This is a genomic window from uncultured Maribacter sp., from assembly GCF_963977385.1.
GTDB lineage: Bacteria > Bacteroidota > Bacteroidia > Flavobacteriales > Flavobacteriaceae > Maribacter.
This window is the reverse complement of sequence record NZ_CAXBOU010000010.1, coordinates 57,672-115,342: the sequence shown is the minus strand read 5'-3', so window position 1 is coordinate 115,342 and position 57,671 is coordinate 57,672. Positions and strand designations below refer to the sequence as shown.

Annotated in this window: 63 protein-coding genes and 1 pseudogene (2 of these 64 cut by a window edge); 23 read left to right on the top strand and 41 right to left on the bottom strand. The window is 33.3% G+C overall.

Annotation, left to right across the window (positions count from 1 at the left end; translation table 11 throughout):
• Positions 1-341, bottom strand: the 5' portion of a protein-coding gene (locus AAC084_RS12010) for a lactoylglutathione lyase family protein (RefSeq protein WP_339840442.1). Its footprint begins 172 nt before the window's first position; the window shows 341 of its 513 coding nt (coding positions 1-341); its start codon is at positions 339-341; its stop codon lies beyond the left edge, outside the window.
• Between the two features lie 118 nt (positions 342-459).
• On the opposite strand from AAC084_RS12010, the gene AAC084_RS12005 reads away from it, so the two are divergent.
• The 5 genes from AAC084_RS12005 to AAC084_RS11985 all read left to right on the top strand — a co-directional run bounded on the left by AAC084_RS12005 (position 460) and on the right by AAC084_RS11985 (position 2,922).
• Complete coding sequence (locus AAC084_RS12005; RefSeq protein ID WP_339840441.1) at positions 460-780, top strand: helix-turn-helix domain-containing protein; 321 nt, start codon at positions 460-462, stop codon at positions 778-780.
• 103 nt (positions 781-883) lie between these two features.
• On the top strand, positions 884-1,552 hold the full coding sequence (locus tag AAC084_RS12000) for a hypothetical protein (RefSeq protein ID WP_339840440.1): 669 nt from the start codon (positions 884-886) through the stop codon (positions 1,550-1,552).
• On the top strand, positions 1,552-1,743 hold the full coding sequence (locus tag AAC084_RS11995; RefSeq protein ID WP_339840439.1) for a hypothetical protein: 192 nt from the start codon (positions 1,552-1,554) through the stop codon (positions 1,741-1,743). Before AAC084_RS12000 ends, AAC084_RS11995 begins: the two co-directional genes overlap by 1 nt.
• Before the next feature lie 28 nt (positions 1,744-1,771).
• Positions 1,772-2,185: a GNAT family N-acetyltransferase gene (locus tag AAC084_RS11990; RefSeq protein WP_339840438.1), complete on the top strand. Its 414-nt coding sequence runs from the start codon at positions 1,772-1,774 to the stop codon at positions 2,183-2,185.
• 8 nt (positions 2,186-2,193) lie between these two features.
• A complete protein-coding gene (locus AAC084_RS11985; RefSeq protein ID WP_339840437.1) occupies positions 2,194-2,922 on the top strand; it encodes a methyltransferase domain-containing protein in 729 nt (242 codons plus the stop codon).
• 19 nt (positions 2,923-2,941) lie between these two features.
• On the opposite strand, the gene hisIE is transcribed toward AAC084_RS11985, so the two are convergent.
• The 23 genes from hisIE to AAC084_RS11870 all read right to left on the bottom strand — a co-directional run bounded on the left by hisIE (position 2,942) and on the right by AAC084_RS11870 (position 24,164).
• Positions 2,942-3,550, bottom strand: a complete 609-nt coding sequence (gene hisIE, locus AAC084_RS11980) for a bifunctional phosphoribosyl-AMP cyclohydrolase/phosphoribosyl-ATP diphosphatase HisIE (RefSeq protein ID WP_339840492.1) — start codon at positions 3,548-3,550, stop codon at positions 2,942-2,944.
• Positions 3,551-3,734: 184 nt separating this feature from the next.
• Positions 3,735-4,427, bottom strand: coding sequence for an aspartate/glutamate racemase family protein (locus AAC084_RS11975; RefSeq protein ID WP_339840436.1), 693 nt, complete (start codon positions 4,425-4,427; stop codon positions 3,735-3,737).
• Between the two features lie 153 nt (positions 4,428-4,580).
• Positions 4,581-5,336, bottom strand: a complete 756-nt coding sequence (gene hisF / locus AAC084_RS11970; RefSeq protein WP_339840435.1) for an imidazole glycerol phosphate synthase subunit HisF — start codon at positions 5,334-5,336, stop codon at positions 4,581-4,583.
• A gap of 59 nt (positions 5,337-5,395) precedes the next feature.
• Positions 5,396-5,641, bottom strand: a complete 246-nt coding sequence (locus AAC084_RS11965; protein ID WP_339840491.1) for a four helix bundle protein — start codon at positions 5,639-5,641, stop codon at positions 5,396-5,398.
• Between the two features lie 137 nt (positions 5,642-5,778).
• On the bottom strand, positions 5,779-6,294 hold the full coding sequence (locus AAC084_RS11960) for a DinB family protein (RefSeq protein ID WP_339840434.1): 516 nt from the start codon (positions 6,292-6,294) through the stop codon (positions 5,779-5,781).
• Positions 6,287-7,051, bottom strand: a complete 765-nt coding sequence (gene hisA, locus AAC084_RS11955) for a 1-(5-phosphoribosyl)-5-[(5-phosphoribosylamino)methylideneamino]imidazole-4-carboxamide isomerase (protein ID WP_339840433.1) — start codon at positions 7,049-7,051, stop codon at positions 6,287-6,289. The genes AAC084_RS11960 and hisA overlap by 8 nt, the downstream gene beginning before the upstream one ends.
• Before the next feature lie 82 nt (positions 7,052-7,133).
• Entirely contained in the window at positions 7,134-7,484 is a 351-nt protein-coding gene (locus tag AAC084_RS11950; RefSeq protein ID WP_339840432.1) for a four helix bundle protein, read from the bottom strand.
• A 92-nt stretch (positions 7,485-7,576) separates the two neighbouring features.
• Entirely contained in the window at positions 7,577-7,999 is a 423-nt protein-coding gene (locus tag AAC084_RS11945; RefSeq protein WP_339840431.1) for a GNAT family N-acetyltransferase, read from the bottom strand.
• Positions 7,999-8,580, bottom strand: a complete 582-nt coding sequence (gene hisH / locus AAC084_RS11940) for an imidazole glycerol phosphate synthase subunit HisH (protein WP_339840430.1) — start codon at positions 8,578-8,580, stop codon at positions 7,999-8,001. The genes AAC084_RS11945 and hisH overlap by 1 nt, the downstream gene beginning before the upstream one ends.
• Before the next feature lie 133 nt (positions 8,581-8,713).
• Positions 8,714-9,856, bottom strand: a complete 1,143-nt coding sequence (gene hisB, locus AAC084_RS11935) for a bifunctional histidinol-phosphatase/imidazoleglycerol-phosphate dehydratase HisB (RefSeq protein ID WP_339840429.1) — start codon at positions 9,854-9,856, stop codon at positions 8,714-8,716.
• A gap of 1 nt (position 9,857) precedes the next feature.
• Entirely contained in the window at positions 9,858-10,904 is a 1,047-nt protein-coding gene (hisC, locus tag AAC084_RS11930) for a histidinol-phosphate transaminase (protein WP_339840428.1), read from the bottom strand.
• A 43-nt stretch (positions 10,905-10,947) separates the two neighbouring features.
• On the bottom strand, positions 10,948-12,234 hold the full coding sequence (gene hisD, locus AAC084_RS11925) for a histidinol dehydrogenase (RefSeq protein WP_339840427.1): 1,287 nt from the start codon (positions 12,232-12,234) through the stop codon (positions 10,948-10,950).
• Between the two features lie 74 nt (positions 12,235-12,308).
• A complete protein-coding gene (gene hisG, locus AAC084_RS11920; RefSeq protein ID WP_339840426.1) occupies positions 12,309-13,166 on the bottom strand; it encodes an ATP phosphoribosyltransferase in 858 nt (285 codons plus the stop codon).
• A 236-nt stretch (positions 13,167-13,402) separates the two neighbouring features.
• The gene (locus AAC084_RS11915) at positions 13,403-14,215 is read right to left on the bottom strand and encodes a prohibitin family protein (protein WP_339840425.1); all 813 of its coding nucleotides are present in this window, start codon (positions 14,213-14,215) and stop codon (positions 13,403-13,405) included.
• 9 nt (positions 14,216-14,224) lie between these two features.
• Positions 14,225-16,252: a VWA domain-containing protein gene (locus tag AAC084_RS11910; RefSeq protein ID WP_339840424.1), complete on the bottom strand. Its 2,028-nt coding sequence runs from the start codon at positions 16,250-16,252 to the stop codon at positions 14,225-14,227.
• 66 nt (positions 16,253-16,318) lie between these two features.
• A complete protein-coding gene (gene fabG / locus AAC084_RS11905; RefSeq protein WP_339840423.1) occupies positions 16,319-17,068 on the bottom strand; it encodes a 3-oxoacyl-[acyl-carrier-protein] reductase in 750 nt (249 codons plus the stop codon).
• A gap of 106 nt (positions 17,069-17,174) precedes the next feature.
• Positions 17,175-18,047 (bottom strand): succinate--CoA ligase subunit alpha, encoded by an 873-nt coding sequence (gene sucD, locus AAC084_RS11900; protein ID WP_339840422.1) that lies wholly within the window; start codon positions 18,045-18,047, stop codon positions 17,175-17,177.
• Between the two features lie 70 nt (positions 18,048-18,117).
• On the bottom strand, positions 18,118-19,053 hold the full coding sequence (locus tag AAC084_RS11895; RefSeq protein ID WP_339840421.1) for a UDP-3-O-(3-hydroxymyristoyl)glucosamine N-acyltransferase: 936 nt from the start codon (positions 19,051-19,053) through the stop codon (positions 18,118-18,120).
• A gap of 36 nt (positions 19,054-19,089) precedes the next feature.
• Positions 19,090-19,656: an elongation factor P gene (gene efp / locus AAC084_RS11890; protein WP_339840420.1), complete on the bottom strand. Its 567-nt coding sequence runs from the start codon at positions 19,654-19,656 to the stop codon at positions 19,090-19,092.
• 48 nt (positions 19,657-19,704) lie between these two features.
• Complete coding sequence (gene lpxA, locus AAC084_RS11885; protein WP_339840419.1) at positions 19,705-20,490, bottom strand: acyl-ACP--UDP-N-acetylglucosamine O-acyltransferase; 786 nt, start codon at positions 20,488-20,490, stop codon at positions 19,705-19,707.
• Position 20,491: 1 nt separating this feature from the next.
• Entirely contained in the window at positions 20,492-21,892 is a 1,401-nt protein-coding gene (locus AAC084_RS11880) for a bifunctional UDP-3-O-[3-hydroxymyristoyl] N-acetylglucosamine deacetylase/3-hydroxyacyl-ACP dehydratase (RefSeq protein ID WP_339840418.1), read from the bottom strand.
• A gap of 2 nt (positions 21,893-21,894) precedes the next feature.
• On the bottom strand, positions 21,895-22,911 hold the full coding sequence (gene lpxD, locus AAC084_RS11875) for a UDP-3-O-(3-hydroxymyristoyl)glucosamine N-acyltransferase (protein ID WP_339840417.1): 1,017 nt from the start codon (positions 22,909-22,911) through the stop codon (positions 21,895-21,897).
• Between the two features lie 23 nt (positions 22,912-22,934).
• Positions 22,935-24,164 carry an HD domain-containing protein gene (locus AAC084_RS11870; RefSeq protein ID WP_339840416.1) on the bottom strand — a complete coding sequence of 410 codons (1,230 nt, stop codon included), beginning with the start codon at positions 24,162-24,164 and terminating at the stop codon, positions 22,935-22,937.
• 86 nt (positions 24,165-24,250) lie between these two features.
• Between AAC084_RS11870 and AAC084_RS11865 the strand changes: the two genes are divergently transcribed.
• Complete coding sequence (locus tag AAC084_RS11865) at positions 24,251-25,795, top strand: PglZ domain-containing protein (RefSeq protein WP_339840415.1); 1,545 nt, start codon at positions 24,251-24,253, stop codon at positions 25,793-25,795.
• A gap of 211 nt (positions 25,796-26,006) precedes the next feature.
• Here the strand turns inward: AAC084_RS11865 and AAC084_RS11860 are convergent, their stop codons facing one another.
• The 7 genes from AAC084_RS11860 to AAC084_RS11830 all read right to left on the bottom strand — a co-directional run bounded on the left by AAC084_RS11860 (position 26,007) and on the right by AAC084_RS11830 (position 30,901).
• Entirely contained in the window at positions 26,007-26,180 is a 174-nt protein-coding gene (locus AAC084_RS11860) for a hypothetical protein (RefSeq protein ID WP_339840414.1), read from the bottom strand.
• 403 nt (positions 26,181-26,583) lie between these two features.
• Positions 26,584-26,733 carry a hypothetical protein gene (locus tag AAC084_RS11855; RefSeq protein ID WP_339840413.1) on the bottom strand — a complete coding sequence of 50 codons (150 nt, stop codon included), beginning with the start codon at positions 26,731-26,733 and terminating at the stop codon, positions 26,584-26,586.
• Positions 26,734-26,752: 19 nt separating this feature from the next.
• A complete protein-coding gene (locus AAC084_RS11850; RefSeq protein WP_339840412.1) occupies positions 26,753-26,893 on the bottom strand; it encodes a hypothetical protein in 141 nt (46 codons plus the stop codon).
• 21 nt (positions 26,894-26,914) lie between these two features.
• A complete protein-coding gene (locus tag AAC084_RS11845) occupies positions 26,915-27,085 on the bottom strand; it encodes a hypothetical protein (protein WP_339840411.1) in 171 nt (56 codons plus the stop codon).
• Positions 27,086-27,228: 143 nt separating this feature from the next.
• A complete protein-coding gene (locus tag AAC084_RS11840; protein WP_339840410.1) occupies positions 27,229-27,540 on the bottom strand; it encodes an HTH domain-containing protein in 312 nt (103 codons plus the stop codon).
• An 11-nt stretch (positions 27,541-27,551) separates the two neighbouring features.
• Positions 27,552-29,729, bottom strand: coding sequence for a peptidase domain-containing ABC transporter (locus AAC084_RS11835; RefSeq protein ID WP_339840409.1), 2,178 nt, complete (start codon positions 29,727-29,729; stop codon positions 27,552-27,554).
• 2 nt (positions 29,730-29,731) lie between these two features.
• Positions 29,732-30,901: an HlyD family efflux transporter periplasmic adaptor subunit gene (locus tag AAC084_RS11830; protein ID WP_339840408.1), complete on the bottom strand. Its 1,170-nt coding sequence runs from the start codon at positions 30,899-30,901 to the stop codon at positions 29,732-29,734.
• Positions 30,902-31,320: 419 nt separating this feature from the next.
• Here AAC084_RS11830 and AAC084_RS11825 point away from each other — a divergent pair, with 419 nt between their 5' ends.
• Positions 31,321-31,680, top strand: a complete 360-nt coding sequence (locus AAC084_RS11825; RefSeq protein ID WP_339840407.1) for a hypothetical protein — start codon at positions 31,321-31,323, stop codon at positions 31,678-31,680.
• A gap of 13 nt (positions 31,681-31,693) precedes the next feature.
• Here AAC084_RS11825 and AAC084_RS11820 read toward each other — a convergent pair whose 3' ends face one another.
• Positions 31,694-32,872, bottom strand: coding sequence for a hypothetical protein (locus AAC084_RS11820; RefSeq protein ID WP_339840406.1), 1,179 nt, complete (start codon positions 32,870-32,872; stop codon positions 31,694-31,696).
• Between the two features lie 63 nt (positions 32,873-32,935).
• Between AAC084_RS11820 and tsaE the strand changes: the two genes are divergently transcribed.
• The 5 genes from tsaE (at position 32,936) to AAC084_RS11795 (ending at position 36,223) form a co-directional block, all read left to right on the top strand.
• Positions 32,936-33,358 (top strand): tRNA (adenosine(37)-N6)-threonylcarbamoyltransferase complex ATPase subunit type 1 TsaE, encoded by a 423-nt coding sequence (gene tsaE, locus AAC084_RS11815; protein WP_339840404.1) that lies wholly within the window; start codon positions 32,936-32,938, stop codon positions 33,356-33,358.
• Between the two features lie 217 nt (positions 33,359-33,575).
• On the top strand, positions 33,576-33,707 hold the full coding sequence (locus AAC084_RS11810; protein ID WP_339840403.1) for a hypothetical protein: 132 nt from the start codon (positions 33,576-33,578) through the stop codon (positions 33,705-33,707).
• A 96-nt stretch (positions 33,708-33,803) separates the two neighbouring features.
• Complete coding sequence (locus AAC084_RS11805) at positions 33,804-34,463, top strand: hypothetical protein (protein ID WP_339840402.1); 660 nt, start codon at positions 33,804-33,806, stop codon at positions 34,461-34,463.
• Positions 34,464-34,561: 98 nt separating this feature from the next.
• Positions 34,562-35,761, top strand: coding sequence for an alanine dehydrogenase (locus tag AAC084_RS11800; protein ID WP_339840401.1), 1,200 nt, complete (start codon positions 34,562-34,564; stop codon positions 35,759-35,761).
• A 78-nt stretch (positions 35,762-35,839) separates the two neighbouring features.
• Positions 35,840-36,223 carry a DUF4258 domain-containing protein gene (locus AAC084_RS11795; RefSeq protein WP_339840400.1) on the top strand — a complete coding sequence of 128 codons (384 nt, stop codon included), beginning with the start codon at positions 35,840-35,842 and terminating at the stop codon, positions 36,221-36,223.
• A gap of 6 nt (positions 36,224-36,229) precedes the next feature.
• On the opposite strand, the gene AAC084_RS11790 is transcribed toward AAC084_RS11795, so the two are convergent.
• Positions 36,230-37,396: a proline dehydrogenase family protein gene (locus AAC084_RS11790; protein WP_339840399.1), complete on the bottom strand. Its 1,167-nt coding sequence runs from the start codon at positions 37,394-37,396 to the stop codon at positions 36,230-36,232.
• A 112-nt stretch (positions 37,397-37,508) separates the two neighbouring features.
• Between AAC084_RS11790 and aroB the strand changes: the two genes are divergently transcribed.
• Entirely contained in the window at positions 37,509-38,570 is a 1,062-nt protein-coding gene (gene aroB / locus AAC084_RS11785; RefSeq protein ID WP_339840398.1) for a 3-dehydroquinate synthase, read from the top strand.
• Positions 38,571-38,679: 109 nt separating this feature from the next.
• Positions 38,680-39,009, top strand: a complete 330-nt coding sequence (locus tag AAC084_RS11780) for a hypothetical protein (RefSeq protein WP_339840397.1) — start codon at positions 38,680-38,682, stop codon at positions 39,007-39,009.
• A 2-nt stretch (positions 39,010-39,011) separates the two neighbouring features.
• Here AAC084_RS11780 and AAC084_RS11775 read toward each other — a convergent pair whose 3' ends face one another.
• The 3 genes from AAC084_RS11775 to AAC084_RS11765 form a co-directional block, all read right to left on the bottom strand.
• Entirely contained in the window at positions 39,012-39,530 is a 519-nt protein-coding gene (locus AAC084_RS11775) for a DinB family protein (protein WP_339840396.1), read from the bottom strand.
• An 89-nt stretch (positions 39,531-39,619) separates the two neighbouring features.
• Positions 39,620-40,099 (bottom strand): winged helix-turn-helix transcriptional regulator, encoded by a 480-nt coding sequence (locus tag AAC084_RS11770; RefSeq protein ID WP_027066901.1) that lies wholly within the window; start codon positions 40,097-40,099, stop codon positions 39,620-39,622.
• 116 nt (positions 40,100-40,215) lie between these two features.
• A complete protein-coding gene (locus tag AAC084_RS11765) occupies positions 40,216-41,319 on the bottom strand; it encodes a M14 metallopeptidase family protein (protein WP_339840394.1) in 1,104 nt (367 codons plus the stop codon).
• Between the two features lie 290 nt (positions 41,320-41,609).
• On the opposite strand from AAC084_RS11765, the gene AAC084_RS11760 reads away from it, so the two are divergent.
• The 4 genes from AAC084_RS11760 to AAC084_RS11745 all read left to right on the top strand — a co-directional run bounded on the left by AAC084_RS11760 (position 41,610) and on the right by AAC084_RS11745 (position 44,775).
• Positions 41,610-41,939, top strand: coding sequence for a helix-turn-helix transcriptional regulator (locus AAC084_RS11760; RefSeq protein ID WP_339840393.1), 330 nt, complete (start codon positions 41,610-41,612; stop codon positions 41,937-41,939).
• Between the two features lie 74 nt (positions 41,940-42,013).
• The gene (locus AAC084_RS11755) at positions 42,014-42,391 is read left to right on the top strand and encodes a hypothetical protein (RefSeq protein ID WP_339840392.1); all 378 of its coding nucleotides are present in this window, start codon (positions 42,014-42,016) and stop codon (positions 42,389-42,391) included.
• Positions 42,392-42,393: 2 nt separating this feature from the next.
• Complete coding sequence (locus tag AAC084_RS11750; protein ID WP_339840390.1) at positions 42,394-43,203, top strand: TerC family protein; 810 nt, start codon at positions 42,394-42,396, stop codon at positions 43,201-43,203.
• Between the two features lie 102 nt (positions 43,204-43,305).
• Entirely contained in the window at positions 43,306-44,775 is a 1,470-nt protein-coding gene (locus AAC084_RS11745; protein WP_339840389.1) for a Gfo/Idh/MocA family oxidoreductase, read from the top strand.
• A gap of 73 nt (positions 44,776-44,848) precedes the next feature.
• On the opposite strand, the gene AAC084_RS11740 is transcribed toward AAC084_RS11745, so the two are convergent.
• The 4 genes from AAC084_RS11740 to AAC084_RS11725 form a co-directional block, all read right to left on the bottom strand.
• Complete coding sequence (locus AAC084_RS11740) at positions 44,849-45,805, bottom strand: sterol desaturase family protein (protein ID WP_339840388.1); 957 nt, start codon at positions 45,803-45,805, stop codon at positions 44,849-44,851.
• Positions 45,806-45,913: 108 nt separating this feature from the next.
• Positions 45,914-46,342 (bottom strand): large-conductance mechanosensitive channel protein MscL, encoded by a 429-nt coding sequence (mscL, locus tag AAC084_RS11735; RefSeq protein ID WP_339840387.1) that lies wholly within the window; start codon positions 46,340-46,342, stop codon positions 45,914-45,916.
• 9 nt (positions 46,343-46,351) lie between these two features.
• Positions 46,352-49,015, bottom strand: a complete 2,664-nt coding sequence (locus AAC084_RS11730) for a DNA gyrase/topoisomerase IV subunit A (RefSeq protein WP_339840386.1) — start codon at positions 49,013-49,015, stop codon at positions 46,352-46,354.
• 25 nt (positions 49,016-49,040) lie between these two features.
• The gene (locus AAC084_RS11725) at positions 49,041-50,906 is read right to left on the bottom strand and encodes a DNA topoisomerase IV subunit B (protein ID WP_339840385.1); all 1,866 of its coding nucleotides are present in this window, start codon (positions 50,904-50,906) and stop codon (positions 49,041-49,043) included.
• 225 nt (positions 50,907-51,131) lie between these two features.
• Between AAC084_RS11725 and AAC084_RS11720 the strand changes: the two genes are divergently transcribed.
• Together AAC084_RS11720 and AAC084_RS11715 are read left to right on the top strand one after the other, a co-directional pair.
• On the top strand, positions 51,132-52,037 hold the full coding sequence (locus AAC084_RS11720) for a J domain-containing protein (RefSeq protein ID WP_339840384.1): 906 nt from the start codon (positions 51,132-51,134) through the stop codon (positions 52,035-52,037).
• A gap of 1 nt (position 52,038) precedes the next feature.
• Positions 52,039-52,332 carry a chaperone modulator CbpM gene (locus AAC084_RS11715; protein ID WP_339840383.1) on the top strand — a complete coding sequence of 98 codons (294 nt, stop codon included), beginning with the start codon at positions 52,039-52,041 and terminating at the stop codon, positions 52,330-52,332.
• On the opposite strand, the gene ychF is transcribed toward AAC084_RS11715, so the two are convergent.
• Entirely contained in the window at positions 52,329-53,423 is a 1,095-nt protein-coding gene (gene ychF, locus AAC084_RS11710) for a redox-regulated ATPase YchF (RefSeq protein ID WP_339840382.1), read from the bottom strand. The genes AAC084_RS11715 and ychF overlap by 4 nt on opposite strands.
• A 201-nt stretch (positions 53,424-53,624) precedes the next feature.
• On the opposite strand from ychF, the gene AAC084_RS11705 reads away from it, so the two are divergent.
• The 3 genes and pseudogenes from AAC084_RS11705 to AAC084_RS11695 form a co-directional block, all read left to right on the top strand.
• Positions 53,625-54,203, top strand: coding sequence for a sigma-70 family RNA polymerase sigma factor (locus AAC084_RS11705; RefSeq protein ID WP_339840381.1), 579 nt, complete (start codon positions 53,625-53,627; stop codon positions 54,201-54,203).
• Between the two features lie 57 nt (positions 54,204-54,260).
• Positions 54,261-55,274 carry a FecR family protein gene (locus AAC084_RS11700; protein ID WP_339840379.1) on the top strand — a complete coding sequence of 338 codons (1,014 nt, stop codon included), beginning with the start codon at positions 54,261-54,263 and terminating at the stop codon, positions 55,272-55,274.
• A 339-nt stretch (positions 55,275-55,613) separates the two neighbouring features.
• Positions 55,614-57,671, top strand: a pseudogene (locus AAC084_RS11695) (TonB-dependent receptor); it runs 720 nt beyond the window's last position.

Genomic DNA, 57,671 nt, shown 5'->3' with positions numbered 1-57,671 from the left:
AGGTCTTCAATATTAGGATCTTGTATACAGAAATGAAATAATCCAGTATTAAAAGGATTGAAATCCGGTGCTTCTTTAACCCCGTGTGGAAATGAAAATAATTCTATACCAATTCCATCAGAGGTTGACATATGGGCAATTTCAAATTCCTCCCAATCTTCACCAAATACATCGATACACATTTGACCAATGGCAGTTTCTGCTTCCTTCTTCACTTTTGATGGTGGCATAATTACATACCATCCCATCACCTCAGAATAGAATTTTACAGCTTCCTCGATTTTAGGCACTGTGATACCTATATGCGAAAATGATTTTGGATACTCTTTATTTGAATTCATAGGTGTCTATTTATACTACAAAATAAAACTATAATTGCCTTAATAGCAACAACTTACCTAAAAGTAATATACATAACTAAAAGAGTTAATTGCTGTTTATCAATATACTAAGTAAAAAATGAATACAATAAATTTCTGTCCATTAGATTATACCATGAATTTAATCGGCACCAAATGGAAACCTTTAGTATTATTTCATCTTTTGGATGGACCATTACGTTCGGGAATTCTGCAAAAGAAAGTGCCGGGAATTTCAAATAAAATGTTTACCCAAACCGTACGTGAACTAGAGAAAGACGGACTCGTTATACGAGAAGTATTTCCTGTAGTACCTCCAAAGGTTGAATATGCCTTAAGTGAAAAAGGAATTTCATTAAAACCTATTCTATTGAGTTTAGATGCATGGGGAGCAAAAGAATATCAAACTACAAAAGGATAGTCCGATCACTGATAAATCCAATTTTTTTTAAAAAAAGTAGTTTTACATGCAACTTTTATGTCATTGAGTTGTCTATTAGGTATATCAATCAAAAAAATCAAGAATGCAATCCACCAAAATCAGCCTAATCCTATTTTTTCTAGTGGCTTCTTTTTCAGGTTTTAGCCAAGAAGAAACCGATGAATACCTTGAATTTAACGACCGTAAAAATGTCGTACATGGAGTTTATTTGGGTCTATCTATGCGATTAGGTGAAATCGACGGTAATAGTACCTATGTAGGAGAACTTAAAGTAGCCTACGTTGCCAATCAACAATTTGAGGTCGGATTTGCAGGTAATTTTCTGTATTCAGAACAAGATATTTATAACAATGAACGTGGGCGTTATGAAGATATCATAGTAGCATACGGCGGTCTACATTTAGAACCCATTTTCTTTAGTAAAAATAAAGTCAATCTTTCATTTCCTTTATTACTAGGAGCTGGTGGCGTAGGTTACGTTGAAAACAATTTTCGTGATGATGACTATCTTGAGGAAGAACTTACCGGCGATGATATAAATGCGGTCTTTGTGGCCGAACCTGGAGTAAGCGCTCTTTTTAATATATCTCGATATTTACAAATTGAAGCTGGTGTTAAATATCGCTTTTCTAGTCGAATTAATCTCCCACCAACACGTACAGTGAACATCAACGGTTTCTCTGCAGGCATAGGAATTAAAGTAGGTGTTTTTAATATGGGACGAAACCGTTACAAGAAAAATGTACAATAATGGCAAAGGTCCAAAAACATAACAGTTACAACCAAGCGACAATCGAAGCACAACATGTTTTCAGTGAGAACAATCAAGTTTTCGTTAGAAATAATACTTTCAAAAATTGTAAAGTAGATGAGGAATGGTCTCCAATACCTTTTGAATGGACAAAGGTGGTAAAACTACAGGATAGTTTAGTTCTTGGCTAAAACTGTTTTCAACGCGATACTTCTAAGTATGATAGAGCCTAAAATTGTTGAAATAACAGCAGATGAAACTTTATTCATTCGCCATAAAGTCATGTGGCCAGATAATCCTATAGATTTTGTGCGATTACCTAATGACACCGAGGGGAGACATTACGGGTTATATGTTGACGATACATTAATTTCGGTAGTTTCATTATTCATCACAGATAGAGAGGCACAATTTCGAAAATTCGCTACACTTATTGAATATCAAGGAAAAGGATACGGAACAATTTTGTTGAATGAAATTATGAGTATCGCCGAGAAAGAACAGCTTTCTAGAATATGGTGCAATGCAAGAACGGCTAAAACGAATTACTACGCCAAATTTAATATGAGCATTACTACTACTGAATTTGTAAAAGGTGGATTAAATTATGTGATTATGGAGCGAATATTTTAGATTTAGGTATGTCAAAAGAATATGATAAAATTACCGCTTCACATTATGCTGCCTATCGACCATCTTTACATGCTACAATATTAAAAGTGCTTTTCGATTCTAGCGAAAGATTTGAATTAGGTTTAGATGTTGGTTGTGGTACCGGTTACTCATCTATAGCACTAGCAAACTATTGTACAAATGTGGTTGGTGTAGACCCTAGTAAAGAGATGTTAGATAAATCGTTTCAAAATCCTATAATAACTTATCAACTAATCGATTCTAACACACTTAATTTTGATAGTGAAATCTTTGATATAATAACGTTTGCTGGTTCGCTTTACTATGCCAAATCACAAGCTATACTCGACGAAACTGTTAGAGTCGCAAATAAAAATTGCCGCATCATCATTTATGATTTTGAAATATTTTTAGAACCTATATTTGTACAATTAGGGCTCAAAAGTGATTTACCACAATCAATTGATTATGACCATCAAGCAAACTTTTCTGGACTTAATGAACAGTTTATAACCATGGATAATGAATTGAAAAAATCAGTATTGCTAGATATCAAAATTATAGACCTTGCTCATTTATTATTATCCATAAAAGATAACTATTCTAGATTAGCAGACGCATTTGGTTCTACTAATCTATATGAAAAAACAACTAATCAGTTGCAATCCGTTTTCAAAAGTGAAATGACTACGTTGAAAGCAATGACTTATTTGACTTCTTATCAAGTTAGTAAATAAACTTAAAAGTATTTAGTATTTATTTCTTCCTCTTCATCAATTCAGCCTCAATATCTTTAAGCGTAAACCCTTTTGCCTGTAACAGCATTAAATAGTGAAACAATAAATCTGCACTTTCATAAAGAAATAGTTCGTCGTTATTATCCATTGCTTCAATAACGGTTTCTACGGCTTCCTCCCCTACTTTCTGAGCAATCTTGTTAATACCTTTTGCAAATAGCGATGCAACATAAGACTTTTCACCATCAGCATCAGTGCGTCTTTGTTCTATGGTCGCTTCTAATTCTGAAAAGAACCCGAAGTTCGATATATTTTCTTCTTTCCAACAGGTGTCCGTCCCTTTATGGCAAGTAGGCCCAACAGGATTTACTGAAATTAACAAAGAATCGTTATCACAATCGTTTTTAATATCAACTAGATTTAAGAAATTACCACTCTCTTCACCTTTGGTCCATAATCGATTTTTAGTGCGGCTAAAGAAGGTAACCTTACCTGTTTCAGTTGTTTTACGTAATGCTTCCGCATTCATATAACCCAACATTAATACATTTTTAGTCCGTACATCTTGAATGATTGCTGGCACTAATCCGTCGCTCATTTTATTCCAATCTGGTGTGTTATAATTCATATTCTTGTTACTCATTACTTTTTATCTTTTTCTATCCTCACGTCTCTTTTGACCAACTAAGCATTTTTTATTGGTCTTAGTAAAGTTGTAGACCCTTTTGGTGTTCCTAAGCCTTCTACTCTGATCGGGATGACCTTTAGTTTATCAAATCTGCATACTGAGAACTGATACAGCCAACTGAATACTAACCAAGGGCAAATTCTACAGCAGCAAATGCATGTTCTTTAGTGGTATCAATAACAGTGATATCACAATCTTCTTGTTTAATAAGCAAAGGTATTTCGGTACAACCTAAAATTACTCCTTCCGCTCCTTCTTTTTCTGATTTTTTAATGATGTCCAAATACAATTGCTTGGACTCTTCAGTAATTATTCCTTTTGATAATTCTGAGTAAATAATAGTATGCACAATATCCCGGTCTGCATCATTAGGAATCATCACTTCGATACCAAATTGATTTTTAAGAATGTCTTTGTAAAAGTCCAATTCCATAGTATATTTAGTACCAAGTAACAATACTTTTTTACATCCTTTTTCTTTAACGGCTTTCCCAGCAACTTCAGCTATATGCAATAATGGTATTGAAATTTTATCTTTTATAGCGGGAACACTTAAATGCATGGTATTTGCGCAAATCAGAATAATATCAGCACCCGCCATTTCTAGTCGAACTGCAATATCGGTCATCTGAGTATGTAAGGCATCCCAGTCATCATTTGCTTGTTTGATGGAAATATCTGAAAAATTAACCGATTCAATAATACACTCACAAGAACTTTGTCCACCTAATACTTCTGCTACTTTAGTATTTAGCAATTGATAATACAACTGTGTAGACTGCCAGGTGATGCCTCCGATTAATCCTATTTTTTTCATTTCCTTAATATTAATTTGTTCTCATTGTCGGTTTGAACGGATGCAAAGACCTATGCGTGTTTCAGTCCCTTCAACTGCGCTTAGAGTTACTTTTTTATTTTTGTACCAGTCCACTGTAACTGTGTACTGAAAACTGATACTGCATACTGAATACTAAATCCGAACAGGAATTCCACTTTCTCTTAACTCCTTTTTCAGCTCCTGTATTCCAATCTCCTTAAAATGAAATACACTTGCTGCTAAAGCTGCATCTGCTTTACCTGCTACAAAAGTGTCGGTAAAATGTTGTTTGTTTCCTGCACCTCCTGATGCGATAATTGGTATATTTAACTCCGTTGACAACTTTGCTAAGGCTTCATTTGCAAATCCGTCTTTAGTACCATCATGATCCATTGAAGTAAACAGAATTTCTCCCGCTCCGCGTTCTTCAACCTCTTTCGCCCACTCGAACAATTTTCGCTCAGTTGGCACTTTACCACCTACCAAATGCACTATCCATTCACCATCTATCTGTTTTGCATCAATAGCAACTACAATACATTGTGAACCAAATTTTGCCGATAGATCATTAATCAATTGAGGGTTCTTTACCGCCGATGAATTAATGGAAACTTTATCTGCGCCGTTCTGAAGCAAAATATCTACATCCTCAACAGAAGAAATTCCGCCACCTACGGTGAAGGGAATATTCACTTTTTCCGCTACTCGATATACCAAGTCTGCTAAGGTTTTTCGTTTTTGCTCTGTTGCAGAGATATCCAAAAACACCAATTCGTCGGCTCCTTCTTTGCTATAAATTTCAGCAAGTTCCACAGGATCACCAGCATCGCGTAAATCAACAAAATTGACGCCTTTCACGGTTCTTCCGTCCTTTATATCTAAACAAGGTATAATTCTTTTTGCAAGCATTATTTAAAGGTAAAAGGTTAAAAGTTTGAGGTACAAGTCAAACGTTATAAACTGGTTTTTCATTTTCTATTTTTTCTAGCTGTTATAATTGATGCAACTGTTATCGCTAATAACTCTGATGCTTCATTTTTTAACATGTTAATTTCAGTTTCATTTTCTGGCAGCACTTCTATAAATAGTTCTAACCAATATACTGACTCATCTACTTCTTCCTCTACAATTTTTAGCTTATTGATAAAATCAGCAGTAGATTTTGCCCTTTGAGAAGCACGATAGTTTGCGCCAACCGAACTTGAACATCGAATTAACTGCCTTGCTCAAGCATCAAATTCACGAGATTTAGGAAGTTTTGCACAAAATCGCCAACAGTCAACTGCAAACTTTTTAGTCCTAGATTTTAAATCTTTAACTTCCTACCTCTTATTTTTAATCTCGTACCTCCCTACTTATTCTTCACATTCAAATCCATTCCATCATAAAAGCCCAAATCGGTATTCTTCAAATGTTTCACCCAAAAAGCAATTTGACCAGTATGATATGAATAATGTTCTACTGCATGCAGAATAATACCAACACCAGAAAATGAAAATCCTTGTACAGACCTAATCTTTACCAATTGACTTGGAGTAGCATCGAAAATAACACGTTTTGCCGTATCGACTACATCATCTAATTTTTTCAGTAACTCATCTTTAGTGAGTCCGCCAGTTGCAGAAAACTCAACGTCACGATTCCTCTTATCTTCAGTTTCACCCAAAGAAGAAATTACATATTGTGATATATTACCACACAAGTGCAAGATTAAATTTGCAATACTATTCAATGAATCATTTGGTTTTTGCCATACTTCTTCTTCTGAAATGTCGTCAAGACTCTTCTTTATCATACGTGAACTTTCATCCATTCTGTACAATGCATTCTTAACTAATTCTTCGACTAATTGAGCTTCTTTATCCATTATTTAAAATATAAGATTCCAATTGCTTTAAACTTATTCTATTCTCATAGATAGCTTTCCCTATGATGGTACCTTCACAACCCATTTCAGCTAATTTAGGTAACTCATCAAAGGTTGATATTCCACCGGACGCAATTAGTTTTAGTTTACGTACTGTTTGGTCTTCGATTACGCTCAGACTGATATTTGTTTTTTCTATTATTTTCCGATACAAATCAAACGACGGACCTTCTAACATACCATCTTTACTGATATCGGTACAAATCACATATTGAATTTCTTTTGATTGATAGAACTGAATAAAAGGAATAAGTTCTTCTTTCGATTCTTCTTGCCACCCCGAAACAGCTACTTTTTCATCCATAGCATCTGCACCGAGGATTATTTTATCTGCACCGTGTTTTTCAATCCATCCTATAAAAGTTTCAGCATCTTTTACTGCGATACTACCACCTGTAATTTGTTTGGCACCACTATCAAAAGCGATACGTAAATCGTCATCAGTTTTTAATCCACCACCAAAATCAATTTTTAATCCTGTTTGTGAAGCTATCTGTTCTAAAACCTTATGGTTTACGATATGTTTAGACTTTGCGCCATCTAAATCTACCAAATGTAAATACTGAATACCATGAGATTCAAACTCTTTAGCAACTTCTAAGGGATTCTCATTATATATTTTTTTGGTATCGTAATCTCCTTTTGAAAGGCGAACACACTTACCATCTATGATATCAATTGCTGGTATAATTCTCATGTTTTTTTATAGTATAAAGTACTAAGTCTAAGGTATTAAGTCTCAAGCATAATCTCTTAAGTCTTAAATACCATGACTCTAATTATTTTAAGCTTTTTTGTAATGCATAGTTCATGTTTTTTATTTCATTACATAACGCTAACGCATTATTAATATCAGACTCCGCTACAAATTTTAGATTTACAATTAGTATTAATTGTGTTTCAAGTTCTGTTGTTGAACCATTTGCAATACTGAGAAAACGGGCAAATTCTTTATTTGAATTTCTACCTGCGCCCTCAGCAATATTTGATGGAATTGAAACACTACATCTTTTAATTTGAGAAATCAATCCAAATTTTTCGTCATCAGGTAATTTCTTAGTTAAGAAATAAATTTCTTGAACAAGTTGCATCCCTTTTTTCCAAATGTTTAATTCTCTATAATTATTCATTTAAATGAATTTTATTACATTTTAATTTAAACTGAATAAAATTGACTTAATACTTTGTACTCTTTACTTAATACTTATCAAATTAGTACTAACTACTCTAATATTTGTCTATCGATGGACATCCATAATGGTGAATCTCCTATTTTATTAAATCCGAATTTTTCGTAAAGTAAATGAGCGTCTTTTGTTTTTAAGGCAATCGTTTTTAGATATTTAATCGTGTTATTATTCAACATGTGTTCTACTAAAATCTTACCATACCCTTGCCCTTGAAATTTGTCAAGAATAATCACATCCATGATATAGCCAAAATAAATATAGTCTGTAACTACCCGAGCAAAACCAATTTGTTCTTTATCGGAGGTATAAATTCCAAAGCAATACGAGTTTTCAATAGTTGTTTTTACTTCATCTAAAGAACGGCCATTTCCCCAATATGAATTGGCAATAAATTGTTGAATAGCATTGCTATCAAGTAAACTTTTATCGGTTGAAATAAAATAATCCTGCTCCATTACATATTTAAAAAATTCTCAAGTATCTCCTCACCTACACTACTACTTTTTTCGGGATGAAATTGAGTACCGTAAAAATTATCTTTTTGCAAGGCAGCACTATAATCTACTCCATAGAAACATTCAGCAATCGTTTCTGTACACAAGGGTGCATAAAAACTATGAACTAAATAGATATATTCGTTTTCAGTTATTCCTTCGAATAAACCAGACTTTAGCATGTTAATTTGGTTCCACCCAATCTGTGGTACTTTTACGGTAGTATCAAACTTAACCACATCAACATCAAAAATACCTAATCCGGTAGTATTACCTTCTTCAGATGAATGACACATCAACTGCATTCCCAAACAGATACCTAAAACCGGTTGTTTTAATGTTGGAATTAGTTTATCTAGGCCACTATCACAAAGTTTTTTCATAGCACTACTGGCCTCACCAACACCGGGAAAAATTACTTTATCAGCATTTTGTATTTCTTCAACATCACTACTTAAAACAGCATCATAACCTAAGCGCTGTATGGCAAACTTAATACTCTGAATATTTCCTGCTCCGTAATTTATAATTACAATTTTCATAAGCTCAAATACGAGGTTAGAATTTTGAAGTACGATTTACTATACTTCAATTACCGTTGCTAATTTTAAATTTATCTTTTTAATAAAGCCATATTTGACCTTCTCCTATGACTTTGTATTTTAAACCTCGTACCTACAAAACTCCTTTCGTACTCGGTAATACCATTTTTTCTACATCTCTTTTAACTGCCATTTTTATACTCTTAGCAAAGGCTTTAAAAATAGCTTCAATTTTATGATGCTCGTTGGTACCTTCGGCCTTAATATTCAAATTTGCTTTAGCTCCGTCAGTGAACGATTTAAAGAAATGATGAAACATTTCGGTAGGCATATCTCCTACCATTTCACGCTTAAAGTCTGCATCCCATACCAACCAATTTCGTCCTCCAAAATCGATCGCAGATTGTGCTAAACAATCATCCATTGGTAAACAGAATCCGTAACGTTCAATACCCAATTTATTTCCTAAGGCATTATGAAATACTTCACCAAGCGCAATGCCTGTATCTTCTATCGTATGGTGTTCATCAACTTCTAAATCTCCATTAACCTTAATGGTTAAATCCATCTGTCCATGACGCGCCAATTGATCCAGCATATGGTCAAAAAATGCTAATCCGGTTTTGATATCACTTTTACCGGTACCGTCAAGATTTAGTTTAATGGCAATATCGGTTTCATTGGTTTTTCTGTGCGTTTCAGAGGTTCTATCCTTCAGCTTTAAAAACTCATAAATTTTCTCCCAGTCATTATTTTCCAACGCGATATGGGCATCTAAAGCATCACGTTTTACTGTAATTTCACCAGTGCCTAAGTTAGTTTCATCATTTATAAAAATACCCTTTGCACCAAGGTTTTTTGCCAGTTCCATATCTGTTAAACGATCACCGATAACAAAGGAATTTTCCAAATCATAGGCTTCAGAAAAATAGTCTGTCAACAAGCCTGTACCCGGTTTTCTTGTGTTTGCATTTTCATGCGGAAAAGTGCGGTCTAAAAAGACCTTATCAAAAACGACTCCTTCATTTTCAAAAGATTTCATAATGAAATTATGGACAGGCCAAAACGTGTCTTCTGGAAAAACATCGGTACCCAAACCATCTTGATTGGTAATCATCACTAATTCATAATCAAGCTCTTTGGCAATTTTACCAAGAAAAGTAAAAGCCTTAGGGTAAAAAATCATTTTATCAAATGCATCTATCTGCTCATCAATAGTTTCCTTTATCATAGTACCGTCACGGTCTATAAACAAAACACGTTTTTTATTTTCCATATTAGATTGATAATGCTTTTAAAGCGGTAATTACACTATTATTTTCTTCGGATGTTCCTACGGTAAAACGCAACGTGTTTTCGCATAACGGTTGCGATGTACGGTTTCTAACCACAATTCCTTTTGATAGAAGTTGATTATAACGTTTTGTAGCGTCGTCTACTTTCGCCAAGATAAAATTAGCATCCGTAGGATATATTTTTGCAACAAAAGAAACAGTTTCTAATGTTTTAATCAGTTTTTCACGCTCATCTAAAATAGTTGCGACTTCTGCTTGTACCGATTTTTCATCGGATACTCTTTGTATCGCTCGCTCTTGCGTTAATTGATTTACGTTGTAGGGCGGTTTTATTTTATTGATAACAGCAATTATTTCTTCGGAAGCTAAACAGATCCCCAAACGAATACCTGCCATACCATAGGCTTTAGATAATGTTTGTGTCACGATCAAATTAGGAAACGCAGCAAGTTTGGAAGACCAACTTTCTTCTGATGAAAAATCAATATACGCTTCATCAATAACCACGAGTCCGTCAAAAGAATTTAATAGCTCCTCAATACTCTTAGAGGAAAGAATATTTCCCGTAGGATTGTTTGGTGAGCAAATAAACAGCAGTTTGGTATTCGCGTCAATAGTTTTCTTTATTTCAGAAACGTTTGGTTGAAATGCATCGGTTAGTAACACTTCCCTATTTTCAACTAAATTAATACCTGAAAGTACCTTGTACATACCATATGTCGGTGGTAATGTGATAATGTTATCTTCCTTAGGTTCACAGAACGCTCTAAAGAGTAAATCTAAAACTTCATCACTCCCATTACCCAAAAGGATGTTTTCTTCCTTAATTCCTTTCTTTTCGGCCAAAATAGTTTTTAAACCTCTCTGTTGTGGATCAGGATACCGATTGACTCCGTTTTCAAACGGATTCTCATTCGCATCTAAAAACACCATGGTCGAACCATCGGAAACATATTCATCGCGTGCAGACGAATACGGACTTAAGCCCTTCACGTTTTCTCTTGTTATGTTATCTAAATTGAAATTCATTACTTCATAATTAGGTCTCGACTGCTCTCGAACAGAAAATACTCTATTTTTCTAGGCTATTTAATCTTAAGGTTATCGCATTTTTATGTGCTTGTAAACCTTCCGCTTCAGCCATTAATTCAACGGCATTGCCAATTGCTTGAATGCCTTCTTTTGTGATTTTCTGGAACGTCATGCTTTTCATAAAACTATCTAAATTTACGCCGCTATATTGCTTTGCATAACCGTTTGTAGGTAAGGTATGATTGGTGCCAGAGGCATAATCTCCAGCGCTCTCGGGCGTATAATTCCCAATAAAAACAGAGCCTGCATTTTGAGTGTTATCTATATAAAAATCTTCATTAGCTACACATACAATATAGTGCTCAGGACCGTATTCATTAATTAAATCAATAGCTGTTTGGTCATCTTCAACATAGATGAGTTTACTATTTGCAATTGCTTGCCTCGCAATTTCTTTACGTGGTAGTTCTTCTAATTGCAGCGCTACTTCTTTCTCTACTGCCTCAATCATCGTTTTTGAAGTCGACACCAAAATAACTTGACTATCAATACCATGCTCAGCCTGACTCAATAAATCGGATGCTACAAAGGCAGCATTAGCCGTGTCATCAGCCACTACTAATAATTCTGAAGGACCAGCAGGCATATCTATAGCTACACCATATTTTGTTGCAATTTGTTTAGCAACGGTTACGTACTGATTTCCTGGCCCGAATATTTTATAAACTTGTGGAATGGATTCTGTACCAAAGGTCATACCGGCAATTGCTTGTATCCCTCCTACCTTTACTATTTTAGTAACACCACATAAATTCGCCGTGTATAGAATAGCAGGGTTCAACTTGCCTTCTTTATCAGGAGGAGAGCAAAGCACAATCTCATTACAACCCGCAATAGTAGCAGGTACCGCCAACATTAGTATGGTAGAAAACAAAGGTGCTGTGCCACCGGGAATATAAAGGCCTATTTTTTGAATAGGTCGTTTTTCTTGCCAGCAAGAAACTCCTTTGACAGTTTCGACTTCCACGCGACCAGTTTTCTGGGCTTTATGAAATACTTCGATGTTCGACTTAGCAAGTTGAATAGCAGATTTTAGCTCATCAGAAACTAAAGCTTTCGCTTCTTCAATTTCTACATCTGAAACCAACATATTCTCTAAAGAAACTTTATCAAATTGTTCGGTATACTTTTTTAATATACTGTCTCCATTCGCTTTAACTTCCTCAAAAATACTATTAACCAATCCTTCAATATCAGCCACAGTTTGGGTAGGACGTTTAAGAACATCTTTCCAATCTTTCTTTTGTGGGTTATATATTTTGTTCATTCTTTTAAAAATACGCTGCTAGTATTTGACTAAAAGCATTTAGAATTTAATTATTTGTATAGCTAAAAACCTATTTACAATACCATCTTCTCAATTGGGCAAACTAAAATTCCCTCAGCGCCAGCTTTTTTTAACTCATCGATAACTTCCCAAAATGAATCTTTTTTGATAACCGTGTGAACCGAGCTCCAACCTTCATCAGCTAAAGGAAGTACTGTTGGGCTTCTCATACCAGGTAGTAAACTTAATATTCCATCTAATTTTTCATTAGGGGCATTAAGTAATACATATTTCGAACCTCTAGCCCGTAATACAGACTGAATACGAAATTGTAATTTCTCTAATAACGCTTTTCTTTCTTCAGAAATTTTTGGTGAAACGGCTAACACAGCTTCACTTGTTAGCATTATTTCAACTTCCTTTAAATTGTTTTTAAACAACGTACTTCCACTAGAAACAATATCACAAATAGCATCAGCTAAACCAATATTTGGAGCAATTTCAACAGAACCACTAATAATATGTAAATCAGCATTAACACCTTTATCCTTTAAGTAATTGATTACCGTGTTTGGATATGATGTCGCTATTCTTTTACCTTCAAAATCTTGTATTGATTTATATTTAAAAGATTTTGGTACTGCTAGAGAAACTTTACATTTCGAAAAGCCTAGTTTCTCGGCGATTGAAATATCTTCTCCTTTTTCAATCAATACATTTTCTCCAATTATGGCGATGTCTACTACTCCGTCTCTCAAGTATTGAGGAATATCTCCGTTTCTTAAATAAAACACTTCCATAGGAAAGTTTCTTGAAGAAGCCTTAAGCTGGTCTTTACCATTATCAATGGAAATTCCGCAATCTTTTAAAATTTGAAGGGATTCTTCATTTAGTCTTCCCGATTTCTGAATAGCAATTCTAATTTTTGTCATTTATAATTTGTTGTGCTTAAACAATCAAAATTGGATTAAATACAAAACCCGTTTGATTGCTCAAACGGGTTTTTAAATATGTTGTACTACTACAATACATTCCTACCTCGCCAGAGCGTGAGTATGAATATGATGATGTGTAGTTCTGTTTTTCATTATAGTGTAAAAGTAAAAGGTATTTTCCATTTCACAAAACAAAAGTTTAAAATGAAACAAAAATAATTAACTACGTGTATTTAGTTATTACCTAAAATTAATGGAAGACCATCGCTACCACCTACAATTACCACTTTTGAATTTGGTGATTCCGCTAACTTTAAAGTAGCATCAATACCCTTATCCTTCAAGATTTGGTCATTTAACGACGCACTTAAGATACGGTTGGCATCAGCTTTACCTTGAGCTTCAATAGTAACTTTCTCAGCTTCCTTCTTAGCCGTAACCAATCTAAATTCATATTCCAAAGATTCTTGCTCTTGCTTCAATTTTCTCTCGATAGCATCTTTAATCGTTGGCGGTAAGGTTACATCTCTTACCAATATTTCATTCAATTGAATATACTGACCAGAAACTATTTTTTCAGTCTCGTCAAAAATCTCTTGTTGAATTGCATCCCTCTTACTCGAGTACAATTGTTCTGGCGTATAACGCCCAACAACTGAACGTGCTGCAGATCGTATTGTTGGCAACAATACCCTTTGTATATAATCTTGTCCTTTTTCTTGGTGTAGTTTACCTAAATCGCTACGTATTGGTTCAAACCAAGCCGATGCTTCCAATTTAATATCCAAACCATTACTAGACAAAACGTTCATTTGCTCAAGCACCTCTTGTTGTCGTACTTCATACACAGTAACTCTATTCCATGGTGCTACCATATGAAAACCCTCACCCATTGGTGCCTCATCGGTTACTACACCTCCACCAAATGTTTTATACAAAACACCTGCCTGACCTGAGTCAATGGTAACGGTAGATTTTGATATTCCTATAATCAATACAATAAAAATAAATATTGCTGGTAATGCAATCTTTGGTAATTTGTCCATTCGTTGTTTTTAAATTAATCCGTTATATTTTCTAATAAACCATTCTGCAGTAAAAGCAAAAATAATAATAGCTAAAAGAATTCTGAATTCAATCAAAGATACGATATTTTCAGCGTTTTTCTCTGTTGGAACGTAGGCATTGTCATCTATTAACTCCCTCTTTAAAGCTTCAATTTGTGAAGCATAAAATAGTTTCCCACCTGAGTTTAAGGCCAGTGACTCCATTTTTGCATTATCGCTCGATACAAATTGATTTTCCATGTCAAATTCTGTTATAACAAAAGAACCTGATTTGGTTTTAACTTCATTTTCCACGGACACTATAAACTCATATTGCCCAGCTATAAGATTTGATAAATCTGCTTCAAAATAGCCGTTCTTCAATACCATTGGTATACTTTGACCCTGCTTAGTTCTACTATTAACAACCTGAATTTCAACTTTTGCATTAGACTCAAATAAAAAAGCTTCATCAAAATAAGTTGCTGTAATAATTGTATTGCTACTACCTTCATAAACCTTCTCATAATCAACATTAAGGCGAGATTTATTTTTAGCACTAGTAAGATATCGTATTAGATTACCCATAAATTCATCAAACTTGATAAACTCACTAGTATTTCTATAGGTTTGTACACGCCATTTCCAAAAATTTTCACCAACTAAAAGCGCTTGTTTTTTAGCGTTATCCTCTAAAACTGCCAATAAGGGTTGTTGTATATTAAGCCCCTTAATCTGAGTACCTAATAATGCTTCATAAGGTTTTTGAAAAACAATGGGTCCGGCATCACTAAGTAATGGAGGAAAATCAGATAAATCAAATGCAGATATATCGTACTTTGAAAAAGCATTGTTCAATAAACCAAAAACTTCTTGTTGAGGATAACCGTTTTCAAATTCAAAGCCAATATTTGCTTCATTTAAATAGGAATAATCTGTATGCGAACCGGTGATTATAAAAGTATTAGCATTTCTAGTTTTGGCAAAATCCATGGTGCTTTTAAAACGTACTGTTGGTTGATAAAATATGAATAAATCAATTTCTTCTAAAACACGATTAGTTACGTTTGGTTTTAAGATAGATACTGTTCTTTGCTCGTTATTTTCAATCGATTTTTTAAGCGCTCCTAAATCTGGATGCAGAATATCGGATATCAAGGCGATTTTAGTTTTTTCATCAATAATTTCAATACTTGTAGATCTTCGATTATTCAAGATATTCCGCTCTTCTTGTAATTGAGATACTTCAACCACCAAATTTTTGATTCCGACAGAACTTGCATCAATTTCAATGTTGATAGTTTTAAAATTTGTTTTATTATTTAATTTTAAATTCTCTCTATGTATTACCTTATCGTTCATTTTCACGGACATCGTTGCTGTAATTGCAGTATTTCCTTGATAAGACACATAGGTTTCTAATGGAAATTTATTTTTTAAGAAGGCATATTTATTCGTTAATATTGGACCAACTGATAAATCTCGATACTTTGTAGTGTCTCCTAAAACAACGGTATATATTGTACTATTCGGGTCAGATTTAAAGTAACCATAATCTTGTCCGATCGTTTGATTCCCATCAGAAAACATAATAATAGCCGTCTGTTCGCGGGCATAAACTTCTTTCAATGCAGAAAGAGATTTGTAGATGTTTGTATTCTTATCTTTTAATGTTAGACTATCAAGAACACCTAAGTCACTACCAAATTTATAACTGTCTATTTTAAATCTATTTGATATTTCTTCGGATGAATATAATTCCGAAATCAAAGCTTTAAGTTCACTACCACTTTCAGATAACGAAGCTGTATTATCTGCTAATATTACCAAATAAGGCTTTTCTAAACTATAAGATTTTTGAGAGAATTGAGGGTTGATAAGCAAAACAAGTAACCCAAATATTGCTATAAATCGTAAAAAGGCTAAGAGCAAATACACTTTACCTTTAGCCTTTTGTTTGTAGATATATTGAAATGTAACAATAACCAAAGCAACAATAGCAGCAAGAATGATATACAATACTGTTATGGTTTCCATGGATAGATACTATTATGTTTTATTGGAATCGTAAAACAAACGGTTTACCGATTATTATTAAATGAATTAGGTTAACATTCCGCCATCAACATTCAAAACCTGACCTGTTACATAACCAGATAAATCTGAAGCAAAGAAAAGACACGCATTAGCAATATCTTCTGTAGAACCACCACGTTTTAATGGAATACCATCTCTCCAACCCTGAACAGTTTTTGCATCTAGCTTTTCAGTCATTTCTGTTTCAATAAAACCTGGTGCGATAGCATTGCATCTAATATTTCTTGAACCCAATTCTAGTGCTACTGATTTTGTAAATCCAATCATACCAGCCTTTGAAGCAGCATAATTTGTCTGACCCGCATTACCTTTTACTCCAACAACACTACTCATATTGATAATAGAGCCACTACGTTGTTTTAATAAGGTACGTTGAACCGCTTTGGTCATATTAAAAACGGATTTTAAGTTGATATCGATAACCGCATCAAAATCTGCTTCAGACATACGCATTAGAAGATTATCTTTCGTGATACCGGCATTGTTGATTAGAACATCTATTCTGCCTCCAAAATCCTCTAAAACCTTAGCAACTAATTCTTCTGCTTCTTGAAAACTAGCGGCATTACTTTTGTAAGCTTTAGCATTTACACCTTTAGCTTTCAATTCTTTCTCTAATTCAAGTGCAGGGGCTTCGCTTGAACTGTATGTAAAAGCAATATTTGCTCCATGGTCAGCAAATACTTGTGCGATACCCATTCCTATTCCCCTACTTGCTCCTGTAATAATTACGTTTTTATCTTCTAATAATCTCATAAGTCAACTATTTACTTAGGTAGTTTACCAAATATACCTTTTGTTTGAATTATAGGCTAAAAAAAATCCCGCTACAAACGGGATTTTATATGAATAATATGAGTTCTTAACCCATTACTTCTTTTACTTTCAATCCTATTTCAGCAGGAGAATCAACAACGTGAATTCCACATTCACGCATAATTCGTTTCTTAGCCTGTGCTGTATCATCGCTACCACCAACAATTGCACCAGCATGCCCCATGGTTCTACCAGCAGGAGCAGTTTCACCAGCGATAAAACCAACAACTGGTTTTTTACTACCACTTGCTTTGTACCATAGAGCTGCATCAGCTTCTAATTGTCCACCAATTTCACCGATCATTACTACACATTTAGTCTCTGGATCATTAATTAAAAGCTCTACCGCTTCTTTTGTAGTAGTTCCAATAATTGGATCGCCACCAATACCAATAGCAGTTGTAATACCTAAACCTTGACGAACAACTTGATCTGCAGCTTCATAAGTCAACGTACCAGACTTGGACACGATACCAACATTTCCTTTTTTGAAAACAAAACCTGGCATAATACCAACCTTCGCTTCACCCGGAGTAATAACACCAGGACAGTTAGGGCCGATTAAGCGACAATCTCTACTCTTTATATAATTAGCAACCATTACCATATCGGCAACTGGTATACCTTCTGTAATTGTAATAATAACTTTGATACCTGCATCAGCAGCTTCCATTATTGCATCAGCAGCAAATGCTGGCGGTACAAATATAATAGTTGTATCAGCTCCTACTTTTTCAACAGCTTCAGAAACCGTATTGAAAACTGGCTTCCCTAAATGCTCTTGTCCTCCTTTACCTGGAGTAACACCACCTACGATATTAGTCCCGTACTCAATCATTTGCTCGGCATGAAAAGTACCTTCACTACCAGTGAAACCCTGTACGATTATTTTGGAATCCTTATTTACTAATACACTCATACTACTGTAGTTTTATTTTTAACAGAACAAAAATATAGGTTTGTTAATGAATTTTAAAGCATTAACACGCTTATTTCTTGTCCATATTTTTAATTATTTCTGGAATCTTCTTTATATATGCTAATTGTTTCAATTTTTCACGAGATTCTTCTATTGGAGTACCAAAATAACTCTTGCCGCCGGCCACTGATTTTGTAACACCTGTTTGCCCCATAATTACCGCGTTTTTACCAATAGTAATGCCGCTATTGGTACCTACTTGCCCCCATAACGTTACTTCATCTTCAATAATAACACAACCTGCAATACCTGTTTGGGATGCTATTAAGCATTTTTCTCCAATCACGGTATCATGCCCAACGTGCACTTGATTGTCCAATTTTGAACCGAACCCAATAGTGGTATCTCCCGTCACCCCCCTATCAATAGTACACAGTGCACCAATGTCAACATTGTTTTTCAAAACAACTCTTCCACCAGAAATCAATTTATCAAAACCTTCGGGACGTTTTTTGTAATAAAAAGCATCTCCACCCAAAACACTACCGGCATGAATAGTTACATTATCACCTATAACACAATTATCGTAAATGGATACATTAGAATGTATTAAACAATTATCACCAATGGTTACATTGTTCCCTATAAAAGTATTCGGCTGTATAACAGTATTTTTTCCGATTTTAGCAGTAGCTGAAATGGAATGATTATTAGGAACAAATGGTTGAAAGAATGTGGTAAGTTTATTGAAATCACGAAAAGGATCATCTGAAATCAACAATGCTTTACCTTCTGGACAATCGACATTTTTATTGATTAATATTACTGTTGCCTTAGACTTCAAGGCTTTATCATAATATTTCGGATGGTCAACAAATACAATATCTCCATTCTGAACTACGTGTATTTCGTTCATTCCCAAAACAGGAAAATCATCATTACCCACATAAGTACTCGAAATAATATCGGCAATTTGCTTTAACGAAAATATAGTAGGAAACTTCAATTGCTAAATTTGATTAGTAATTAATTACACGTTTGATTACTCCTTAACACGTTCCATATAAGAACAAGTAGAAGTATCAACTTTTATCTTATCTCCTTCGTTGATAAACAATGGTACATTTACTTCTGCTCCTGTTTCTACCGTTGCTGGTTTAGTTGCATTTGTTGCCGTATTACCTTTAACGCCTGGTTCTGTATACGTTACTTCTAATACAACACTTGCAGGCATATCTACAGATAATGGCATGCTATCTTCTGTATTGAACAAAATCGTAACAATTTCTCCTTCTTTTAATAAACCTGGTGCATCTAAAGAACTTTCTTGCAAAGTGATTTGATTATAATCATCGGTATTCATAAAATGATACGTTTCACCTTCAGGATATAAATATTGATAAGAACGTGTTTCTACTCTAACATCCTCAATTTTATGACCTGCAGAAAAAGTATTATCCAATACTTTACCACTAGTAACACTCCTTAATTTTGTTCGCACAAAAGCAGGACCTTTACCTGGTTTAACGTGTAAAAACTCAATTATTTTATAAATATCATTATTGTATCGAATACATAGTCCTTTTCGTATATCTGATGTAGATGCCATTAGTATATTTTATTAATGTTGTTAACTTTTATTAGTCTGGAATGTGGTCTAGTTATTACTAAAATAACCTTTCATTATACCTCGTTGAGAATCGCGTATAAATTGTAGAATTTCGTCACGTTCTGGAGTAGCTTCCATTTCGGCCTCTATAATCTGAACCGCTTGTGTATTATTATAATTCTTTTGATATAGAATTCTATAAATATTCTGAATCTCTCTAATTTTATCAGAAACAAACCCACGTCTTCTTAATCCCACAGAATTTATACCAACATAGGACAATGGTTCTCTTGCCGCTTTTACATATGGTGGCACATCCTTTCTAACTAAAGACCCACCAGTAACAAAAGCATGTTGACCAACAGATACAAATTGATGTACAGCTACTAACCCTGCTAATATTACATTATCACCTATAGTAACATGACCAGCCAAAGTTGAATTGTTAGAAAATATACAGTTATCACCTACCAAACAATCATGCGCTATATGACAGTACGCCATAATTAGGCAGTTTTTTCCAATAACCGTTTTCATACGGTCAGAAGTACCTTTATGTATTGTTGCACATTCCCTTATAGTGGTATTATCCCCTATAATTACTGTAGTATCCTCATTATCATATTTTAAATCTTGGGGAGCAGCAGAAATAACCGCTCCTGGGAAAATATTACAATTTTTTCCAATGCGCGCACCTTCCATTATTGTTACATTAGACCCTATCCATGTTCCATCACCGATGGTCACATTATTGTGAATAGTAGTAAAGGGTTCAACTACAACGTTTTTGGAAATTTTAGCACCCGGATGTATATAAGCCAAAGGTTGATTCATACTAAGTTCTTTTAACTATTTGCGCCATTAATTCTGCTTCACTAACCAATTTATCATTTGCATAGGCATATGCTTGCATATGACAGATACCTCTTCTAATTGGTGTAATTAAACTACAATGGAAAATTAATGTATCGCCTGGTAATACTTGTCTTTTAAATTTCACTTTATCTATTTTCATAAATAAGGTTAAATAATTTTCTGGATCAGGAACGGTGCTCAGTACTAAAATACCACCTGTTTGTGCCATAGCTTCAACTTGAAGTACACCAGGCATTACAGGTGCTCCAGGAAAGTGACCAGTGAAAAATGGTTCATTCATAGTCACATTTTTCATACCTACTACATGCTCTTCAGAAAGTTCAATGATACGATCTATTAACAAAAATGGTGGTCTATGAGGTAACATATCCATAATCTTATGGATATCCATCAATGGAGGCAAACTTAAATCGTATTTCGGAACTTTATTTCGCTTTTCTAATTTAATGATTTGCGCAAGTTTCTTTGCAAATTGGTTATTTACATAATGACCAGGTTTATTAGCAATAACCTTACCTCGTATTCGTGTACCAATTAAGGCCAAATCGCCTATAACATCTAAAAGTTTATGTCTTGCCGCTTCATTAGGCTGATGTAATGTAAGATTATCTAAAATACCATTAGCCTTTACAGAAAGTTTCTTTTTGTCAAAGGCTTTTTCTAGTTTCCGCATAGTAGCTTCAGAAATTTCCTTATCCACATAAACGATAGCATTATTTAAATCTCCTCCTTTAATAAGTCCGTTTTCTAAAAGCATTTCTAACTCATGAAGGAAACTAAAGGTACGAGCATTAGAAATTTCAGATTTAAAATCCGAAATTCTATCTAAGGTAGCGTTTTGAGTACCTAAAACTTTGGTTCCGAAATCTACCATAGTCATCACCTGATACTCATCAGATGGGATTATAGTTATTTCACTACCGGTTTTATCATCCCTAAAGGTGATTACTTCTTTAACAATATATTCTTCGCGAACAGCATCTTGCTCAACGATTCCGGCATTTTCTAACACCTCTACAAAGAACTTAGAAGAACCATCCATAATTGGAGGCTCTGCCGCATTCAATTCAATTAATACATTATCAATTTCTAGTCCTACTAAAGCTGCCAAAACATGCTCAGAAGTTTGAATTTTCACACCATTCTTTTCCAAATTGGTGCCTCTTTGTGTATTTATCACAAGGTTGGCATCAGCAGGTATAATAGGCTCTCCCTCTAAGTCTACCCTTTTAAATGCATAGCCATGGTTTTCGCTTGCCGGTAAAAACTTAATAGTAACATTGCTTCCAGTATGTAATCCAACTCCTGTTAGACTTACCTCTTTACTAATTGTCCTTTGTTTGTTATTTGTTGTACTCATCGTCAGTCCTTCTTTTCTAAAGTGTCGATTCTACTAATTATTCTTGATAGGTTCTTAAAATGAACATATGATTTGTTGTAATCTCCATAATTTAAAGCAGGAGATCCTTGTAAAATTTCATGGTCTTTCACATTTCTACCGATACCAGATTGGGCTTGTATTTTCACAAAATCACCGATAACAATATGGCCAACAATACCTACTTGACCACCAATCATGCAGTGTTTTCCAATTTTGGTTGAGCCTGCAATACCTGTTTGAGCAGCAATTACTGTATGCTCACCTATTTCAACGTTATGTGCGATTTGTATTTGGTTATCTAATTTTACACCTTTTCTTAAAATGGTAGATCCCAATGTTGCACGATCTATAGTAGTACCAGCACCAACATCTACATTATCTTCTAAAATCACATTACCTGTCTGTGGTACTTTTGTAAATTCCCCTTCCTCATTAGGCGTAAAGCCAAATCCGTCTGCTCCAAGAACTACTCCACTGTGTACAACACAATTATTACCAATGATGGTTTCTGAATATATTTTAGCACCTGCAAAGATTATAACGTTATTACCAACTGTTACATTGTCGCCAATATAGACGTTAGGGTAAACCTTTACATTATCTCCTAATTTTACATTATTACCTAAATAAGCAAAAGCACCTAAATAGACATCAGACCCATATATTGCACTATCTGATTTAAAAATGGGCTGCTCTATTCCTGTCTTATTATTCTTAACTTGGTTATAATACTCCAGTAATTTTGAGAATGATTTATAGGCATCTTCAACCTTAATCAAAGTTGTTGTAAGGCTTTGCTCAGGAATAAAGCTTTTATTAACAATAGTAATTGAAGCTTTGGTCTTATAGATAAAAGAGGTGTATTTAGGATTTGCCAAAAAGGTAATTGAACCTTCTTCTCCTTCTTCAATTTTAGCAAGTTTGTGCACTGCTATCTCTGGATTACCATGTACTTCTCCTTCTAAAATACCTGCAATCTGACCTGCTGTAAATTTCATGAGCGTAAAAGTAAGAAAAATAGTTAAACTGCCTCTTTCGGGTAGCACATATAATATTTGGTCACAGTTTTAGAAAGGGCATTCAAATTAAGGTGATCCGATAACTTAGCAACATCTGTTATTTTTCCGTTTTTCTTCAAAATATTTATATTCTGATACTCCCTATCATATGCCTTATTTTTTAACTCACCTTTAAAGACAAAATAAGATGTTTCTTCATCTGTAAGGCTATATAATTTTTTTACTTTAATAAATTTTGATTTAAACTTAGTTTCATTAATAGGCTCTTTCTTGACTTTTATATGTAATAGTTTCCTATTAATAATCATTTCGCAAAGTGACGACAGTACAAAATCACTTGAATATTGCCAATCTTTTAATGCTGCAAGAATATCAATATCGTCTAGTTTAGCGAACTTCGCCAAGGTATCTCTATCAAAATTACTTTTATCGATATGATGAGTTAGAAAATAACCAAGTGCCTCACTACAATTTAAAATTTCACCTTTCTCAATGAGATATCGGGCTCTTTTTAAAATGCAAATTAGTAATCGCTCTGCTACAACAGCAGTTTTATGTAAATACACTTGCCAATACATAAAACGTCTGGCCATTAGAAATTTCTCTACAGAATAAATACCTTTTTCCTCAACAACAAGATTACCGTCTACTACATTTAACATTGTTATTAAACGTTCAGCATTAGTGTTACCTTCAGCAACGCCAGTATAAAAACTATCTCTTTTCAAATAATCTAATCGGTCCATGTCTAACTGACTTGAAACCAACTGATTTAAAAATTTTTTTGGGTGCTTACCAGTGAATATGGAGATGGCTTCCGTTAAACTTCCGTTAAATCGCTCATTGAGTTCTTCCATAAACTGAAGCGATATAAACTCATGACTTACTCCTTCTACGATACTATGTTCCATAGCATGCGAGAAAGGACCATGCCCTATATCATGTAAAAGAATGGCACTTAAAAGTCCGTCAGATTCTGACTGAGTAACTTCAACGCCTTTAAAACGAAGAACTTGTATGGCTTTCTGCATTAAATACATACAGCCTAACGCATGATGAAAACGAGTATGATGAGCACCAGGATATACCAAATAGGATAACCCCATTTGCGATATTCTTCGTAGCCTTTGAAAATAAGGATCAGCAATGAGGTCGAATACTAACGTATTGGGAATTCTAATAAATCCGTAAATTGGATCATTAAAGATTTTCAGTTTGTTTGATGTCTTCAAGATAGATTTGTCTTTTCTGAAATTAACATTTCAAAGTTATACAAAAGCATCAGCATAGAATTTGATTATCGTCAAATAATAATTCAATGAACAAGATAAAAATATTATGGGTAGATGATGAAATCGATTTACTCAAACCTCATATCATTTTTTTAGAAGCCAAAAATTATATTGTTATCACCTGCAAAAGTGGTCAGGAAGCATTAGAAGAGTTAGCGGAAACCAGAGTCGATATAGTTTTCCTTGATGAAAATATGCCTGGTATATCTGGCTTAGAAACACTTTCAGAAATTAAAATCATTAACAGTTCTTTGCCGGTAGTAATGATTACCAAGAGTGAAGAAGAATTTATAATGGAAGAAGCTATCGGTTCAAAAATAGCCGATTACCTTATAAAACCAGTAAACCCAAACCAAATTCTCCTTTCTCTCAAAAAAAATCTGGATCATTCTAGATTAATTTCTGAAAAAACCACCAGTAATTACCAACAGGAATTCAGAAAAATTGCGATGGACCTTTCTATGGTGAATAGCTATCAAGAATGGGCCGATTTATATAAAAAATTGATTTACTGGGAATTACAGTTAGAAGAAATTGAGGACAGCGGTATGTTCGAAATACTTGAATCTCAAAAAACCGAAGCCAATCAACAATTCGGGAAATTTGTAGAGCGCAACTACACTGATTGGTTCACTGATGTAGATGCGCCTGTAATGTCACATACACTGTTTAAAGAATGGATTGCTCCAGAGATAAAGGATCAAAAAACCTTACTGATTGTTGTAGATAATTTACGTTATGATCAGTGGTATGCTTTTGAAGACACGGTCAACTCATTTTATAAAAAGAAAAAAGAAGAATCTTATTGTAGTATTTTACCAACAGCCACACAATACGCCCGAAATGCTATATTCTCAGGGCTAACACCTCTTGATATGGAAAAAAAATATCCAGATTGGTGGAAAAACGATACGGAAGAAGGAGGTAAAAATTTATTTGAAGATAAATTTTTAGATGAGCAACTAAAGCGATTAGGACTTGATTTAAAATGGGAATACCATAAAATAAGTAGTTTAAAACAAGGTAAACATTTAAGTCAAAATTTTAAAGGCCAAAAAGATAACGACCTAACCGTAATCGTTTATAATTTTGTAGATATGTTATCTCACTCCAAAACTGAAATGGAGGTCATAAAAGAATTGGCATCTAATGATAAATCGTATCGCTCATTAACAACAAGTTGGTTTAAAAACTCGCCAATGTTAGAAATTATTCAACAAGCACAGACCTTGGGAATGAAATTAATTATAACAACTGACCATGGCACTATAAATGTAAAATCACCATCAAAGGTGGTTGGTGATCGTGAAACAAGCTTAAACTTAAGATATAAAACAGGAAGAAGTCTTACCTATGAAAAGAATGATGTCTTCGCTGCTAAAGATCCAAAATCAATTTATTTGCCTAGTATAAATATGAGTAGTTCTTATATTTTTGCGAAAAATGATTTGTTTTTTGCCTATCCGAACAACTATAACCATTACGTAAGTTACTATAGAAATACATATCAACACGGAGGTGTATCTCTTGAAGAAATGATTATACCTTTTGTAGTTTTAGAACCTAAATAAAATTATAATATGGAATTCATTTATACTGAAAGTGAATTAAAAATCTTTTAACGAAATTGAGTCGTTAGCACCTAATTTTAAGGAGCAAATCCCTACATATAAATATGAAGGGATTTTAAATAATTGCTTGAACTGATAGAAAATTAAAAATTAATATTCTATATACCTTAGGATTTTAAATTGGTTTTATAAATATTTCGATTTCTCAAAATTACCTCCATCCGTAAACAGAACCAAATAAGTTAGCATAAGCGAAAAGAAAATTTCTAACACCTCTACCAGCCGAACAACCAGAGCATCCATCTGGATCTGACCCTCCTCCTTCGCAATTTAATTGTTCTTTTAAAGTCAATTTTTTTATCTTATAATTTTCCAAATTTTTCATAATTTTATTTTTAAATTTAATTAACACTTAACATGTTTCTTAGCATTTTTTTTAAATAATAAACCAAACCTTAAAAAAACTAATATCTAAAAAAACAAAATTGCAATAAGCCTAGTGCAAATTTGTAGATATCATTATTAAAATTATAATGGTTGACGAAGAGATTATAAATTCTAAATTAGGGCCTGCATGTTTAAAGCTATCAGGCCCATAGATAGAATATGATTTAAAATCAAAATATTATTATACTTTATAACCTTTAAATTCCATTATTTTCATAAGGATTAAAAAAACCATTAAAAAAACTTGTGAATATGTTCAACAATAACAGTATGCCTATTATAAATCCAATAATGTATAATATTAATTTTAATTTTTTCATCTCTAATTATTTAAATATTATTCAACAACAATTGCCTCCAAATAGTCCACTAAAAAAACCACCAACCCATTGACCGGCATCTTCGTAACCTTTCATCAATTTATCTACAGTACTTCCTCCTCCAGAAATTTTAAGTAACTCCTTTGAGCTTAATTCTATATAATTTTTCATACTTATCTATTATTTTTATTTAACAACATTCATCTACTTCATTACATTCATACGGGTAACATATACCTGAATAAAATGCAATAAATATATCCATTAATCCACCACCTGAAATATCTTTCATTTCAGATTCATTTAGTACTTCTATTTGATAATTTTTCATGTTTTTCATATTTTACACAATTTATTTATACATTCCAGCGGTTCCACTTAAATTACCAGATCCTGCCCATGCGGCAAAAAAAGAGGAAATTGCTTCTCTTAACGCTCTACCTGAAGAGCATCCTGAACAACCGTCAGGATCAGAACCCCCTCCATTTAAAACTATCATCTCTTTTAAAGATAAATTTTTCATTTGTGAATTTTTCATTTTAAATTATTTTATTAAACATTTGAACTTTGCATTTAAAACCTAAGTTAACCTAGCGCGCTGTTTTAAATACATTTTAAAGATGCAAACTAGCACTCTCAATTTTTGCGAGTCTCAAAACAAAAATGTTAAAATTTTGAAAGTACCTGCAAATTTTTATAGTTGGCGCCACCAGAAAGGTTACGTTCTTCATGAGCGTCTAAATCTTGTACATAAAAACCACATTTAAACTTAGCTATTTCGGTATAAATATAGCTTTGCCTTGAAATGTCGTAACAAACCGGGGCATTCATTTCTTTCATGGTTTCAATTATTCTAAAAATAGTAGCCTGTGAGACTTCTAAACGTTCAGCCAATTGCTTAGGTGCACCTGTTGCTTTTAGCCTTATCAATTGATCTACTCTTTCTAGTAATGCTATCTGTTTTGTCAGTTGTTTCATATATAATACGTTTAACTAGCTGATTTTAGTTTAAAACTGATTCTCGGCAATTGCTGTCTCCACAGTTTATAATAGCTTTGTTTTGAAGTGTATAGTTTTTCATGAGAACCTTGCTCTATTATCTTGCCTTTGTCCAATACCACAATAGTGTCCGCATTTACCACCGTACTTAATCTATGTGCAATTAGAATAATAGTCTTGTTCTTTTGTCGTAATTGGTCAATTGTTTTTTGTACAAAAGTTTCAGAACCACTGTCTAAAGAAGAGGTTGCTTCATCTAATACCAAAATTTCGGGTTGTTTATATAAGGCCCTAGCAATTGCAATACGTTGTTTTTGACCTCCACTTAAAGCTGCACCATTTTCCCCTAAATACGTACCAAAACCATTAGGCAAAGTTTCTATAAAATCTAGAATACCAATATCTGAGCAGATTTCCATAATCCTTTCCATATTGGGTTGTAATTCACCTACGGCAATATTCTCGATAACATTACCGGCAAACAAGTCAATCTTTTGGGGAACTACTGCTACAAGCTTACGTAAACTTTCATTATCTACATATCTTAGGTTGGTCTGCCCAAATGAAATATTGCCCTTACTAATGGCGTAAATATTTTGCAACAACGAAACCAAAGTGCTTTTACCTGACCCACTTTCACCTACAAAAGCCGTAATTTCTCCTTTTTTAATCTTTAGATTAAAGTCTTTAAAAACCTCTACACGAGTACCATAATTAAAAGCTACATTTTCAAAAATGATATCCCCTATTTTTTCTTTAGTAAGTATTATTTTTTCACCTGATTCTTCTCGCTCCAAATCTAATATTTCAAATAGTCGTTCTGCAGCAATCAATGCATTTTGAATTTCTTTATTCGCCCCAATTAAACTTACTAATGGCCCCGTGAAATAGCCGATTATAGCGTAGAAAGATAAAAGTTCACCAGGTGTAATTTCTTTTTCAATAACAAACCCAGCTCCTACCCATAGAAGAACAATGACAAATATTTGTGAAATAGTGTTAGAAGATGTTCCTGAAAAAATAGAATTCAAAGCAGATTTATACCCTGTGTTTAAGAGTTTAATAAATTTTGTTTCTGTTTTTAGGTTTGCAAACCCCTCAAGACCAAAACGTTTAATAGTACCTACAGAATTTATAGACTCTACCAATTGGCTTTCTAAAGCTGCCGCGTCTTCCATTACCTTGCGCTCTACCTTCTTGTTCAGCTTATTAACTACCCAATAAATTAAAATATAAATAGGGATAATAACAGCCATAATTAAAGCCAACTTCCAATAATAGGTAAACATTAAAACAAATGAGAAAATTACAATTAGCACATTTACTGTTAAAGAAAGCGCTACCCCATTAATAAAGTTCCTAATTTTTACCGCATCACCTATTCTAGAGATGATTTCTCCAACCCGCATGGTATCAAAAAACTGTTGAGGTAGTTTTAATAGATGCTTGTAATAACCTAAAATTAATCTAGCATCTATTTGTTGCCCGGTTTTTATTAAAAACACATCTTTGAACACCCCTATCAGTACTTTTGCTAAAAGTAGCACCACCATGGCTATACTTAATAAATTCAAAAGCTTTGTATTCCCATCAATAAGTACGTAATCAGTAATTTTCTGAATGTAAATAGAGGTTGAAAAACCCAATAAAGTATAGACAACTGCACCAATAAATGCCTGAACCAATACTGTTTTGTGAGGTTTTAACAGATACCAAAAACGCTTATAAACAGATACTTTTTCATTTCCTATTTTAAAATCTTGATTTGGAACTAACAAAACAAGTACTCCTGTCCATTCTTTTTTAAAATCTTCATGCGTTCTTTTCTCCATTTTACCCCTCCCTGGATCCATAACTATCACATGTGTTTTTGTTATACCATATACTACTATATAATGATGAAGTTTTTCTTTAACAATTACATGTGCAATGGCAGGCTTTGGTATTTTAAATAAACTCTCAAAATCGCCCCGAACACCCTTAGCATCAAAACCTAATTTTTCTGCTGCTTTTATTAATCCAAAAACATTGGTTCCTTTTTTATCTGTACCTGCATACTGTCTTATACGTGCAATTGGGAAATTTAATTTGAAATGTGCTGAAATAGATGCTAAACAAGCTGCACCACAATCAGTAATATCATGCTGTTTTATAGTTTTTTTTGCCATAATTATTTATTTACTGCTAATTTATCTCCATTTCCAGGGTTTAACCAATCATCCATTTTATCGTAAAGTAATTCATAAAGGGTACGCTCTGTTATTTCAAATCGGGCATTTAAGGTCATTCCTTTACCGATTTCCCTCTTATAACCATTCTTTAATTTCAAATGCTTCTGATTAATTTTACATTGAATTTTATAGAAAGGTTGATTGTCCATAAATTCCACGTCATCTGCTATTCTAATAATATTGCCTGTAGCTAAACCCCATTGGTTATAGTTAAATGCATCTATTTGAAAACTAACCACTTTTGACTTATCAATGAGTCCAATATCTTTAGGTGATATATAACATTCAGCAATGAGTTCTGTATCTGGTGTTATTTCACCCAATTGTACACCTGCATTTACAAAACTACCATCGTTAAGGCTAGTAGAATTAATTAAAGTACCATTAACTGGAGCAGTAATTACATAGCTTTTTTTATTGTTTAATACTTGTTTAATATTGTTTTGTAAATCGAATAACAGATTATTCGATTCAGTCAAAGTCGCTTGCCAAGAATTAATTGAATTTTTTTGAAATTGATGTAAAGCGTTATTTGCTAAATCAAATTCTAATTTACTATTGTCAAATTCTACCTTTGCAATTACTCCTTTAGAAAGTAGTTTAGTATTTCTCTGGAAATCAATTTTTATCTTTTTGATTTTCGTGTAATGTTCTGATAATACGGCATAGTATCGAATGATTTCCTTTTTATACTTAGGTGTAATTAACCTATTCAAATCAGTTCTCTTGCCTAAAACAATTTTTTCAAGGTCTAAAACTTCATTTTTCAAAACCTCAATCTTTCTTTCGTTAAGAATTATTTGCTCATCTAAAACACTCGTTTGAAGAATTAATAGAGTATCACCTATTTTAATTATTTTATTATTTTCAATTGAATTATATATTACTTTTCCCGAGTTTATACTGGTTATAGCCATTCTATCTTTACTTGGCTTTATAAAACCTCTTGCAGAACTAAAAATCGAAATATTAATGAACGGTAATGAAGCTAATGAACCAACCAACAATAAGAGTATGAGACCATAAATAAATTTACTCCTAATAGTATTTTTGGGAATAAAATATTGAGTTGTATGCTCTATAATTTCTTTCGGAAAAATTTCTTTCATGATAAAGCACTTTAACTTGTTAGTAATTAAAACCTGTTAAAACAAATTTTAGAACCCATTCAATTATTAAAATGAAATTTAGTTTACCAAAAACTAAGCACGTTTTAGCCGAAACCAACAAAATTACTAGACCAAAATAGACTTCGCTCTTATATTGATTTTTAGTAAAATTTTTAATCTTAGTAACGGGTATTTGACTTTTTATGAGGGTATAATGCATCTTACATAATTTCAATTCAAACATATAGAATATTTTCTATATATAAAAATATTAATAGAGAAATAATTCTCTATTAATGATGCTTATCATCGATAATACTTAGTAAACACATTAATTAAACAAAATATATTATCTTTGTAAAATATTCACAAAACAGAGAAAGTTTCCTCTACCTATGTTTAAAACAATAGATCGATTAATGAAGTTTATAACCTACGCTGGCTTAAGCGCTAGGCAATTTGACTTATCTATTGGTGCTGCAAATGGGTATACGTTGCGCATGAGAAAGAACAATGCCTCAATTGGGAGCGATGTTATTGAAAATATATTAAAAGTGTACCCCCAGCTTAGTGTAGAATGGTTGATTACCGGCGAGGGTGAAATGTTGAAGGAGAAAAAAGAATTTTCCTTAGATTTTGAAAAATTATCACCAAATCGTCAACTTGAAATTGAAAATATTATAGAACAAAAAATTAAAGCGAAACACCAATTGGAGTTAAAGCAATTACTCAAAGAGGTGACTGAAGAAATTTCAAAAAAACAGAAAAATAATAAATAGAATTTAATTAAAATTATTCATTTATATTTTTAAGTAATATTTCTCGTAAACGGAGTAGTTCCATAATTTCTTTATTTTCAGAAATAACTTCTCCACCTTTTATTTTTTTAAGTTCAATTTTAGATTTCTCAACGATTTCGTTTTTATATTCTTCGGAATTTAGAATTTCTTCAACTTTTCTTTTTATTTCGTGTTTGGACTCAAGGATATTTTTAGCATAACTTACTTTTTTATCTAAATAAAGAACTATAGCTATAACGATAAAAAGCCAAGGGGCTGCATAGTAAAATGATGTCTCATCAACCTTGTCCGCCATTTGAAACCCCTCCCAAAGTTGAAATACAGTTAGCAAAATTGGCGATAATAAAGCGTATCTCCACCAATTTGGTGAGGTGAAAAACCATATCAAAATCGGAATTAATAAAGCTATCTTAATAGCAAAAAAATACATAGCAGCTTCTACATCAGTAAAACCAAAAGGTTCTTTTCCAAAACCAATAATTTTTGAAGTATTCGGAAATTTATAAAAAATATAATAGTCAAAATATAATGTACAGACCGAAATTATAATTGCAGTTATGAAAAAATAGTCCCATTTGCTAATATCATCATTTCTAAATCCATTTTTTGTTTTAATCGTTTCAGCAATTTGATCTTCTAATTGTACAAGTATTTTTAAGTAATCTTTATGTTCAACATATGTTTTTTCTGATAAAACATTAATTATATTTTCATGATTTAAATCTTTAATTTTCTTCAATTCAATTGAATTATGAAGTCCCGTTTTAAAATATTTTCTAAGTAAATATTTTAGAAGTAGTACTATAAGAATTAAAGTCCCCGAGATTAATAAAGAGTATAATAATAATTGAATATTCTCCTTATTAGAAAACTTATATCTAATTATATTATCAACCCATGGAAAAAATGCTAATAATATTACCCAGCGCCACCAATAATTACACTCTATATACCAAATAGAGAATAGTATAATTGGTATTATTGCCACAAGTATTATATATACATAAGTTTGATTCGAAGGAAAACCATGTTCATAGGAAAATCCATATATAGTTAATTTGTTTGCAACATTATCAACCATTAAATGTGTAAATAACAAAAGAGGCAATACTAAAATCAAAAAAGCAATTAGTATACCCTTGATATTAATCTTGTTACTAAGTTGATTCATTGTAAATCGTAGTTTAATGAGAGAAAACTTACTTTTATCAATAATAGTTACAAAAGAAGCAAAATGAAAGAATTTATCTTTAAAATCGATAAAATAGACGACATAGCCACCTATATCATTCATAATTCAAAAAGCAAAATACTCGCATTTTATGCGCCAATGGGTGCTGGTAAAACAACACTGATAAAAGCACTGGTTAAGGAATTGGGAGGTAAGGACAATGTAAGTAGCCCCACTTTTGGTTTGGTAAATGAATATGCTGACAAAAATGGTGAATTATTAGGGTACCATTTCGATTTTTACAGACTAGAAGATGAAAACGAAGCCATGGATATGGGTTTAGAAGATTATTTGAACACAAAAAGTTGGGTTTTTATGGAATGGCCAGAAAAGATACCTAATCTAGTTCCAATTGATGCCCAAATAATAAAAATTGAAATTTTGAATGAGAAAACTAGAAAGTTACAACTTCTTGATATTATTTAAATCTTCTGATTTTCAAGGTTTAGTATTTTTATAAATTTTCACATCGTTTCTATTAAGTTTTTATTGTAATTTTTCGATGAAATACCTATAAATCGATAACATGCTCAGAAAATCAGTTGAAATACACGATTTTAACGTTTAAAAACATTGTATTTGTGCAATATTTCTTACGTTTGTAATGAGAACTAATTCTTGTATAACCAAAAACCCCTTGAAAATGAAAAACAAAAGAACTTTTCTTGCCTCTTTGGCATTAGGTGTATTTCTTTTCGCAATGGCTGCACCGATTATTAATGTTGATAATCAGCAAGTAGGTATTGATAAAAGAAAATTGAAAGAAAAAATTTAAGACTTAAGCTTAAATTTATAAAGGGTGTATGCAAATACACCCTTTTTTTATACTATTTTTCCTTTACTGTCGTTAAAACTTTATACATTAAAGTTAATGGCGCAAAAGATTAAAAGCAAAAAGGCTCAAAGAAAGATTCTTTTAGAATCTATAATGGTATTTTTCATAGCTGTATCTCCCTTTTTATACAAGGTTTACGATTACATACCTGGAGCTTCAGAAGATTCTGTTTCTATTCTAGGTATTACTATATGGAGTCATGGTTTCGAAGATGTTTCAACATTCGTATGGTTTATGATGGGTAAAATCGTACCCTTATATCTATTGATTTTTTGGTTCTTAACAGTAAAAAATTGGTGGTATCATATTATCCTGATTCCTATCGCAATGTATGCTTTTCAAATATTTGAGGTACTTTATAATTATGATAACGAAATAGATACAGAAAATTTATTATGGTTATTACCTATTTGTATAGTAATTATTCCTTTCGTTTATTTTCTGAGAATTAAAATTTATGATAAACACGTTTTAGGTATCGACTTAGATGCTATGGATGAAGAGCTTAAAGAATTAAAGAAAAAAGATTTAAATGCTGATAGCTCTACTTCTTATGAAAGAACGGATAACAATGAAGAATCTGAAATATCTTCTATGTCCGATGAACTTAACACAAAACTTTCTACTGGTAACATTGAGCTTACTTTAAAAGGCTTTCAAGAACGAATTCAGAGCTGGTTAAACTTCAAGTTTTAAATATTTACTCCCACAAATACTTAGTTGATTATTCATTTCCTTAAAAATTGTACATTTGAGTTTCAAATATTTGATTTGAAAAAAGTCCATTTTTAATTATGAGCCAACCCACTTCACCGTTTAGTAAACATCAATTACTTCCACAAGAAGAAACATTAGAGGTTTTTAGACAAAAAGGAGAATTACACATTGGTATTCCTAAAGAGAATCAATATCAAGAAAAACGAATTTGCCTTACTCCAGATGCTGTAAATGCGATAACCTCAAATGGTCATCGCGTATTAATTGAATCAGGTGCTGGTGAAGGAGCCCATTATTCCGATTTAGACTATACCCAGGCTGGTGGCGAAATAACTAAGGATACTAAAAAAGTATTCGCTTGTCCATTAATTTTAAAAGTGGAACCCCCTACTCTAACTGAAATAGAATTCATAAATCCTCAGACCGTTATCATTTCTGCTCTTCAAATAAAAACTCAATACAAAGAGTATTTTGAAGAATTAGCCAGAAAACGAATTACAGCAATTGCTTTTGAATATATTAGAGATGAAGAGGGTAAATATCCTGCAGTTCGTTCACTTAGTGAAATAGCAGGAATTTCTTCCGTTTTAATAGCTGCTGAATTAATGGCGGCTAATAATAAAGGAAACGGATTAATGTTCGGAAACATTAGCGGTGTCCCTCCTGTAGAGGTTGTAATTATTGGTGCTGGTACTGTAGGTGAATTTGCTGCTAGATCAGCAATTGGCCTTGGTGCAAACGTGAAGGTTTTTGATAACTCCATTACTAAACTAAGAAATATACAGACCAACTTAAAGCAGACAGTCTATACATCAACTATTCAGCCTAAAAATCTTTTAAAAGCTCTTAAACGTTGCGATGTTGCCATTGGCGCCACCAGAGGAAAAGACAGATCACCTGTAGTAGTGTCAAGTACGATGGTTGAGCATATGAAAAAAGGTGCCGTAATAATAGATGTAAGTATAGACACTGGTGGTTGTTTTGAAACAAGTGAAATTACCGACCACAATAAACCTACACGAAAAAAATTCGATGTAATTCATTACGGTGTACCCAATATTCCATCTCGATATCCAAAAACAGCTTCAGTTTCAATTAGTAATATCTTCACCCCTTATTTATTAAAAATAGGTGAAGACGGCGGATTAGAAAATTCACTTCGATTTGATAAAGGCTTACGAAATGGTCTTTATATGTATCATGGAATTCTCACCAATAAATCGGTTGGCGAGTGGTTTGATATTCAATATAGCGATATTAATTTCTTGATTTTTTAGATTACTATTAACATTCCTTTTCCTATCCTTTTAAAAAGGTATAATTTCGCGTTCTCAATTAATTCAATAAAGAACTAAATGGATTTTTTAAAAAGGTTAGGGTTTTTCTTAGTAGGCTTGTCTATCGGCATCGTTTTTCTAACTTTTTTCTTAAAAAAGAAGTCAGAAGAAACCGGGGTCTACTTTTGTTATCTACCAAATTGTCGCACGCTAAAAGATATTCGCTCGAAACCAATGCATTACAGCGACGAGGTGAAACTTAAATTAGTGGAATACCAATTAGACTCTCTTGATGTGAAGTATATTTTAACCGAAGGTGATGTGGATTTCGGTAATAGTGATACCAAATCAGTTCCTTGTAAAACCTACATTGTAGAATCTGAATTAAAAGAACAGGATTGGAAGTTTACAGTTAGAAATTGCCGAAATAAAGCTACTATAGAACAAATTGATGTTCAGTAGAATTCATTAAATTTTTCTACGTTTTCGTTCCTTCTTGAGTAATGACAACTCTCTACTTGTTTGCCCAGCAACCGAAGTATTCTCATCTGCCCTTCTAATTAAATATGGCATAACATCACGTACGGGTCCGAAAGGCAAATATTTAGCAACATTGTACCCATTCGCTGCTAAATTAAAAGAAATATGATCGCTCATACCATATAGTTGACCGAACCAAACATGTTCATTGTTCTTATCTATTCCATTATCGACCATTAACTTCATTAAACGATAGCAGCTATCTTCATTATGCGTACCTGCGAATATTGATAGCGTGTCGAGATTTTCAATCATATATTCAATAGTAGCATTAAAATTCTCATCTGTCTCTGCTTTTGTTTTACAGATAGGCGTAGTATATCCTTTCTCCACGGCTCTATCATTTTCCTTTTCCATATATGCCCCGCGAACTACTTTCATTCCTATTTTAAATCCTTCTTTTTTAGCACGTTCGTGTAACGATTTTAAATAAGGCAAGCGGTCCCATCTATAAGTTTGTAGCGTATTAAATACAATCCTTTTATTTTTATTGTATTTACGCATCATGTCTTCTGCTAAACCATCCGCGGCATCTTGCATCCAGCTTTCCTCACCATCAATTAATAATGACACTTCAAGGTCATGAGCTTTCTTACATACTTTATCGAACCTATTTATGACTCGCTGCCATTCAGCTTGTTCATCTTTTGTTAGTTCCTTTTTCTCACTAATCTTCTGATATAAAGCAAACCGACCGAATCCTGTAGGTTTAAAAACCGCATATGGTATTGCTTCTTTTTCTTTAACAAAATCTAGTATGGTCAATATCATCTCAGTGGCAGTATCAAAAGGATCCTCTTCTTCCTTACCTTCAACGGAATAGTCTAAAACCGAACAAACCCCTTTCTCCCACATTTTATCTACCACAGGCAGACAATCTTTTTCATTTATACCACCACAAAAATGGTCAAAAACCGTAGCTCTAATTAAACCTTCAACAGGTAAATGTGCTTTAAAAGCAAAATTTGTAATTACCGAACCCATTTTCACTAATGGTTCATTTGAAATCATTTTGAAGAGAAAATAAGCTCTTTCTAATTCTGAATCTGATTTTAAAGCAAATGCCGTTGCGGTATTTTCAAATATTTGGTCCATTTTTTGTTATTTCTATAGCTGGTAAATATAATCACAGATTTTATAATCCTAAGACTAAAAATAACCTTTATTTTGTGTTCAATTAGAAACCAATACCTAGTCATACCATATTATGGAATCTATAATTTCAGACTCATACGCAGTACATTTTAATGAAAAAGCTTTTAAGGTCCTTAATTCTCATTTAGCCAAAAAAGCATATTCCATTGTTTTTATTTTAGTAGATGAAAATACACATGAACTTTGTTTACCACAGTTTATGGCGGAAATAAATGGAGAATATCAATTTGAAATCATTGAAATAGAATCTGGTGAGATTAATAAAAATATAGAGACATGTATAGGTGTTTGGGAGGCCCTATCTGAACTTGGTGCTGATAGAAAAAGTATTTTAATTAACCTTGGCGGCGGAGTTTTAACCGATTTGGGTGGTTTTGTAGCTTCTACCTTTAAAAGAGGAATTGACTTTATTAATGTGCCAACTACGCTTTTGTCAATGGTTGATGCTTCTGTAGGTGGTAAAACCGGTGTGGACTTAGGTTCCCTAAAAAATCAAATTGGGGTTATTAACCAACCAATTATGGTATTAGTTATACCCAATTTTCTAGATACTTTGGATAATAGACAAATAAAAAGCGGATTTGCGGAAATGCTCAAACATGGCCTTATTCAAGATGAGTTATATTGGAACGCTTTGAAAAAAGCTGAAAGTTTAGAGGATATGAAGAACCATATTCTTTCATCTATTCAAATAAAGAACAAAGTTGTTTTACAAGATCCGACTGAGCAGAATATTAGAAAAATATTAAACTTTGGGCACACTTTAGGTCATGCCATAGAATCTTATTTTTTAGAAAATGATTCGAAAGAAATGTTATTGCATGGCGAGGCTATTGCCATTGGAATGATTTTGGAAGGATATTTATCCAATAAATTAACAAATCTTCCATTAGCTACTTTAGAAGATATTAAAACTACTTTTTTAAATAGGTATGAAAAAGTGGAATTCTTAGAAGAGGATTTTGAAAACATACTCAAACTCATGAAGTACGACAAGAAAAATTCACATGGAAAAGTGAATTTTGTACTCTTAAAAGAGATTGGTAATCCTGTTTTTGACATTGAAATTCCTGTAGAATTATTTGCTGAAGCTTTCGCTTACTACAAAGATTAAAAACTTCATATACCAAAAACACCACTTTCACAACTCTACAAATTTAGTTGACTATATAATAACTAGTTTAGGTTAAGAATCTTAGTAACCATCTTAAACCAAATTAGTTATGACCAGACGACTTATCGATTACCGCAAACTAGACCACCAATTGGCTGCACTTTTAATTGAAACATACCCTTATGGATATGGTGATGAGGATATTATTTCTTTTAAAAACATTAAAGGTGATTATGTAGAAGCAGTTCAATTAAAAACCGCTGATACATTATATCTTGTAAAAATCAGTAAAAGCCTTTCAAACTTTATCGCCAACTTTGAAGATAACGTAGAGAAAGAGCTTGAATCAAAAACCCCTGAAGAAGTCATGCAATCAGAAGAAATGACAAATGCGCTTTATCTAAATTTCGAAAGAGAAGTTGAACCTGATCTAGATTAAAATTACAAATAGCGCTCTTTTAATATTATTTCATGATGCCTTTGATGACCGCTTATAGCAAGCCCTAAAGCGGCTACTGACCATGGCATGCCACTAGCTGTGCCAAATCGTTTTAATTTGGTCTCAGACATATTCTTAAACAAAATAATTGATGCATTTCGAACCGAAAGATATTCTTCCAATATATCTTCTTTAGTACGAATATTGCAATTACTCTCAATAATGTAATCATCTTGCTCAAAACCAGGCATGGGGGTTTTATCGTTTCTAGAAATTCTAAAAGCACGGTATTGAAAAATACGTTCAGTATCTATTAAATGAACAAGAACTTCTGCTATAGTCCATTTACCTTCTCCATAGCTATAAGCTAATTGCTCATTATTCAGTTCGGCAACAAAATTCTGAAACCATTCTTGACCTTTTAGTAAAGCAGACATTAAATCTTCTTGTTCGTCAAGCTTTTTTAAGTAAGTAGCATAAAAAAAGTTAAATTCATCTACCTGAAGATCAGTAATTCTCATAACATTATATGTATTTTTACTTTAATTGAAAATAAAAAAGCCCAATCATAAAAATAACTGGGATTTTTGAGTTAGTTGAAGTTAAAAACTTATAACTCGTTAAATATAGTATGCATTAATCGTTTCTTATCATTGAAACTTTCTTCTAACGAAATCATTGTTTCGGTTCTACTTATACCATCAATATCATCTATCTTAAAAATAATATTTTTTGCATGAGTAGTATCCTTAGCTCTAATTTTACAGAATATATTGAATTTACCAGTAGTAATGTGAGCTATAGTAACATTAGGAATTTGGTTTAATCGCTCTAACACGAATTTAGTTTGATGGGTTTTTTCTAAGAAAATACCAACATACGCTATAAACGCATATCCTAATTTCACATAATCTAAAGTAAGAGAAGAACCTTTTATAATTCCTGCTTCCTCCATTTTCTTAACTCTAACATGAACAGTACCTGCAGATATAAGAAGTTTTTTAGCAATATCGGTAAAAGGAGTTCTGGTGTTGTCAATCAACATATCCAGAATTTGGTGGTCTATTTCGTCTAATTTGACTTTGCCCATAGTTATAAAATTTTTGCCAAAAATAAAAAATTATCACATTAAATGCATTGAATATGAACTTTTTTTAATGAAAATGTAAACATTTCAAAGTTTTCAAAGAAATAAGGCAATGAAAATCAATCTAATAGTTTTACTATATCGTTATTTTTAAGCCAATTTAAATCTTCTTCATCATGCAGATTTAAAGTTTTGTGTCCAAAAATTTTCACAGGAGTCATATCGAAAACATGTTTCATCGGGACAAATACAATCTCACCATTTTTAAGAACTTCTTTGTATTGAATTGGAACCATGTCTTTTACCCCTAAATCTTTATTTAAAGTTGTGTCATTACATACCAAAATATCTACAAACTGCTTTCCATTTTCAGGTATTGACAGGTATTGTTCAACTGTAAATTCTTCAATAGAATTTGAGACAATTGTAGAAATACCTTTTAATAAGGAGTAAAAAATAAGTTCTCTAGTCTTCTCTCTTTGATAATCCCCTACATAATGCCCAGACTCAAACAAAATCGTTGGCGTTCCTCTCATTTGAAATGCATCACCGACACAATTAGCATTGAAACCATCATCATATCTACCAACTTGACCAGGTATTAATTCTTGTAACTCAGAATTCATAGCTGCAATTAACTGCATGCTTAACTTACGAGATGGCGAGTTATTTCGTGCAACATCAAAAGCAGGTGCTAAAAAAGATACTGTTGCCGGTTGGTCAGTTTTACCTACATTAAAAATAGTACGTTGATCATGTAGGTTAAAACAATAATGAGGATCGAACGCATCATACTCCTTTTTAAGAATGCGACTTTCTGGTTGCGTCAAATCATGGGCATCTCTATTTAAGTCAATTTTATTTGCATTTACCCTTGTATAATCTCGAGCTCCATCGGGATTCAAAATAGGGATAATCTTTAAAGTACAAGCATTTCCTATTTCTAATGCGTCAACTTTTTTCAGTTGTAAATAGTTTAATAAATCAACAATTGCTTTTGTAGTTGTTGATTCATTACCGTGCATTTGCGACCACATTAAAATCCGTTTAGGACCATTACCAAAAGTGATGCTTTTTATAGATTCATTTCGAACAGACTCCCCAATAGTTACAACTTTAAATTTTATTGATAGACTAGAAATAAATTGATTCAGATGATCGTAAGTTACATATCTACCTTGAATGCTTGATACATATATTTCACTATAATCTATTGCTTGCATATTCCTTTTTCTTTTATAAAATACAAAAATACTACAGCTTAAGTTTACAATTGTAAACAATAAAATTAAAATTTTATGCATAAAAATAGTGCTATAATTTACAATTTTAACTTATTCAACATTATTACTTATAAAATTCAGTATATCAATCTTTTAAATATTTTTAATTAAATAAAAACTTTTACATATTCAGTACTATATATCATATAACGTCAACATATAATTAAAACTCTTCTTCAGAATGTTTTAGTTTTGTAAACATGTTAGATACTTCGTCATTCCTCATCCGGTTGAAAACAATTTTAAATCATCACGAACTTTCTTCGGCATCTTTCGCTGATTTAATTCACGTGCAACGCTCGAGTATTTCACACCTTTTAAATGGCAGAAACAAACCTAGCTTAGAATTTATAATGAAAATAAACGAAGCTTTTAAAGAAGTAGATTTACAATGGCTTTTATATGGCGAAGGAAAATATCCAAAAAACAATTTAGATAATAATGTTAAACCGATAGAATGCGCAGTTACCAAGGAAAACAAAAAAACCATTCAGAAAAAGATTGTAGAGCGTATTGTAATATTCTATTCAGACGGTACATTTAAAAATTATGTAGAGTAATAAAACTGGTAATTTCAACAAACTATTATTCTTTTTTTTAGACAACTTCCTTCCTATTTTCTTTATTTTGCAACATGGTGAAAAAAATATCAGTACTCATAATTACCTGCCTCCTTTTTTGCTCATGCTATCAGCCTGAGCGTAATTGTGAAAAGTATAAAACAGGTACTTTTAAGTTTACCTATGAACTAGGTGGCATTGAAAAAGAAGGTAAGTTTACAAGAGATGAAAAGTACAGCGTAGATTATTACGAAAATAAAATAGATAGCGCCACCGTACGATGGTTTAATGATTGTGAATTTGTTTTACAAGATCTTCATAGCAAAACTGCCATTCACTATAAAATAATAAGCACTACAGACTCATCTTACACCTTTCAATATAAGAGTGCCGTTAAAGACCCTAATAAAAAACAAATCGTTAAAACAGGAACCGCTTATAAAATCAAATAACCATGTTCGATATTTTCGCTAACCCCGATGCATGGATTGCCCTGCTGACCCTAACATTTCTTGAAATCATTTTAGGAATAGATAATATTATTTTCATTTCTATTGCTGCCGGAAAACTAGAACCTGGTCAACGCAAAAAGGCTACAAGCCTAGGATTAGTATTAGCGATGGTAATGCGTATTATATTACTTTTTGGCATATCATTTTTAACATCCATGAAAAAGCCTTTTTGGGTATTTGATAGTGATTGGATTACTGGAGGCATTAGTGGTCAAGGAATTATTTTATTCTTAGGTGGTTTGTTTCTACTTTACAAAAGCACCAAGGAAATACATGAAAAGGTAGAAGATAAAGGTCATGACGAACGCGAGGTTAAAAAAGCAAGATCTACTTCATTAATGAACGCTATTCTCCAAATTACAGTTATAAATATTGTTTTTTCATTTGACTCGATTCTTACAGCAATAGGAATGACAAACGGTATTTCGCCAAACCCTAACGACGCACTTATTTTAATGATTGTCGCAGTGGTAATATCTGTGGTTATAATGATGCTTTTTGCCAATCCTGTGGGAGAGTTTGTAAACAGACATCCATCTATTCAAATTCTTGGATTATCATTTTTAATCTTGATTGGCTTTATGCTAATCGCAGAATCTGCTCACTTATGCCATTTAATCGTATTTGGTAATGAAGTAGGCACTATTCCTAAAGGCTACCTCTACTTCACCATTGCATTCTCACTTATGGTAGAGTTCTTTGATCTTAGAATGAATAAGAATAAAAATGAAACTGTTGATCTAGAGGAATAGAAATAATTTATGTATTAATATATAGACCCCTGTAAATCAATTGTTTTATAGGGGTCTTTTTATTACCTTGGTTTAACCTATCAACTTAAATCAACACCAATAATGAAAAAACCCGTCAAGGATAAAACCATCGGTCTAAACCGACGTGATTTTGTCAAGAAAACCGCATTAGCTTCATCTGTATTTATCGTTCCTAGACATGTTCTGGGAGGTCCTGGCTTTCTCGCCCCTAGCGACCGTCTAAACATCGCAGCTATTGGCGCTGGCGGAAAAGGTATTAGTGATATAAAAAATGCCTCAGTAATGGGCAGAGAACGCGTAGTAGCACTGTGTGATGTAGATTTCACAGGGTCAGCTTCAAAAAGTGTAGCGAATTTTCCTAAAGCCAAACTTTACGATGATTTCAGAGTGATGCTAGATAAAAAGAAAAACATTGACGCTGTCACCATATCTACTCCAGACCACGTTCATGGCCCTGCAGCAAAATGGGCAATGGAACGCGGTATTCACGTTTATGTACAAAAACCAATGACACATAACATTAAAGAAGCTCGTACTTTAACGCAAATGGCACGCGACAATAAGATTGTCAGTCAGATGGGAAATCAAGGTGGGTCTAACCCCCTCTTAGGCATGGTACAACGATGGATAGATGAAGATAAGATTGGAGCGATATCTAAAGTTCAAGTATGGACAAATAGACCAGTATGGCCACAAGGTATTGAAATGCCAAAGCCAGACGCTAGCTTAAAGCCAGATGGCCTGAACTGGGATTTATGGTTAGGACCCGCTACAGAAAGGGAGTTTGTGCCAAACTTACATCCATTCAACTGGAGAGGTTGGTGGGATTTTGGAACTGGTGCTTTAGGAGATGTTGGTTGTCATTTAATAGACATTCCATTTAGAACCTTAAATTTAAAATACCCTACCGACGCTGAATGTAGTGTGGCATCTGTATTTTCTAAAATGTGGACACCTGATTACTATCCTGAGGGTTGCCCCCCATCATCCTTCATTACATTACACTTTGATGCTACCGACAAATCAAAATCACCCATAGAAATGACATGGAGCGATGGCGGTATTCGCCCATCACATCCAGACATTATTCCTGCAAATGATGACATAGGAGGTAAGAACAGTGCTAACGGAGTCTTAATTATTGGTGAGAAGGGTATTATATCTACAAATATTAATGACAGCTCTCCACTGATGCCTAAATTATACTTAAACGATGGCACTACGGAATTCGGACCAGAAGTTGAAGAAAATTTGGAACCAGAGTATGGACATCAACGTAAATGGGTCGATGCTTGTAAAGCTGGTTTTGGCAGCTCTGAACACTTAGCTCTTACTTCTTCATTCGATTACGCCGGGCCTATGACCGAAACTGTTCTAATGGGTAACTTAGCAATAAGAAGTTACATGCTACAAAGAGAAAACGCTGAAGGTGCTATGGAATTCTTTGCCCGTAAAAAATTATTGTGGGATGGAGAAAATATGAGAATTACCAATATGGAAGAAGCCAACCAATTTGTTGGAAGAAAATACAGAAAAGGTTGGGAGGTTTAACATCTACCCTCGTTGAAAGAAAATACAGAAAAAAAGGGAGGTAAAATACCTCCCTTTTTTTTATAATAATACTTTAATTTGGTCTATTAAAAGCAACCTTAGGATCCGCCTGTTTTTGCTCTTCAAACAGTCTTTGTTGTTGTTTAACAGTCATAGTGCTGCCATCATGACTCCAACCCGGAGGTCCGAAAATGTACATTAATTTATGACTGAATTTCTTTGATTTTTTCACATCTGCCCAAATATCCTTGAATTCATGAGTTAGAATTACAATAGGGTTATTAGAGTTGGGCGCATGAATAACACCGAATTTTACATCAATTTCTTCATCATATTCTTTCCAAGTACCGAAGATTTTATCGAAAAAGTTTAAAAATCCACCATGATTCTTATCTAAGTATTCAACATTCTGTGCATGATGAACTTGGTGCATGGTATGGGTATTGAATATCTTTTCAATGAATCCCATCTTTGGCACATACTGTGAATGCAATTGAAATTGCCAAAAAGATTCAATAGCTAAACAAACAACTACCATTTCTACCGGAAATCCAATAATAGGCATCCATACATAGAAAAAAGGCTTGTAAAGTAATGTAAACCAACCATTACGTATAGCAGTACCAAGATTAAAATTATCTGATGAATGATGCACTATGTGTGCCGCCCAGAGAATACGAATCTCATGATTAGCTCTATGGAACCAGTAATACGTAAAATCATCAGCTAATTGACATAGCAACCAAACATACCAAGCATAGCCAAATGACTTATACCCCATAATGTTAGTTCTTACCCCATCAACCATAGGGTTGAAAAGCTCATATGCGTATTCAAAAAGAACAACTAATAAAATAATCTTAAGCAATGGACCTATTATAGCAGAACCAATCCCCATTACACTACTAGCAGCAAAATCTTTCCAATCATAGAGATCATCATCGCCATGAGTTTTACTGTAAGTTAATTCTAATAAAATAAAGGCTATAAAAGCTGGCGCACCGTATACCAGAGGGTTGGTAAAATCCATTAATTAAAAATTTTTGTAAAGGTAGTTATAAAACCAATTATACTTTAAAATTGTCTAATCTTAACTTTCTATTACAAGATAAGACTTTTCAATTATTAATCTGCGTAGTTATTTTTTGGATTTTAGAATTGCATTCTGTTCTTTTAGTAATTTCTCCATACTAGAAAGCAATGCAATGTTTTTAGGTGTTTCCACCTCTTTATTAGCAAGGTCTTCTGATTTCTCTTTAAATCGATTTATAAATTTTACCATGACGAAAATAGTAAAGGCAATAATACAAAAGTCTAAAAGTGATTCTATTAACTCTCCATAACCGACAGCCACTTCTTCCGCTTTTTCACTAGCCTCTCTAAGTATCCATTTTTTATTGGATAAGTTTACATCATCGGTCATTAAGGAAAGTGGAGGCATTATAATTTTAGACACCAGGGTACTAACCACTTTATTAAATGCTGTTCCAATAATTATACCAATGGCCAAGTCTATCATATTGCCTTTAATAGCAAAATTTTTAAACTCTTCAAAGAAGTTTCTCATAACTGAAAATTAATCGAACAATGTTTTAAATTCATCTGGCGGCAATTCATCATCGGAACCTTTACTATCATTTTTTTCTGTAGAACCAACAGCTTCCTCATCCACTACTTCAATATCCTCTGCCTTTTCAGGAACTACAGGCTCATAAGGTAATGGGTCTAATATATTTATATTTTTCACCTTCTCAGTAATAAATTGATTACCTAAAGCTTTAATTCCTTTAATGGATATAAAATCCTCTATATCAATAGATTCATTTTCTTTAGCTTCTTTACCTCTTGGTTTAGGGAATTCAATTTCTACCATTGGTCGCCAATCAGTCGAAACTAATTCTAAATACGATTTAGGATGCTCAGAAATAAATAGTTCCTCTTTATTTTCATTTTCAATAACAAACCTTTTCACATAAAAACGTTCTTTTTCTCCCTCCCAATAAATGGCTGAAATAGGTTTTTCCGGAATCCATTTTTCAAGTACGATCATATCATCATCAAAGTGAGAGGTCAATACTGGTAGGAACGTTTTGACAACGCCTTTTTGATTAATAACCAACAGCAAATCATCACCTTTAAACTCACCAAGCAACTCCCCTCTACCATCTACATTTAGCCTACGTACCACATCGTCGAACCAAATCTTTCGCGGTTTTAAAGTTGATACGCCTTTCTCCTTAAGTTCAATTCGCTTTACAGAATATTTAGTAACAATATTTCCTTTCGACGCTCTTCCTTTAATAATGACATCAGAAAAATCAATATCCCATTTCAACTTCTTAACACTACCTACTTGACGCAGCAATATGGTAATAACTTCAGCTTCACCATTAGGGTTGGCAGAGAAATACAACACTTGCGAACCAGCCTTGCCAGTTGTTAAATCATATATTCTATCTCTAGTAATACTAGTAACATTAAATCGCTTAATATATGTAGCACCGCCTTTTCCGTCCTTATAAATAAGGTTATATGTTGTTCGTTTATCTTTCTTTTTGAACACGGCAACATGAATAATTCCTTTACCAACAAAAATTTTGGAATCTACTTTAGAAACCATCATTTGACCTTCATTGGTAATCATTATAATATCGTCAATATCGCTGCAATCGGTTACGTATTCATCTTTCTTAAGAGACGTTCCAACAAATCCTTCCTCCCTATTTACGTATAGTTTAGTATTTCTAATAGCAACCTTGGTAGCTTCGATGTCATCAAAGACTCTAATTTCTGTTAACCGACCTCTATTTTTACCGTAAACTTCTTTTAAGTTCTTAAAATAATTTATAGCGAACTCTATTAGATTAGCTAAATGATTTTTCACTTCAGCTATACGCTCCTGCAGACTTTCTAAATACTGCTGAGCCTTATCTAAATCAAATTTGGAAATTCTTTTAATTCGAATCTCTGTAAGCCTCGTAATATCTTCTTCGGTAACTGCACGTTTTAAATGCTTAGTGTACGGCGCTAAACCTTTATCGATAGCACTAATTACACCTTCCCAAGTCTCTTCATCTTCAATATCTCGATAGATACGATTTTCTATAAAAATTCTTTCTAACGATGCAAAATGCCATTGTTCTTCTAATTCACTCAACTGAATTTCAAGTTCTCTTTTCAAAAGCTCTACCGTTGAATCAGTCGACCTTTTAAGCATCTCGGTTACACCAATAAACAAAGGTTTGTTATCCTCGATTATACAACCTAAAGGAGAAATTGAAGATTCACATGCCGTAAAAGCATAAAGAGCATCAATAGTTTTATCTGGTGAAATACCTGATGGCAGATGAATTAAAATTTCAACATCTGCAGCAGTATTATCCTCAATTTTCTTAATTTTAATCTTACCTTTTTCGTTGGCTTTTAAAATAGAATCTATTAAACTACCAGTATTAGTACCATAAGGTATCTCATTGATTACTAATGTATTCTTATCAAATTGAGATATTCTAGCACGTACCCTTATTTTACCACCTCTTAATCCGTCATTATAATTTGTAACATCTATAATACCAGCTGTCGGAAAATCTGGTAATATTGTAAAACGCTGTCCTTTTAAGTGTTTTATTGAAGCATCAATAAGCTCAATAAAGTTATGGGCTAAGACTTTTGTAGAAAGTCCCACTGCAATTCCCTCTGCACCTTGCGCCAATAACAATGGAAATTTTACAGGTAAGTTTACGGGCTCTTTCTTCCGACCATCATAAGATGATTGCCATTCGGTTATTTTAGGGCTAAATATAACTTCTAACGCAAATTTAGAAAGTCTTGCCTCAATATACCTAGAAGCTGCCGCCCTGTCTCCTGTCAAAATATTACCCCAGTTACCCTGAGTATCTATGAGTAAATCTTTTTGACCAATCTGCACCATAGCATCCGCAATACTAGCATCACCATGAGGGTGATACTGCATTGTGTGCCCAACAACATTCGCTACCTTATTGTAGCGGCCATCATCTAACTCTTTTAAGGAGTGCATGATTCTACGCTGTACGGGTTTAAAACCATCCTCAATAGCAGGTACAGCTCGTTCTAAAATTACATAAGACGCGTAATCTAAGAACCAATCTTTATACATACCAGAAACCCTGGTTAATGCTTCAGATGAATCTGTATTAATAGTATTCTCTTCGGAAAGATTTTCGTTAGTTTCTTCGTTCAAATCGTCATTTTCCTCCATTAAGAAGCAATCGTATTAATTTAGTTTATACTACTTTATCCTTAATTAAGTCAACTTCAACTTTAAGGTTATTGATTATAAATTTTTGTCTATCCGGCGTATTTTTCCCCATATAAAAACTTAATAGCTCTTCTATAGACATTGCCTTATCTAACATTACAGGTTCTAATCTAATATCTTCCCCAATGAAATGCCTGAATTCATCTGGTGATATTTCTCCTAAACCCTTAAAACGCGTTATCTCTGGTTTTCCCGTTAGTTTATTTAAAGCATGCTGGCGCTCCTCATCACTATAACAATAAATAGTCTCTTTTTTATTGCGCACCCTAAATAAAGGTGTCTGCAAAATATAAAGGTGATTTTCTTTTATCAACTCCGGAAAAAATTGCAAAAAGAAAGTTATCAATAACAATCTAATATGCATACCATCTACATCGGCATCTGTAGCTATTATAATGTTATTATATCTTAAATCTTCAATAGACTCCTCTATATTTAATGCAGCCTGTAATAAATTGAATTCTTCATTCTCGTAGACAATCTTCTTCGACATTCCATAAGAATTCAAAGGCTTACCTTTTAGACTAAATACTGCTTGGGTATTTACATCTCTTGATTTGGTTATTGATCCCGAGGCAGAATCACCCTCTGTAATGAAAAGTGAACTTTCTAATCGACGATCATGCTTCATATCACTAAAGTGAACTCTGCAATCTCGAAGTTTTTTATTATGTAGACTTGCCTTTTTTGCTCTATCTCTAGCTAGTTTACGTATTCCAGAAAGGTCTTTACGCTCCTTCTCGGCCATCATAATTTTCCGCTGCAGCTTATCTGCTGTATCACTATTTTTATGAAGGTAATTATCTAAATATTTACCAATAAAATCATTTATGTAGGTACGCACTGTTGGAAAGTTACCACCCATATCAGTAGAACCTAATTTAGTTTTTGTCTGGCTTTCAAAAACAGGCTCCATCACTTTCAAAGCAATCGCTGATATGATTGATTTTCTAATATCTGAAGCATCATAATTCTTACCATAGAAGTCTCGAATAGTTTTTACGATTGCTTCTCTAAAAGCGGCCTGGTGTGTTCCACCATGTGTAGTATGCTGTCCATTCACAAAAGAATGATACTCTTCGCTATATTGAGTTTTACTATGTGTAATTGCGATCTCAATATCCTCCCCTTTTAAATGGATAACAGGATAAAGCATATCATCCATATTATTATTATCCTCTAAAAGGTCCTTTAATCCATTTTCAGAATAAAATTTCTCGCCATTAAAAACAATAGTAAGACCAGGATTTAGATAGACATAGTATTTAAGCATGCGTTCTACATACTCATTTCTATACTTGTAATTTTTAAAGATAGCTTCATCAGGTACAAAAGTAACTTTAGTACCTTTTCTCTTAGAAGATTCCTCTGGACCAACTTCATTCTCTAAATTACCTGAACTAAATTGAGCCGTTTTAACCTGATTATCTCGTGATGATTGGACTTCAAAAAAACTGGATAATGCATTTACCGCCTTTGTACCTACACCATTTAATCCAACCGATTTCTTAAAAGCACGGCTGTCATATTTACCACCAGTGTTCATTTTAGAAACTACATCTACTACTTTACCTAGAGGAATACCACGACCATAATCTCTTACTTTAACCACTTTATCCTTAATGGATATTTCGATGGTCTTACCGGCACCCATTACAAATTCATCTATACAGTTATCTATTACTTCTTTCAAAAGAATATAGATACCGTCATCTGCAGATGAACCATCACCCAATTTACCGATATACATACCAGGCCTTAATCGGATGTGTTCTTTCCAATCAAGCGAGCGTATATTATCTTCGGTATATTTAGTAGTGTCTTGGGACATTTAAAAAGTTTATGAAAGTTGCGTTAAAGATAGCACCACTCGGCAAAAGATAAAACCCCTATCTGTTAAAGTAATTAACAATAAGTCCCCTTTTATTGTTGATAGCTCTGATATTCATTGTCAAATTCAAATAAGAGATATTCAAAAAGAACTTTTAAATGATGATATGTATCATAGGAATTATTTTGTCCTTTTTTATATCTTTAAACTAGATTTTGAATACCTATGGAATTTATTGATTATTACAAAATTCTAGAAATAGACAAGAAAGCCACACAAGCCGATATTAAAAAGGCATACCGTAAATTGGCTCGTAAACTTCATCCAGATTTAAATCCGAATGACAAAACTGCTCAAGAAAAATTTCAACGGATAAATGAGGCTAATGAAGTTTTAAGCGATCCTGATAAAAGAAAAAAGTACGACCAATACGGTAAGGATTGGGAACATGCCGATGCTTTTGAAGAAGCTAAGAGAAATCAACGTGGCTCTTCTTCTGGCAACAGAAGAAGTTATTCTAGCTCTAGTGGGTCCAATGAAGATTTTTCAGACTTCTTCGAATCTATGTTCGGTGGCTCTGGTGGTGGTTTTAGTGGGGGTGGACGACAAAGGTCTACCCAATTTAAAGGTCAAGATTTAAACGCTACCTTAAAGTTAAACTTGCTTGATATTTTGGAGGACCACAAACAAACTCTTGACCTTGGTTCCAAAAAAATAAGAATAACCATACCTGCTGGGGTTGAAGACGGACAAACCATTAAGATTGGTGGTTATGGAGGTGATGGAGTAAATGGCGGACCCAAAGGTGATTTATACCTAACCTTTGAAATTAACAACAACACCAACTTTCAACGAGTAGGAAATGATTTATATAAAAATGAATCTATATCCTTATATGATGCTATACTAGGAAGCTCTATTGAAGTGGAAACCTTAACAGGAAAAGTAAAACTGAAGGTAAAGCCCGAAACCCAAAACGACACTAAGGTGAAATTGAAAGGAAAAGGAATGCCTGTTTACAAGAAAAAAGGTGTTCATGGAAATCTTTACATTACCTATAAAGTGACAATGCCTACAGAACTTTCAGATAAAGAAAAACAATTATTCAAACAACTTTCAGAATTACGATAATATGGATTCAGAAAATTATATACAAATAGAGCTGTATTGCGAGCGTACACAAACTCCTGTAGAATTTATAGATGACCTTTTGGAGTTTGATATGATTGAAGTTCAACAGATTGAAAATAAAAAATATGTTCAACAGCACCACATTATTGAAATAGAACGTATTTATAGATTACGCAATGAACTAGGAATAAATATGGAAGGCATAGACACCATAAACCATATGTTAGAAAAAGTCAACCGATTAGAGCAAGAATTAAAACTACTTCGAGATCGGTTGACTATTTATGAGCACTAAACGTTAAAACGAAAATGCATTACATCACCATCTTTAACGATGTACTCCTTACCTTCTACTCTCATTTTACCAGCTTCTTTCACTTTTGCCTCGCTACCAAAAGCGACAAAGTCTTTATAAGCAATAACTTCAGCTCTAATAAAACCTTTTTCAAAATCTGTATGAATAACTCCTGCTGCCTGGGGTGCAGTTGCACCAACAGGTATAGTCCAAGCACGAACCTCTTTTACTCCTGCTGTAAAATAAGTTTCCAATTCTAATAATTTGTATGCTCCACGAATTAATTTAGCAGAACCAGGCTCTTCCAAACCTAAGTCCTCTAAAAACATTTTGCGCTCTTCAAAAGTTTCTAATTCAGTAATATCAGCTTCTGTACCCACAGCCAAGAAAATAACTTCCGCATTTTCAGCAGCAACCATTTCTTTTATTTTTTCAACATATGCATTACCTGAAACTGCCGCATCTTCATCTACATTACAAACATACATAACTGGTTTATCTGTAATAAATTGAAGAGGCTTTACAAATTCAATTCTTGATTCCTCATCAATTTCTATAGCTCTAACGGATATACCAGCTTCCAAACCTGTTTTTATAGCTAATAAAGTAGTTTCTTCTTTTTGAGCATCTTTATTACCTGTTCTAGCGGCCCTTTTTACTTTCTCTAGTTTCTTATCTACAGTCTCCAAATCTTTCAATTGAAGCTCCATATCTATAGTTTCTTTATCTCTAATTGGATCTACACTACCATCTACGTGAACGATATTATCATTATCAAAACAACGCAAAACATGTAATATCGCATCGGTCTCGCGAATATTACCTAGAAATTGGTTTCCTAACCCCTCTCCTTTACTTGCTCCTTTTACCAATCCTGCAATATCAACTATTTCAACAGTTGCCGGCAACACTCTTTCAGGATTCACCAACTCTTCTAATTTTTCTAACCTAGCGTCAGGAACATTCACAACCCCAATATTTGGCTCTATTGTACAAAATGGAAAATTTGCACTTTGCGCTTTAGCATTTGACAAACAATTAAAAAGTGTTGATTTACCTACGTTTGGCAATCCTACAATACCTGCTTTCATAATAAAGAATATTTCAAGGATGCAAATATAGTTTTTACTTAAACATTTTACCTTCAATTTTTACTCTTAAGTTTTCTAAAAAGTACTACTAAAATTTTGTGTTATTTTCAAATTTTTTAGACCAATGATGAGTATTATTGTCATATTTAACACTTTTTAAGAATAATTTTAATACTTTTCGCGTAGAACATGTAAGAATTTATGGAACTTCAATCTGATGAAACACTATGGTATTTTTTCAAAAAAGGAGAAGTGAACGCTTTTACGCTCCTTTTTAAGAAATTTTATCCGCAACTACATGTCTATGGAATAAAGTTGAGTAATGATTCAAAACTTACAGAAGACTGTCTTCAGAATTTTTTTATTCAACTTTATGAAGAAAGAGAAAAAGCAGGATCTATAAAAAACCTCAAAGCATACCTTTTTATATCCTTTAAGAGAAGACTTATAAAACAACTTCAAAAAAGTCAGAAAACCATTTCTATTTCTGAAGCGCAATTATTTAAATCGAACTTCACTTTTTCCGCAGAAGAACTTTCTATTAATCAAGAAATTCAATTCCTATGCACGACTACTTTATCCGAACTTATTAACCAACTTTCTCCAAGGCAAAAAGAAGTTATTTATTTAAAGTATTATAGCAATATGAGTAGCTCGGATATTGCCGAAGTTATGGATATGAACTATCAAAGTGTTTTGAATATACTACAGAAAGCATTATCCAAACTTCGCTTAGCTTCTGAAAATCAACAAATTAAATCTATTTTAAAAAAAACTTAAAAATAGTAGGGTATATTTTTAAGAATTAAACCTCTTATAAATGGAACACCTTACTACATGAAGAATAAAAACAAATTCGATTTACAGTATTTCTTAAAAGATACGTCATTTGAAAATTGGGCTAAAGGCTTAAATAAAAATGATATTGCATACTGGAATAATTGGCTAAAGCATAATCCACAACATTTTGAAACTGTTGAAAATGCAAAAGCCATCATCGTAGGTATAAATTTTAAACCGCAATTTCCAAGTAATAAAAAGGTTGACATAGAACTCACTAAAATTTTACCGAAAATCGGCTTAAAAACAACCTCGCAGCATCCAATTAAAAAAACACGAAGTTTTAATAAGGCCATATACTTCTCTGCTGCAGCCGTAGTATTAATTTTATTAAGTTGGACAAGTTTATCTATGTTTAACGATTATAATACTACAATACATAAAACAAATTTCGGTGAAATCATTGATCTTAAGCTACCTGATGGAACCTCTGTTGTATTAAACGGAAACTCAGAAATATCTTACAAAAAAGACAATCCACGACTATTAAATCTAAAAGGTGAGGCCTATTTCAAGGTAAAATCTATACCAAGTACAAATGCAAAATTTTGGGTGATTACCAATGACCTTAAAGTAGAGGTTCTTGGAACACAGTTTCATGTAAACACGAGAGAACAAAAAACTAATGTGGTTTTAGATGAAGGTTCCATCAATTTAGAATTTAACAATGGAGATGTTACTAAGATGATTCCCGGTGAAATGGTTTCTTTTTCTAAGGAAAGCAAGAAGTTAGTTCATAAAAAAGTTACGATCGAAACACCATACGCACTTTGGCGAGGCGACACCTATGCATTTAATGAAATTCCGTTAAAAGATGTGATGTCCAATTTAGAGCTTACTTATGGCCTTCAAGTGAAATACTCTTCTGATCATTTAAAAGATATACCCATATCAGGAGGTATTCCTAATCAAAATTTAAAAATATGTATTGCCGCAATAGAAAAGGCGACCGGAACAAGAATCATTAACAAAGGAAATATTTTACAAGTACAAGAGAACCCTATTTATTAACTAAACTATTTATTTATGAAAACTAACAAACTAATGAGATTGCTGCTTGCAGTAATGCTTTTTTCGAGCATCACCAGTAACATGGCAGCTAATGAACTAAAAAAAGAGGTTACCCTGAGTGAGTTTCTAAATGAGATTAGTGCAAAGCACGAAGTATTTTTCACGTACAACCCTACACTAGTTTCTACCACCAGTTTAAACCCTGAGGAATATGAATTCCCTTTACTGGATAAGATCATCAATAAATTGGAACGCAAAACGAGTTTCGATTTTGAATACTTAGGCAACAAGTATTATGTTGTTTACCATAAAAAACCAGAAAGAGCAAAAATTTTAAGAATCAATTCTGTAAACAATGGTATTACCGCTTTAACACTTAACGAGGTAATTCAAAATAGTATTACTGGTAAGGTTACAGATGATTCTGGAATGCCCTTAGCCGGAGTAAATATTATTGAAAAAGGAACAACCAACGGCACCACATCAGATTTTGATGGAAATTACTCCATAAATGTTACTGATGATACAAAATTGGTATTTAGTTATATAGGTTTTGCCTCGCAAGAAATATCTACTGCTGGCAAAAACACTATTAATGTTCAGTTATCTGAAGGAATGCAATTGGATGAGTTTATAGTTGTTGGTTCTCGTACAGCGCCAAGAAGTAACGCTGACACACCATTACCTGTTGATGTTATTGGAGCTAAAGATTTAAGTTCAACTGGTCAAGCAACTTTTGATAAAGCTTTGCAGTATCGAATTCCTTCCTTTAACACCGTTCAAACTCCGGTAAATGATGCTACGTCTTTATTAGATCCTTATGAAATTAGAAACATGGGACCTAGTAGAACATTAATTTTAATTAACGGTAAGCGTAAAAATTTAAGTGCTTTATTGTATACTCAGACATCGCCAGGGCGTGGTGAAACTGGGGCAGATATTTCAGCAATACCTACAGATGCAATTAAAAGAGTTGAAATTCTTCGTGATGGTGCTTCTGCGCAATATGGTTCAGATGCCATCGCTGGTGTAATGAACATTATTCTTAAGGATTCTCCAAACGAAGGTTCTGCGACAGTAAGAACTGGAATTACTTCTGAAGGTGACGGCTAAATGTTCGGAGTTGCTTTGAACAATGGCTCATCTATTGGAGAAGACAAAGGTTTCGTGAATTATACAATAGATCTTTCAAAAGTTAACCAAGCAAATAGACCAGGAACTGTAAACGCAGCTGGGGAAGCAGCTGATTTTGGAGCAGACATTGCAGATGTACAATCATTCTTATCAAGAAGACCTGATGCAGGAAACATAAATGGTTCACCAGAAACAGCCGCAGCAAAATTTTCTGTAAACTTAGGATATGATTTAAGCGAGAACACTTCTCTTTATGCAAATGCGGCTTACGTTTATAAGGCAGTAAATAGCTTTGCAAATTACAGAACTCCTTATTGGAGAACTGTTGATGATTTCCCTTATTTGGCAGATTTTTTCCCTGGCGACAATCCAAATACAGCCGGCGGTTATGATGGTTATGTTCCTACTTTTGAAGGTTTACTTAGTGACTATAATGGTACGGTTGGTTTTAAATCTACTATTAACGATTGGAATATCGATGCTAGTTTTACTACTGGTGGAAACACTCAAACGTACAAAGTGAACAATACTCATAACAGAAATGTTGTTTATTCTCCATCAACTTGGGTTGATGCTAATGGTAATGGTTCTGTTGATGATGGTGAACTTTCAGAGGGATCTCAATTATACAGAGAAAACAGTCAGCAATCTTTTGATCCAGGAGGAACTAAGTTCACCAACAACATTGGTAACATTGATATTTCAAGAATACTTTCTGATAAAATAAGTATTGGTGTCGGTGCAGAGTTTAGAACTGAAACTTTCGAAGTTATTGAAGGTGAATTAGCTTCTTATGATGGTGGTGGTGCAGATTCATTTGCAGGTGCTTCTCCTCAAAATGCTGGTAAATTCAACCGTTATAACATCGGTGGATATTTAAGTTTAGATTATGATGTTTCTGATGCTTTTTTATTGAGTGGTACTATTAGAACAGAGAATTATTCAGATTTTGGTAATGCTTTTGTTTACAAATTTAGCTCACGGTATAAGGTTAACGATGCTTTCACCTTAAGAGGTTCTATTTCTTCAGGGTTCAGAGCTCCTACCCTACACCAAATTTATACTCAAAAAGCTCAATACAGTTTTGTACCAGGACAAGGTATTCAAGTTGGTGGACTAATAAACAATGTTTCTACACAAGCTAAATTATTAGGTATCCCCCAATTAGATGCTGAAACATCTACAAACTTTACCATTGGTTTTGGTGGTAAAATTGACAACAAATTCAGCTATACATTTGATTACTACAATATTGCAGTAAAA

Bases quoted from the DNA above. Each gene is read 5' to 3' on its own strand.
- AAC084_RS11845 (WP_339840411.1), bottom strand. From the start codon at position 27,085: ATGAAAAATTTATCTTTAAAAGAGATGATAGTTTTAAATGGAGGGGGT.
- AAC084_RS11805 (WP_339840402.1), top strand. From the start codon at position 33,804: ATGGCGCAAAAGATTAAAAGCAAAAAGGCTCAAAGAAAGATTCTTTTA.
- hisC (WP_339840428.1), bottom strand. From the start codon at position 10,904: ATGAATTTCAATTTAGATAACATAACAAGAGAAAACGTGAAGGGCTTA.
- mscL (WP_339840387.1), bottom strand. From the start codon at position 46,342: ATGAGAAACTTCTTTGAAGAGTTTAAAAATTTTGCTATTAAAGGCAAT.
- AAC084_RS11985 (WP_339840437.1), top strand. From the start codon at position 2,194: ATGTCAAAAGAATATGATAAAATTACCGCTTCACATTATGCTGCCTAT.
- AAC084_RS11840 (WP_339840410.1), bottom strand. From the start codon at position 27,540: ATGAAACAACTGACAAAACAGATAGCATTACTAGAAAGAGTAGATCAA.
- AAC084_RS11775 (WP_339840396.1), bottom strand. From the start codon at position 39,530: ATGAGAATTACTGATCTTCAGGTAGATGAATTTAACTTTTTTTATGCT.
- AAC084_RS11740 (WP_339840388.1), bottom strand. From the start codon at position 45,805: ATGGATTTTACCAACCCTCTGGTATACGGTGCGCCAGCTTTTATAGCC.
- AAC084_RS11855 (WP_339840413.1), bottom strand. From the start codon at position 26,733: ATGAAAAATTATATAGAATTAAGCTCAAAGGAGTTACTTAAAATTTCT.
- AAC084_RS11745 (WP_339840389.1), top strand. From the start codon at position 43,306: ATGAAAAAACCCGTCAAGGATAAAACCATCGGTCTAAACCGACGTGAT.
- aroB (WP_339840398.1), top strand. From the start codon at position 37,509: ATGGAATCTATAATTTCAGACTCATACGCAGTACATTTTAATGAAAAA.
- AAC084_RS11975 (WP_339840436.1), bottom strand. From the start codon at position 4,427: ATGAAAAAAATAGGATTAATCGGAGGCATCACCTGGCAGTCTACACAG.
- AAC084_RS11990 (WP_339840438.1), top strand. From the start codon at position 1,772: ATGATAGAGCCTAAAATTGTTGAAATAACAGCAGATGAAACTTTATTC.
- hisIE (WP_339840492.1), bottom strand. From the start codon at position 3,550: ATGAATTATAACACACCAGATTGGAATAAAATGAGCGACGGATTAGTG.
- AAC084_RS11995 (WP_339840439.1), top strand. From the start codon at position 1,552: ATGGCAAAGGTCCAAAAACATAACAGTTACAACCAAGCGACAATCGAA.
- AAC084_RS12000 (WP_339840440.1), top strand. From the start codon at position 884: ATGCAATCCACCAAAATCAGCCTAATCCTATTTTTTCTAGTGGCTTCT.
- tsaE (WP_339840404.1), top strand. From the start codon at position 32,936: ATGAAAGAATTTATCTTTAAAATCGATAAAATAGACGACATAGCCACC.
- AAC084_RS11865 (WP_339840415.1), top strand. From the start codon at position 24,251: ATGAACAAGATAAAAATATTATGGGTAGATGATGAAATCGATTTACTC.
- AAC084_RS11795 (WP_339840400.1), top strand. From the start codon at position 35,840: ATGGATTTTTTAAAAAGGTTAGGGTTTTTCTTAGTAGGCTTGTCTATC.
- AAC084_RS11825 (WP_339840407.1), top strand. From the start codon at position 31,321: ATGAAGTTTATAACCTACGCTGGCTTAAGCGCTAGGCAATTTGACTTA.
- hisD (WP_339840427.1), bottom strand. From the start codon at position 12,234: ATGAACAAAATATATAACCCACAAAAGAAAGATTGGAAAGATGTTCTT.
- ychF (WP_339840382.1), bottom strand. From the start codon at position 53,423: ATGAAAGCAGGTATTGTAGGATTGCCAAACGTAGGTAAATCAACACTT.
- AAC084_RS11720 (WP_339840384.1), top strand. From the start codon at position 51,132: ATGGAATTTATTGATTATTACAAAATTCTAGAAATAGACAAGAAAGCC.
- AAC084_RS11915 (WP_339840425.1), bottom strand. From the start codon at position 14,215: ATGGACAAATTACCAAAGATTGCATTACCAGCAATATTTATTTTTATT.
- AAC084_RS11860 (WP_339840414.1), bottom strand. From the start codon at position 26,180: ATGAAAAATTTGGAAAATTATAAGATAAAAAAATTGACTTTAAAAGAA.
- AAC084_RS11950 (WP_339840432.1), bottom strand. From the start codon at position 7,484: ATGAATAATTATAGAGAATTAAACATTTGGAAAAAAGGGATGCAACTT.
- AAC084_RS11960 (WP_339840434.1), bottom strand. From the start codon at position 6,294: ATGGATAAAGAAGCTCAATTAGTCGAAGAATTAGTTAAGAATGCATTG.
- AAC084_RS11780 (WP_339840397.1), top strand. From the start codon at position 38,680: ATGACCAGACGACTTATCGATTACCGCAAACTAGACCACCAATTGGCT.
- AAC084_RS11800 (WP_339840401.1), top strand. From the start codon at position 34,562: ATGAGCCAACCCACTTCACCGTTTAGTAAACATCAATTACTTCCACAA.
- AAC084_RS11810 (WP_339840403.1), top strand. From the start codon at position 33,576: ATGAAAAACAAAAGAACTTTTCTTGCCTCTTTGGCATTAGGTGTATTT.
- AAC084_RS11820 (WP_339840406.1), bottom strand. From the start codon at position 32,872: ATGAATCAACTTAGTAACAAGATTAATATCAAGGGTATACTAATTGCT.
- hisH (WP_339840430.1), bottom strand. From the start codon at position 8,580: ATGAAAATTGTAATTATAAATTACGGAGCAGGAAATATTCAGAGTATT.
- AAC084_RS11715 (WP_339840383.1), top strand. From the start codon at position 52,039: ATGGATTCAGAAAATTATATACAAATAGAGCTGTATTGCGAGCGTACA.
- AAC084_RS11755 (WP_339840392.1), top strand. From the start codon at position 42,014: ATGGTGAAAAAAATATCAGTACTCATAATTACCTGCCTCCTTTTTTGC.
- AAC084_RS11830 (WP_339840408.1), bottom strand. From the start codon at position 30,901: ATGAAAGAAATTTTTCCGAAAGAAATTATAGAGCATACAACTCAATAT.
- AAC084_RS11705 (WP_339840381.1), top strand. From the start codon at position 53,625: ATGGAACTTCAATCTGATGAAACACTATGGTATTTTTTCAAAAAAGGA.
- lpxD (WP_339840417.1), bottom strand. From the start codon at position 22,911: ATGAAATTTACAGCAGGTCAGATTGCAGGTATTTTAGAAGGAGAAGTA.
- AAC084_RS11770 (WP_027066901.1), bottom strand. From the start codon at position 40,099: ATGGGCAAAGTCAAATTAGACGAAATAGACCACCAAATTCTGGATATG.
- AAC084_RS11700 (WP_339840379.1), top strand. From the start codon at position 54,261: ATGAAGAATAAAAACAAATTCGATTTACAGTATTTCTTAAAAGATACG.
- fabG (WP_339840423.1), bottom strand. From the start codon at position 17,068: ATGAGATTATTAGAAGATAAAAACGTAATTATTACAGGAGCAAGTAGG.
- AAC084_RS11835 (WP_339840409.1), bottom strand. From the start codon at position 29,729: ATGGCAAAAAAAACTATAAAACAGCATGATATTACTGATTGTGGTGCA.
- hisG (WP_339840426.1), bottom strand. From the start codon at position 13,166: ATGACAAAAATTAGAATTGCTATTCAGAAATCGGGAAGACTAAATGAA.
- hisF (WP_339840435.1), bottom strand. From the start codon at position 5,336: ATGCTTGCAAAAAGAATTATACCTTGTTTAGATATAAAGGACGGAAGA.
- AAC084_RS12005 (WP_339840441.1), top strand. From the start codon at position 460: ATGAATACAATAAATTTCTGTCCATTAGATTATACCATGAATTTAATC.
- AAC084_RS11725 (WP_339840385.1), bottom strand. From the start codon at position 50,906: ATGTCCCAAGACACTACTAAATATACCGAAGATAATATACGCTCGCTT.
- AAC084_RS11880 (WP_339840418.1), bottom strand. From the start codon at position 21,892: ATGAGTACAACAAATAACAAACAAAGGACAATTAGTAAAGAGGTAAGT.
- AAC084_RS11850 (WP_339840412.1), bottom strand. From the start codon at position 26,893: ATGAAAAATTATCAAATAGAAGTACTAAATGAATCTGAAATGAAAGAT.
- AAC084_RS11730 (WP_339840386.1), bottom strand. From the start codon at position 49,015: ATGGAGGAAAATGACGATTTGAACGAAGAAACTAACGAAAATCTTTCC.
- AAC084_RS11910 (WP_339840424.1), bottom strand. From the start codon at position 16,252: ATGGAAACCATAACAGTATTGTATATCATTCTTGCTGCTATTGTTGCT.
- efp (WP_339840420.1), bottom strand. From the start codon at position 19,656: ATGGCATCTACATCAGATATACGAAAAGGACTATGTATTCGATACAAT.
- AAC084_RS11790 (WP_339840399.1), bottom strand. From the start codon at position 37,396: ATGGACCAAATATTTGAAAATACCGCAACGGCATTTGCTTTAAAATCA.
- lpxA (WP_339840419.1), bottom strand. From the start codon at position 20,490: ATGAATCAACCTTTGGCTTATATACATCCGGGTGCTAAAATTTCCAAA.
- AAC084_RS11945 (WP_339840431.1), bottom strand. From the start codon at position 7,999: ATGGAGCAGGATTATTTTATTTCAACCGATAAAAGTTTACTTGATAGC.
- hisB (WP_339840429.1), bottom strand. From the start codon at position 9,856: ATGGAAAATAAAAAACGTGTTTTGTTTATAGACCGTGACGGTACTATG.
- AAC084_RS11750 (WP_339840390.1), top strand. From the start codon at position 42,394: ATGTTCGATATTTTCGCTAACCCCGATGCATGGATTGCCCTGCTGACC.
- hisA (WP_339840433.1), bottom strand. From the start codon at position 7,051: ATGAGAATTATACCAGCAATTGATATCATAGATGGTAAGTGTGTTCGC.
- AAC084_RS11765 (WP_339840394.1), bottom strand. From the start codon at position 41,319: ATGCAAGCAATAGATTATAGTGAAATATATGTATCAAGCATTCAAGGT.
- sucD (WP_339840422.1), bottom strand. From the start codon at position 18,047: ATGAGTGTATTAGTAAATAAGGATTCCAAAATAATCGTACAGGGTTTC.